Below are 48,478 nucleotides of genomic sequence, written 5' to 3' on the forward strand. Positions count from 1 at the left end.
CTTGATAGCTACGCTCGCCATTCCCGTAAAACTCAACAACAGACTGCTTGAAAGCCAGGCTGTATTTGGACATGCAAAACCCCCGAAGGTGGATGTCCAACTTTCGGGGGTCAGTTCATCGTCCGGGCCTTTTTGTTTGATGCGGTCGGCGGCTTTCCGAATCTAAAAACCTGGCCCCAAACCCCTCCCCATAGGAGGTAGGGACTAGCCCGAGTCTCCGCCGCGCTTCTCGCGAAACATCGAAGATCTGGAAGTCGGTGCGGCAAGTTAAGCCCCTCCCCCTTGTGGGGAGGGGTTTGGGGCGGGGTCTTTACGAACGACCAGATATCCGACGTGCTTAGCCCTACGGCTTCCCATTCTTCCAGGTCACGTTCTGCCCATAGAGCGGAATCGTCGAAATCGACATCTTCGCCGATCCATCCGTCAGCTCCCGGGAATGGGCGAGATAGATCAGCGTGTCGTTCGCCTTGTCGTAGATGCGGTTGACGACCAGCGTCTTCCAGATCAGCGACATGCCCTGGCGGAACACCTCGCTGCCGTCCTTGGACAGGTCGATATTGCCGATCTCGATCGGTCCGGTCTGCCGGCAGGCGATGGAACTGTTGGACGGATCTTCGAACCAGTTGCCGTTCTTGAAGCGGTCGATCAGGCTGCGATCGAAATAGGTGACGTGGCAGGTGACACCTTTGACCTCGGGATCGGAGAGCGCCTCGACGATGATGTCGTTGCCGATCCAGTCGACGCCGACCTTGCCGACGACTTCGGCCGAGACGGCGCCAGCGGAAAGGGCGGCGAAGGAGAAGGCGGCGAGGAAAAGATTGCGCGGCTTGGACATGGCGTCTCCCTGGAGCGCCGCACGTTCGACGGGACGTGCTGAAAGCGCTCTATCGCTTTGAATTGGCGAATTCTAGATAGGCACGCGCCCGTGCTTTGCAAGCAATGACTCAGGCCTTTCGGCAGGTGCAAGGCGCGTAGCCACGCGCCGTCAGCCGTCCGGGCGTCATGCCGATTAGTGCCGGGATCGCCGCGACGGCTTTCGCCTTGACCGCCTTGGCCATCTCGATCGCGGCTGCCGCGCAGACCGCAGCATCCTCGGCGGCGTTGTGGTGCATGAAACGCAGGCCGAGATACTCGGCGATCAGGTTCAGCCGATGGGAGAGGAAATGCGGCCAGATCCGCTGCGCCATCTTCAGGCTGCAAAGATAGGTGAGTTCCGGATAGGATTGCCGGTAGAGATCGAGGCTCGCCCGCCAGACGCTAAAATCGAAGGCCGCGTTGTGCGCGATCATCGTCGCGCCGCTGATATCCTCATGAAACTCGTCCATCACCTCGGGAAACTCAGGCGCATCCTCGACATGCTCCGGCCGGATGCCGTGGATGGCGATATTCATCCCGGAAAAGCGCATGTCGCGCGGCCGGATCAGCCGTTCCTCGACGCGCGTCACCCTGCCCTCTTCGATCCAGGCGAGGCCGACGGAACAGGCGCTGCCGCGCTGCTCGTTTGCCGTCTCGAAATCAATCGCAATGGTCTTCAATGCTGCATACCGAATCGTTCCCCGGCCACAGGAATACCGCCCCGCGTGCGGTCGCGCAAATTCGATACGCCCTGTGGTTGACATTTCCGCGCAGATATCCAAGATTGCTACCCATGATCGGTTCCGTAACCATGGCTGCGCTCATCCATCACACCATGACCCTTGCAGGGTACGCGGGAGCAATGGCGCGTTAGCAGCGATCCGATCATCCCGAAAACCCTGCCGAGGCGAGCAGGGTTTCGAAACTCGGCTCTCCTCCTGAACCTTAAGGAGAGCATCCAATGTCCGAAAATGAAGAGAATGAACCGAGCCGCCGAGCGCGCCTGCCGGACGGCATCCTGGTGCGTTCAGTCCGCCTTTCCGATGCGGAAGAACTTACCGATCTCATGAATTTGCCGGACTACCGCGCCGGCACGTTGCGGCCGCCCTACCAAAGGGTCGAAGAGGTTCGCAAAAATATGGAAAATCCGTCAGCCGGCGCGCTCAACCTTGTCGTCACGCTCGACGGCAAGATTGTCGGCAATTGCGGCCTCAATCGCCTCGGCGGCCGCCGGCAGCACGTCGCAAGCGTCGGCATGGGCGTGCATGACGATTTCACCGGCCGCGGTTTCGGACGCATCCTGCTCGGCGCCATGGTCGAGGCCGCCGACGACTGGCTTGACGTCAAGCGGCTGGAACTGACCGTCTATACCGACAACCACGCTGCCATCGGCCTCTATGAGAAATTCGGCTTCGAGCGGGAAGGTCTGCTGAGGGCCTTCGGTTTTCGATCGGGAGAGTATGTCGACGCCTATACCATGGCGAGGCTGAGACCTTGAGCGAACCAGGCTGACGGCCCGCCGTCATCTTCTCACCCGCTGATCAGCGCCAGCCACTCATCCTCGTCCATGGTCTGCACCCCGAGCTCGCGCGCCTTGTCGAGCTTGGAGCCGGCGCCAGGACCAGCGACGACGATGTCGGTCTTCTTCGACACCGAGCCCGCCACCTTGGCGCCGAGGCTTTCCGCCCTCGCCTTCGCCTCGTCGCGAGTGAATTTTTCCAGCGAGCCGGTGAAGACCACGGTCTTGCCGGCGACCGGGCTTCCTGCCGTCACCGGCTGTTCAGCCTCCGCGGGCGTTACTTCGACGAGCAGGCTGCCGATCACCTCGACATTGCGCGGCTCCTTGTAGAATTCGACCATGGCACGCGCCACGACCTCGCCGATGCCCTCGATGGCGTTGAGATCGTTCCAGGCATCGCCGGACAGCGGTGCTGCTTCCTTCATCGCCGTCGCAAAGGCTTCGTAAGTGCCGTAGGAGCGCGCCAGCAGCTTCGCCGTGGTTTCGCCGACATGACGGATGCCGAGCGCATAGATGAAGCGATGGAGCGCAATGCTGCGCCGTTCGTTGATCGCCGCATAGAGCTTGCCGACACTGACCTTGCCGAAGCCGTCGATATTCTCAAGCTTGGTCAGCGAATTCTGCTGCCGCTTCTCCAGGGTGAAGATCTCCGGCGCGGTGCGGATCTGCAGCGACGGATCCTCGTTTTCGAAGAAGAAGTCGATCTGCTTGGAGCCGAGCCCCTCAATATCGAAGGCGTTGCGCGAGACGAAGTGCTTCAGATGCTCCGTCGCCTGCGCCCGGCAGATGAAGCCGCCGGTGCAGCGGCGCACCGAATCCATCTTGCCGGTCTTCTCGTTGACCTCGCGCACGGCATGCGAGCCGCAGACCGGGCAGGTCTTCGGGAATTCGTAGGGCTTTGCCTCGGCCAGCCGCTTCTCCATCACCACGTCGAGGATCTGCGGAATGACGTCGCCGGCGCGCTGGACGATGACCGTATCACCCTCGCGGATATCGTGTTCCTCCGGCCGGATACGCTCACCGCTATTGCCGATGCCCTTGATGTAATCCTCGTTGTGCAGCGTCGCATTGGTGACGACCACACCGCCGACCGTGATCGGCTTCAGCCGCGCCACCGGCGTCAGCGCGCCGGTGCGGCCGACCTGGATCTCGATCTTCTCGACCTCGGTGAAGGCCTGTTCCGCGGGAAACTTGTGCGCCGTCGCCCAGCGCGGCGAACGCGAGCGGAAGCCGAGGCGCTGCTGTAATTCCAGGCTGTCGACCTTATAGACGACGCCGTCGATGTCATAATCGAGATCCGGGCGCTCGAGGCCGATCTCGTCGTAATGCGCCAGGATGTCGGCGACCGAATTCAGCCGCTTCATCAGCGGGTTGACCGGAAAACCCCAGTCCTTGAAGGTCTGCACCATGCCGAACTGCGTGTCGGCAGGCATCTCCGCCATCTCGCCCCAGGCATAGGCGAAGAATTTCAGCTTGCGGCTGGCCGTCACCTTGGCGTCGAGCTGGCGCAACGATCCGGCGGCGGTATTGCGCGGATTGACGTAGGTCTGCTTGCCCTCCGCCTCCATCTGCCGGTTCAGCGCCAGGAAATCGCTCTTGGCCATATAGACCTCGCCGCGAATCTCCACCACGGCAGGAACGCCCTTCGGCAACTCATTCGGAATTTCGGCGATGGTACGGATATTGGCGGTGACGTTTTCCCCCGTCGTGCCGTCGCCACGCGTGGCGGCCGTAACCAGCCTGCCGTTTTCGTAACGGATCGACATCGACAGGCCGTCGATCTTCGGTTCGGCGGTAAAGGCGATCGACTGGTCCGGCAGGCGGCCGAGGAAGCGATAGACGCCGGCGACGAAATCCTGCACGTCCTCCTGCGAAAACGTGTTGTCGAGCGACAGCATCGGCCGCGCATGGACGACCGGCGAAAAGGTGACGGAGGGAGCGGCGCCGACGTGCCGCGACGGGCTGTCCTCGCGGATCAGTTCGGGAAACCGCACCTCCAGCGCATCATTCCGGCGCTTCAGCGCGTCGTAATCGGCATCCGATATCTCCGGCTGGTCCTTGCCGTGATAGAGCGCATCGTGATGCGCGATCTCCTTGGCCAGCCGCTCAAGCTCGGCGGCAGCCTCTTCGATCGTCAATGTGTCGACGGCGGAACCTTCGGTGGACATGGAACATCACTCCAGAGAATCTGGCTAGAAATCTGCATCGTTTTTAGAGCAAAATTGCAGGATGAAAAGAGAGGGTGGATATGCTGCATGCCGGATGTCCCGCTATCGGACAGGCCGCCCACCTCTCCGCCCTATGACCAATCCCGCGCATAGCGCAGCCGAATGCCGCTGACATGTAGGCCGGTGGTCCAGAGGCCCTTCAGCGGCCGGAGACTATCGACCATCCGAAGTTCCACCCCACGCGGCGCAAACTCGCGATCGAGCCGCGACATGGCCATCCGCTCCGTCGGACTGACGCGTCTGCGCGACACCCACATGCCCGCATCGTCAAGGTCTTCGAAATCCTCAACGGGCATCTCGTAGCGATGGATCGTCTCTGCCTTGAGCCTTTCCAGCCAATGACGCTCGACGAAGGCGACAGCGCGCCAGTCACCGAGCCAGTGCCGCCGCTCCGTCTCCGGTGTTTCGGGTTTTGCCCAGATCAGGATGCGCGGGCAGTCACGCGGGAAGAGATACATGAAATCATGATCGCCATCGATCGCCCAGACGAGCGGACCGTTCAGCCATTCCCGGCCTACCGGGCGAACCGTGGGAATGAGAACAGGGCGCGGCTCAAACACCGGGATATCGGGATCATCGCTGAAATGGAAAAGGCGCATGGCAACGGATCGCTCGGATCGGAAAGATGCGCATAGCGCGAAGCGCAGTGCTTGTCACGCTGCAGCCTTAAATCGGGTTAGGCGATCAGCCGTTGCCGGCCAGCAGCCGCTTGGCGGCCGCCCTCGCCTCTTCGGTCACCGACGCACCGGCCAGCATGCGGGCGATCTCCTCGGTGCGGTCCGTCTGCGCCATCGTCGCCACCCGCGTGGCGATCTTTTCGGAGCCCTCGGCCGCCGGCCCCTTGGAGATCAAAAGATGTGTCGCCGCCCTGGCGGCGACCTGCGGCGCATGCGTGACCGATAGAACCTGCACCCGATCGGAGAGGCGCTTCAGTCGCTGGCCGATCGCATCGGCCACGGCGCCGCCCACACCGGTATCGATTTCGTCGAAGACGAGCGTCGGCGCCGATCCGCGATCGGCGAGCGCCACCTTCAGCGCCAGCAGGAAACGCGACAGTTCGCCGCCGGAGGCGACCTTCATGATCGAGCCCGGCCGCGTGCCCGGATTGGTCTGGACATGAAACTCGACGACGTCGATGCCTTCGGCAAGCGCCTCCTGCGGATCGGTGGTGATCTCGACCATGAAACGGGCGCGTTCGAGCTTCAGCGCCGGCAGCTCGGCCATGACGGCCGCGGCCAGCGCCGTGCCGGCATGATGGCGCTTGTCGGAGAGTGCGCGTGCCGCGGTATCGTAATTCTCCCGCGCCAGGCCGACCTCGGCTTCCAGCCGCGCAAGCTTTTCTTCGCCCGCGTCGAGATCGGCAAGATCGGCGATCATGCGAACGGCAAGCGCCGGCAGCTCGGTGACCGGCACGGAATATTTGCGCGACGCGGCCCGCAGCGCGAACAGCCGCTCCTCCACCCGCTCCAGCTCCCGGGGATCGTATTCGGTCTTGCGCAGCGCTGCCTCGACTTCCATCTGGGCGTTGGAAAGCTGATCGAGCGCGGCATCGAGCAGCGTCACGGTGTCTTCGAGCAGTCCCGGCGCCTCATGGCTCTTGCGCTCCAGCCGGCGCACCAGCGAGGCGATATGGGGCACCGGCGAAGCATTGCCGTTCAGGAATTCGGAAGCTTCGGCAATGTCGCCGGCGATCCGCTCGGCCTTCATCATCTTCTGCCTGCTTTCGGCGAGCTCCTCCTCTTCGCCGTCCTGCGGCGACAGCTTTTGAAGCTCGTCGACGGAAGAACGCAGGTAATCGGCTTCGCGCGCAGCACTCTCCACTTTCTCTCGGTGCTTCTTCAGCGTCCGCTCGCTGTCGCGCCAGAGGCGATAGAGGCGGGCAACCTCCGAGACCTCGTCGGTGAGGCCGGCGAAGGCATCGAGCAGCGTGCGGTGGGCATTGGTGTCGACAAGGGCGCGATCGTCATGCTGGCCGTGGATCTCGACCAGCATCTGGCCGGCCTGGCGCATCAGCTGCACGCTGACCGGCTGGTCGTTGACATAGGCCTTGGTGCGCCCGTCCGCCGATTGCTGGCGACGGAAGATCAGATCGCCCTCATCGTCGATGCCGTTTTCTCTGAGCAGCGCGCGAGCGCCGTGGTCCGTGCCGACGTCGAACACCGCCGTCACCTGGCCCTTGTCCTCGCCATGGCGCACAAGGCCGCCGTCGCCACGCCCGCCGAGCGCCAGCGAAAGACTGTCGAGCAGAATGGATTTGCCCGCTCCGGTCTCACCCGTCAGCACGGAAAGGCCGGTCTCGAAGGCAAGATCCAGCCGCTCGATCAGGACGATATCGCGGATCGAAAGCTGGATCAGCATGGACTTAGGAACCGAGCAGGAGTTTCTTGCCTGCCGCAGCGATCCACGAGCCCTTGTTTTCACGCGGCTCGGCGCCACCGGTCTGCAGCAGCTTGTAGGAATCGGCGTACCACTGGCTGTCGGGGTAGTTGTGACCAAGTACGGCTGCCGCGGTCTGCGCTTCGTCGACGATGCCCATGGCGTAATAGGCTTCAACGAGACGGGCGAGCGCCTCTTCGATCTGGTTGGTGTTCGGATATTTCTCGACGACGATGCGGAAGCGCGAAATCGCAGCGAGATATTCCTTCCGCTCCATATAGTAGCGGCCGATCTGCATTTCCTTGCCGGCGAGCTGGTCGCGCGCGAAGCGGATCTTGGCCTGCGCGTCGTCGACATATTCGGAGTTCGGATAGTTGTCGACGACGGCCTGCATCGCCTCGATCGTTTTGGCGGCGGCGCGCTGGTCCTGCGTCACGTCGACGATCTGCTTGGAATAGGTGAGACCGACGAGATACTGCACATAGGCGGCATCCTGGGACTTCGGATATTGCGCCATGTAACGGTTGCCCGAGGCCAGCGCGTCGTCGAGCTTGCCCTGGCGATATTTGACGAAGGTGCTCATCACAAGCGCCTTGCGCGCCCATTCGGAGAACGGGTTTTCGCGGTCGATGGCGTCGAACTTGCGTGCCGCTTCCGCCATGTTGCCGGCCTTCATATTGGCAAGGCCCTGGGTGTAGAGCACGTCGGGCGGGTCGGTTTCGAGGCCGAGCTTGGTGATGTCGATATCGGGGTCCGACTGGCAGCCGGATATCGAGGCGCCTGCGCTGAGCACCAGAAGCGATGCGAACAAAGCGCGCGCTGTCTTCATCATACCTTCAGATCCTGCATAACCCATTCCAAAGAACCCCACTGCCGCCGCTCGCTCCTCGGCAGCCACGCCTCGCTGGCGTTTCTAGCCACAAATGTGCATCAAGAGCAACGCAATGATAAGGCATTAACGCATTTTTGTGGCAGCAGCGGCAGAATGACCGGCTTTTCCTCTTCTTCCCGAGCCACGCGGCTAAGCATCTGCCGGAAAATACCAATCGCCGGAACGCGAGCGGACATAAAAAAACCGCCTCCGGGAAAGAGGCGGCCTGGTCTTAAGAATATGCTGGAGGTCATGCCGACCAGGGAGCGAATTCCGAAGCGCTGACGGCGATCATTTCCCGAGCAGCGACGCGCTGGCGCGGCGTCGACGTCTCGACCACTTCATAAGCGGAGGGATCGGCGAGCAGCGCCTTCAAAGCATTGGCATTCATCTTGTGGCCGCCACGATAGGAACGGTAGCAACCGATAAACTGGACGCCGGCGAGCGACAGGTCGCCGACGGCATCGAGCGTCTTGTGGCGGACGAACTCGTCCTTGGCGTAACGCAGCCCTTCGACGTTGATGACGGTGTTGTCATCGGAAATGACGACGGAATTTTCGAGCGACGAGCCGAGCGCATGGCCCGAAGCCCAGAGCCGCTCGACATCGCGCATGAAGCCGAAGGTGCGGGCGCGGGAAAGCTCGGTCTTGAAGACCGTTGCGCTCATGTCGCCGGCCCATTTCTGCCGGCCGATCAGCGGGCAGTCGAAATCGATCTCGACCTCGAAGCGCGTGCCGTCATAGGGACGGAATTCGCTCCAGGATCCGCCATGCTCGATTCGTACCGGCTTGGTGATGCGAATATAGCGGCGCTTGACGCCGAGCGAGACAAGACCGGCCTGCTCGATCGCCTCGACGAAAGGCAGCGAACTGCCGTCCATGATCGGCATTTCGGCGCCCTGCACTTCAATCACCACATTGTCGAGGCCGAGCGCATAGATGGCGGCCATGACATGTTCGATCGTCGCGACCGAATGCGTCGGCGAAAAGCCGAGCACGGTGCAGAGGTCGGTATTGCCCACCTGCGAAGAGACGGCCTTAAGTTCGGTAACATCGCCATTGTCGTGCAGGCGCTGGAAAACGACGCCGGTGTCCGATTCCGCCGGGTTCAGCGTGATCGAGACATTCGCACCCGAATGGACCCCGATGCCTGAGAGCGTCACGGGACGCGATACCGTCGTTTGAAAACCCAGCAAGCCAATTGCCATAAAATCTGCCTTTATTCTTCCGCTCCAGTGATCTGTCCCACGGTGCGGTTCTCATTCGTTCTGCAACAGGAGCCTCGTTGAAGAGTCTCCTAGCGCAGTTTCCTTGCACCATACTTACGTGCGCCGGCCCTCCAATCCAAATCACTGTTTCTTTCGCATTGTTACGAAGTCACGCGATTGAATTTGCTGGGGAATCCGAGGCCGAAAAACAGCAATGCCCGGGACCTGGATCCCGGGCATGAACGGTGCCGAAGCGCCGATCTCAGTTCGACTGGCGGCGCAGGAATGCCGGAATTTCCAGCTGGTCATCTTCCTGCATCATCCGGGCCTGCGGAACCGCGCGACCTTGATCGTCGAGATTGCCGCGGCGCGGCGCGTAGAGGCTTGCCTCCGGCGACAGCGGACGGCGCTGCTGGGAAGCGGCCGGCGGTGCGGCGGTCATGTCGGCGGCAACCGCGTCATCGTCGCGGCGTCCGAGCGAATTGGTGATTCGCTTGAGCAGACCCATGGGGCCGCGCTCTTCCTGGCCATGCGCGGAAGCCGCCTGCGTGCGGTGGTCGAGCTCGGCCTGGACGACCGGCGGGAAGTCTTCGACCTTCGGCATGCGAACCGGTTCAGCCGCCTGACGGATGATCGGCTCCTGCCGGACCGGCTGCGACTGGATGGGCTGCTGCTGGATGGGCTGGCTCATCACCGGCTGGCTCATCACCGGCGCCGGAGCCTGCTGCTGCACCTGAGGACGCATGGCCGGAGCTTCCGGTGCAGGCGCGAAGATCTTGCTCTGCGGGCGGAAGACTTCCTGCTGTGCAGCCGGCTGCTGAAGCGGCGCGGCGGCACGCGGGGCCGGGATTTCGAGCTCGCGTTCCATCTCGGCTTCGCGGATGGTCTGCGCGATCGGATCAATGGCCTTTGGTGCCTGCATCACCGGCGCAGGCTGGACTGCGGCCGCTGCCGGAGCAACAGCCGCGGAAGGACGGATAGCGGGCTTTGCAACCGGCTGGAAGTTGCGTTCCGCGGCTTCGCTGATCGCCCGGTCGATACCGGTTGCGACGACCGAGACGCGGATGATGCCTTCGAGCGATTCGTCGAAGGTGGCGCCGAGGATGATGTTGGCGTCCGGATCGACTTCCTCGCGGATACGGGTCGCGGCTTCGTCGACTTCGAAGAGCGTGAGGTCGCGACCGCCGGTGATCGAGATCAACAGGCCCTGGGCGCCCTTCATCGAGGTTTCGTCGAGCAGCGGGTTGGCGATCGCGGCTTCGGCGGCCTGCAGTGCACGGCCGGCGCCGGAGGCTTCGCCGGTGCCCATCATCGCGCGGCCCATTTCGCGCATCACCGAGCGGACGTCGGCGAAGTCGAGGTTGATGAGACCTTCCTTCACCATCAGGTCGGTAATGCAGGCAACGCCCGAATAGAGAACCTGGTCGGCCATCGCGAAGGCGTCGGCGAAGGTCGTCTTGTCGTTGGCAATGCGGAAGAGGTTCTGGTTCGGAATGACGATCAGCGTGTCGACAGACTTCTGCAGTTCCTGGATGCCCATCTCGGCGAGGCGCATGCGGCGGCCGCCTTCGAAATGGAATGGCTTGGTGACGACGCCGACCGTCAGGATGCCCTTGTTGCGGGCGGCCTGTGCAACGACGGGCGCAGCGCCCGTGCCGGTGCCGCCGCCCATGCCGGCGGTGACGAAGCACATATGCGTGCCGTTCAGGTGATCGATGATCTCGTCGATGCACTCTTCGGCGGCCGCGCGGCCGACTTCCGGCTGCGAACCTGCGCCGAGGCCCTCGGTGACGTTGGCGCCGAGCTGGATGACCCGTTCGGCCTTCGTCATGGTCAGCGCCTGGGCATCCGTGTTGGCGACGACGAAGTCGACGCCCTGGAGGCCGGCGGTGATCATGTTGTTGACGGCGTTGCCGCCACCGCCACCGACGCCGAACACGGTGATGCGCGGCTTCAGCTCTGTGATGTCAGGCTTTTGCAGCTTGATGGTCATGGTACCTGTTCCTTCTCTCTCTGGCCGCATCGCCACGCCGGCCAATTACTCAAATTTCAGAAGCTTTCCTTCAGCCACTGGCCCATCCGGGCTATGCGGCTGTTATTTCCCCCAAGCGACATGAGCAGACCGCTCTGTGACGCATGTGTCTCCATGTCCGCGACCTGCGGATAGATCATCAGGCCGACGGCCGTCGAAAAGGCCGGCCCCTTGGCCGCCGTCGGCAGCCCCGAAACGCCCATTGGACGGCCGATGCGGACGTTGCGGGCAAGGATGCGCCGCGCCACCTCGGCAAGGCCGGTCAGCTGGCTTGCGCCGCCGGTCAAGACGACGCGCTTGCCGACGATCGGACTGAAACCCGAGCGCTGGATGCGGTCGCGGATCAGCTCCATCGTCTCTTCGATTCGCGCCGAAACGATGCGTGAAACCAGTGCCCGCGGCACCTGCGACGGCTGGTCGCGATCGTCCTCGCCGATCGGCGGGATCGAGATCAGCTCGCGCTCGTCGGAGGAATTCGAAAGGGCCGAGGCGTGCACGACCTTCAGACGTTCCGCATCCTCGATGCGGGTCGAAAGGCCGCGCGCCAGGTCGGTGGTGACGTGATGGCCGCCGAGGCCGACGGCATCCGTATGAACGAGCTTGCCTTCGGCAAAGACCGAAATGGTCGTCGTGCCGCCGCCCATGTCGATCGCCGCGCAGCCGAGTTCGACCTCGTCGTCGACCAGAGCGGCAAGGCCCGATGCATAGGGCGTCGCGACAATACCTTCGACCGACAGATGCGCGCGGTTGACGCTGAGCTCGAGATTCTTGAGCGCCGAGCGCTCTGCGGTGACGACATGCATGTCGACGCCGAGCGCGTCGCCGTACATCGCCAGCGGATCGCGGATGCCGCGCTCGCCGTCGAGCGAGAAGCCGGTCGCCAGCGAATGCAGCACCGAACGATCCTGGCGCAGCGACTGCTGGCAGGCAGCCGACAGCACCTTCTTCAGATCGTTGAGCTCGACCTCCTGGCCGCCGAGATCGATCGTCGCGGTATAGATGTCGCTGCCCAGGCGGCCGGCCGTCAGGTTGACGATCAGGCTCTCGACGGTCAGCCCGGCCATGCGCTCGGCCGCATCGACGGCGAGACGGATGACGCCTTCCAGCGCGTCGAGGTCGGCGATGACGCCGGTCTTGATACCCCGAGAGCGCTGGTGGCCGATGCCGATGATCTCGATATTGTGCGTGCGTCCCGGCAGGATCTGACTTTCCTCGCGCGGCGTCAGCCGGCCGATCATGCAGACCACCTTGGTCGAGCCGATGTCGAGCACCGAAACGATATGCGACCGCTTCGACGAAAGCGGCTTCAGGCGCGGCAATCCGAAATGGGATGAACCGAACAAGCTCATATATTCTGCCCCGCCTTCTTCAATTCTTTGGTACGCTCCGTTACCGCCGTCTGCCGGCGAACCGCCGCTTCCGGCGTCAGCTGGATGGCGGTTCTGTCCGGCAATCTCAGATCGACCGCAGCGATGTCGCGCTCCAGCAGTTGATGCTGCTTGTCGAACGCCGACAGCGTCGCCAGCGCCTGGTCGATGCCGTCTTCCGGCAGCTTGACGACGACGCCATTATCCATGTGCAGGTCCCAGCGACGGCCGGATATCCAGACATAAGCCTTCACGCGCGCCTTCACGTCGGGCCACTTCGAGAAGGCGTCATCGAGCGAAGCCGCTGCCGTTTCCGCATCGCGACCGACGACGAGCGGCAGCGACGAAAATTTGTTGTCGCGCAGCGGCGCAATGACGCTGCCGTTCTTTTCGATCAGCGAAAGCTCCTGCCCGTGCTGCCAGATTGCATAGGCCTGGCGCTCCTTGAGCTTCACCTCGATCGTCTTCGGATAGACCTTGCGGACCTCGACGCTTTCGACCCAGGGAAGATGGGCGATCTTCCGGCGAGCGGCATCGACGTCGAGTGCAACCAGCGAGGTCGTGCCGTCGAGGCCGATCAGCTGCAGGATCTCGATTTCGGAGGTTTCCGAATTGCCGGAGACCTTGACGTCCTCGATTGCAAAACCGGCCGCCGTCGTCGTCGCCTGGGCGACGGCTTCCGTGTGACCGCCGAGCGACATGCCGTAAAGCCCCGTCGCAGCCAGGAAGGCCAGCGCCGAAACGGTGCCCGTATGGGCCGGGATATAGATACGGCCGCTGCCGAGGCTGATCAGGAAACGAGTGACGCGACGCAGCGGACGCGGCAGGACGAATCGCTCTTCGGCTTCCACGGTCGGAAGCACGGCATGATGGCTGGGGCGCCCTATCCTCTTGACCGTCAACGCAAACAAGACGCGTCCTCCACCATCCACCGGAGAAACTCACCAAAGGAATAACCGGCATGGCCGGCCATTTCGGGCACGAGCGAGGTTGGAGTCATACCTGGCTGGGTATTGACCTCCAGCCAGATGATTTCGCCGTCTTCGGAGAAACGATCGTCGTAACGAAAGTCGGACCGACTGACGCCGCGACAACCGATTGCCTGATGCGCCCTTAGGGCCAATGTTTGTATTTTTTGGTAAATATTCGGTGAAATTTTTGCCGGGATGACGTGTTTTGAACCGCCCGCTGCATACTTGGAATCGTAATCATAGAAATTGTGTCCCTGCGGCACCACCTCGGTGACACCAAGCGCGACGTCGCCCATGACGCCGCAGGTGAGCTCGCGGCCATAGACATAGCGCTCGACGAGAACGTCCTCGCCATAATGCCAATCGGGCGAGCTGACGACCTGCGGTGGATGCGCCTGATCTTCGGTAACGATGACGACGCCGAAGCTCGACCCCTCGCGAACCGGCTTCACCACATAGGGCGGCTTCATCGGATGCGTCGAAGGAAAGGCGAATCGGTTGACAACCTGTGATTCGGCAACCGGAATGCCGGCAGCGGCAGCGACGAGCTTCGCCTTGTCCTTGTCCATCGCCAGCGCCGAGGCAAGCACACCCGAATGTGTATAGGGGATCTCGAGATATTCGAGGATGCCCTGAATGGTGCCATCCTCACCAAAGGGTCCGTGAAGTGCGTTGAAAACGACATCGGGCTTCAGCGCCGCAAGCTTTTCGGAAACGTCGCGCGCGACATCGATGCATGTCACCTTGAAGCCTTCGGCTTCGAGGGCTGCTGCGCAAGCCTTTCCCGAGGAAAGGCTGACGGGCCGTTCCGAGGAAAATCCGCCCATCAGGACAGCGACATGCTTGCGACTCATCAACACCCCCAAAATAACTTCCAACTTTGAAAACGACGCTTGCGCGAAGCTTTCTGCGTCGTTTCGGGCCTTTGTCCGACCTGCATGCATTAGAGCATCATTATGGTTAATGAAGTGTTTACTTTCGTTAACTTCTGTCCTGGAAATTCGCGATCTTTTACCTTTTGCTCATCTCGCCGCCATTCCCGCACCATCCCGAGGCGGACTCGAGCAGCGGCGAAAAATCCCATCTCTTCAATAAGATATCGTGTGACGCTGGACTGCGACGGACTCAGTCAAAGGACTGAGATGTCATCCCGCAACGGCGGCCTGCAGCTTGATTGATTAATGCAGAGAGCCGCGGCGGGCCGTCATCCCTGCTTTTTTATTGATGCGGGTCTGACTTCCGGTTAGCGAAGGCGCATGGATTGAGCAGGGAGAAGATCATGCGATGCCTCGTCACCGGCGCGGCCGGCTTCGTCGGTAGTCCACTCGTGGAGCGGCTGCATGCAGAGAAGATTTGCGATCTTGTGGTCACCACCAGATCCCAAACATCTGTCTTTCCTGATGATGTCAGGCATTTTCCGATTGAAATGACCGACAGCACCGACTGGATGGCGGCACTTGCAGGCGTCGACGTCATTCTCCATCTTGCCGCCCGCGTTCACATCATGAATGACCGCGCAGCCGATCCGCTGGCGGAATTCCGCCGGACCAACACCGCCGCCACGCTCAACCTTGCCGAACAAGCCGCCCGCGCGGGCGTGAAGAGATTCGTCTTCGTCAGCACCATCAAGGTCAATGGCGAAGAGAACGATCGCCCGTTCGGGCATGACGATGCGCCGAAGCCGATCGATCCCTATGGCATTTCGAAGCTGGAAAGCGAAATCGGCCTTCGCGAAATCGCCGCACGCACCGGCATGGAAGTCGTCATCATCCGCCCGCCGCTGGTCTACGGGCCAGGCGCGAGAGGCAACTTCGCCCTTCTCGTCGGGCTGGTCCGCAAGCGGATACCGCTCCCTTTCGCTTCACTGAAGAACCGCCGCACCTTGGTGGCGGTGCAAAATCTCGTCGATCTGATCATCACCTGCGCGGCGCATCCCGCCGCCGGCGGCGAGATTTTCCTTGCCGGAGACGGTGAGGACCTGTCGACCCCGGAGCTCATCCGAGGAATTGCCGCCGGGCTCGGCGTCAAAACGATGCTGTTCCCCTTCCCCTCCGCGTTGCTGCACATGGCGGCGAAGGCTGTCGGGAAGGAGGCCGTCTATCAACGCCTTTGCGGTTCGCTGCAGGTCGACATATCCCAGGCACGCAAGGTTCTGGGCTGGACGCCCGTCGTCACGCCGCGCCAAGGCCTGAAACTGGCAGTGAAGTAGCCATTATTCGCTGGTGACACCCTGGAACGGGCGCACTTCGCGGCCAGGCATGAAGACGCCGAGGCGCTTGATTTCCCATTCGAGCTTGATGCCGTCTTTCTCGAAGACCTCGCGGCGCACCTGCTCGCCGAGATATTCGAGATCGTAGCCGGTCGCCTGCCCCATATTGATCATGAAGTTGCAGTGAAGCGACGACATCTGGGCGCCGCCGATCACGAGGCCGCGGCAGCCCGCCTCGTCGATCAGCTTCCAGGCGGAATGGCCGGGCGGGTTCTTGAAGGTCGAGCCGCCGGTCTTCTCGCGCACCGGCTGCACCGTCTCTCGGTGATTGCGCACGGCGTCCATCTCGGCGCGGATCTGGGCGCGATCCTCCGGATAGCCCTCGAACAGTACCGAGGTGAAGATCAGGTCGGCGGATGCTGCGGAATGCCGGTAGGAATAGCCCATCTCGGCATTGGAAAGCACATGCTTGTTGCCCTTGCGGTCGACCGCGTTGACCTCGACCAACCGCTCGCGCGTCTCGACGCCGTTGGCACCGGCATTCATGCGCGCCGCGCCGCCGATGGCGCCGGGAATGCCGTAGTAGAAATGGAAGCCTCCGATACCGTTGTCCATCGCCATCGCCGCGACATGCTTGTCCGGGCAGATGGCGCCGGCAAGGATGCGGTTTTCACCGGCCAGCTCGACGAAACCGAAGCCCTTGGCCGACAGGCGTAGCACGACTCCAGGAATGCCGCCGTCGCGCACCAGGATGTTGGAGCCGACACCGATCACCGTCAGCGGCACCTCTTCCGGCAGGATCTTCAGGAAGGCGATGAGATCGTCGACATCATGCGGCTGGAACATCAGCTCGGCCAGACCGCCGGCCCGGAACCAGGTGACGCGGTCCATGGGGGCATCCGGCGTGATACGACCGCGGATATCCTTTACACCGTCTCCGAGAGACGCGAGAAGCTTTTCCCCATTCACCTGTTTCATGCGGACTTTCCCGATAGGCCTTCCAGTTGTTTGGGCAGTGCGGCTGCCCAGGATGTGATGCTCCCAGCCCCCAACAGAACCACGAAATCGCCAGGCTTTGCAACCTCTGCAACCATCTGCGGCAGAAGCTCGGCCGAAGACAGGAAGCGGGCGTCGCGATGGCCGCCGGATTTGATGCGCGAGACGAGCGACGTGGAGTCGACGCCTTCGATCGCATCTTCACCCGCAGCATAGACGGGCGCCAGAAAAATGCTGTCGGCATCGTTGAAGCAGGCTGCGAATTCCTCGAACAGGCTTGCCAGACGGCTGTAGCGGTGCGGCTGGTGGACGGCGATGATGCGGCCCTTGCAGGCTTCGCGGGCAGCGCGCAGCACCGCCTTGATCTCGACCGGATGGTGGCCGTAATCGTCGAAGATCTGCACCCCGTTCCATTCGCCCGTCAAGGTGAAGCGGCGCTTGACGCCGCCGAAGGAAGCAAGCCCCTTGGCGATATCGACGCTCGATATGCCGAGCCGGTTGGCGACGGCGATCGCCGCCGTCGCGTTGGAAATATTGTGCCGCCCGGGCATGGGCATGACCAGCCCCTTGAGCTCGGTCACCTGGCCGGTGCGGCGGCGGCGGATCTCGACGTCGAAAATCGAGCGCGTACCATCGATGCGGACGTTCTTGAAACGCACGTCGGCCTGCGGGTTCTCGCCATAGGTGATGATTTTGCGGTCCTCGATGCGGCCGACAAGCGACTGCACCTCGGGATGGTCGAGGCACATGACGCCGAAGCCGTAAAACGGCACGTTCTCGACGAACTGTCGGAAGGCGGCGCGCACCGCATCGAAATTCCCGTAATGGTCGAGATGTTCGGGATCGATATTGGTGATGACGGCGACATCGGCCGGAAGCTTCAGGAAGGTGCCGTCCGATTCGTCGGCCTCGACCACCATCCATTCGCCCTCGCCCATACGGGCATTAGTGCCGTAGGCGTTGATGATGCCGCCGTTGATGACGGTTGGGTCGAGCCCGCCGGCTTCGAGCAGGGTCGCGACCAGCGAAGTGGTCGTCGTCTTGCCGTGCGTGCCGCCGATGGCGATCGCATTGCGGAAGCGCATTAGCTCGGCGAGCATTTCGGCGCGGCGCACCACCGGCAGCAGCTTTTCGCGCGCCGCGATGAGTTCCGGGTTGCTCTTCTTGATCGCCGTCGACACGACGACCACCTCGGCGTCACCGAGATTTTCCGCCCGATGGCCGACGAAGACCTCGATGCCCTTGTTACGCAGGCGCTGGACATTGGCGCTGTCGGCCTGATCGGATCCCTGCACCTTATGGCCGAGATTGTGCAGCACTTCGGCAATGCCGCTCATGCCGATGCCGCCAATGCCGATGAAATGGACGAGACCGATCGCCTTCGGCAGTTTCATGCGCGTGTCCTCTTGAATTCTGAGACTGTCTTGCCGGCGGCAATAGCCTCAACCATGTCGGCAAGCAAGTTTGCCGCATCCGGTTTTCCGGCAAGTTTGGCGGCAGCCGCCATGTGCGACAGCTTTTCCGGATCGTTCATCACATGGCTCAGTATAGAGGCGATGCGTTCCGGCGAAAGCTCGGACTGAGCAATCACCTTCGCCCCGCCGGTCGCAGCCAGTGCGGCGGCGTTCGCCGCCTGATCATGGTCGAGCGCATGCGGATACGGCACCAGCACAGCCGGGCGGCCGATGACGGAGATTTCCGAAACCGTGGACGCGCCGGAGCGGCAGATCACCAGATGCGCTTTGGCAAGACGCTCTGCCATATCATTGAAAAACGGCGCGATATCCGCACCCATCTGCAGCTGCGCCACGCAGCCGCGCACCATCTCCATATCCTCTGGGCGCACCTGCTGCGTCACACGGAGCCGCGCACGTAGCCCGTCGTCGAGCAGGCTGATCGCCGTCGGCATGGCCTTGGAGAAATACTGCGCGCCCTGGCTGCCGCCGAACACGACGAGATTGAACGGCTCGCCGGGATGCGAGGGGTGATAGGGCTGTTCGGCCGCCGCAAGGATCGCCGGACGCACGGGATTGCCGGTCGCAACCGTCTTGTCGGAAAAAACATCGCCGCTTTCCTGAAGAAAGCCGCCGGCAATCGCCTTGACGCGCGGGGCCAGCGCCTTGTTGGCGCGCCCCATGACGGCATTCTGCTCATGCAGCATCGAGGCGATACCGAGCCGCGTGGCGGCCAGCAGCGGTGGCACGGTGGGATAACCGCCGAAACCGACGACGATAACAGGCTTCAGCCGCTGGATCAGCTGCTTGGCCGCCCGCATGCCGCTCCACAGCGTCCACAGCGAGCGGGCGACGGCAACCGGGTTCTTCGAACCGATCGTCGCCGAAGGCACAACGTGAATTTCATCGGCCGGGAATTTGCCGGCAAAGCGCTCGGCGCGACTGTCGGTGACGAGATGCACCGAGTAGCCACGCTCCTTCAGCTTGAAGGCCAGCGCCTCCGCCGGGAACACGTGGCCGCCGGTACCCCCGGCGGCAAGCAGCACGATGCCTTTGCTCATAAGCTCTTACTCCGCCGGCATGCCGTGCGGGACGCGGAAAAGGCTCCGCTCCTGCGCGCGTTTTTCCGGGCGATGGCGCGTCAGCGCCAGAATGAAACCGGCGGTGACGCAGATCGCCACCATGGACGAACCGCCGTAGGAAATCAGCGGCAGCGTCATGCCCTTTGCCGGCAGCAATTCGAGATTGACGCCGATATTGATGATAGACTGGATGCCCATCTGCAGCACCAGACCGGCGACGGCAAAGCGGTTGAAGTCGTTGCGTTCGCGATAGGCATGCGAGAGGCCGCGCAGCACCAGCACCGTGAACAGCGCAACGAGCGCCATGCAGAAGACGATGCCGAATTCCTCGGCTGCGACAGAAAAAATGAAGTCGGTATGCGCGTCCGGAATGATGCGCTTGACGATGCCTTCGCCCGGTCCCTGGCCGAACCAGCTGCCGCGGATGATCGCCTCGCGCGCCGTGTCGATCTGGAACGTGTCGCCCTCGCCGGTCATGAACTTGTCGATGCGCAGCGCCACGTGCGGAAAGACGTAATAGGCGGTGAAAAGGCCGCCGACGCCGCCAATGCCGAGCAGCATGATCCAGATCCATGGCATGCCGGCCATGAAGAACATGCCGCCCCAGACGGCGGTCGTCAGGATGGTCTGGCCGAGGTCCGGCTGCGCAACGAGAAGCGCCGCGACGATGCCGAACAGGATGATGGCAAAGAGGTTGCCGGGAATTTCCGGCTGGCGCGCATGTTCGGCAAACAACCATGCACAGACGACGACGAAGGCAGGCTTCATGAATTCCGAGGGCTGGATGGAAAGGCCGGCGATCCAGATCCAGCGCCTACCGCCCTTGACCTCCTGCCCGACGAACAGCACCAGCACCATCATGGCGAGCGAGATGATCAAGAGCAGGATCGCGGTCCGCCGCACCTGGCGCGGTGTCAGGAAGGACAATCCGAGCATGACGGCGATCGACGGGATCATGAAAGCGGCATGGCGCTTGACGAAGTGGAAAGGCTCGAGTCCGATACGTTCGGCGACCGCGGGAGATGCCGCAAACGACAGCATGAAGCCGATGCCCATCAGGAAGATGAACATCGCCAGGAAGAAGCGGTCGATGGTCCAGAACCAATCGGCCAGAGGCCCACGTTCCGCGCGGCTTACCATGTCATTTCTCTCCTGCTACAGGACCGATCAGCATCGTCATTCCGTCAAGTGCCGCCACGTGGCTGACGAAGGCATCGCCCCTGACTTCGAAGTTCTTATACTGGTCGAAGCTTGCGCAAGCCGGGGATAACATCACGGCCGAAGCAGCCGCCTCGTCGCGATCCGCGTCGGCTGCGGCATGCGCGACGGCGCGCTCCAGCGTGCCGGAAATTTCGTAGGGCACGGCCTCGCCGAGGGTCGCCGCGAATTCCGCCGCCGCCTCGCCGATCAGGTAGGCCTTGGCGATACGCGGAAAATAAGGGGCAAGCGTCGTGATGCCGCCAGATTTCGGCAGGCCGCCGGCAATCCAGTAGATACGGTCGTAGCTCGACAGGGCCGGCGCCGCCGCATCGGCATTGGTGGCCTTGGAATCGTTGACGAAGACGACACGGCCGCGTCGGCCGACCGGCTGCATGCGATGTTTGAGACCGGGAAATGAGGCAAGGCCGGCGCGAATGTCGTCGGCGGACACACCGACCGCAAGGCAGGCGGCGACGGCAGCCGCGGCATTCTGCGCATTGTGGCTGCCGCGCAGCGTCTGAATGCCGTCGAGATCGACGAAGGGCAGCATGGCGCCGCCGGCGGCCTGAACGAGTCTCGTGCCCTCGGCATAGATGCCATCGGCCACCACGTTGCGGCGCGAGATGCGGACCACCTTGACGCCGGCTCGCTGCACGCGGTCGGCGATCAGCGCCGAATGGCTGTCGTCAATGCCGACGACCGCGACATCGCTGCCGGCGACCAGCCGCTCCTTTACGTCGGCATAATGCTGCATGGTGCCGTGACGGTCGAGGTGATCGGGCGTCAGATTGAGCAGGATGCCGGCCGACGGGTTCAGCGTCGGCGCCAGATCGATCTGGTAGGAGGAGCATTCGACGACGTAATAACGTTCTGCCTTCGGCGGATCGAGCGTCAGCACGGCCGTGCCGATATTGCCGCCGAGCTGTGTGTCGTAACCTGCTGATCTCAGGATATGGGCGATCAGCGCCGTCGTCGTCGATTTGCCGTTGGTGCCTGTGATGGCGATGAAGGGGCAATCAGGCGCGTGGGCGCGGCGCTCGCGCACGAAGAGCTCGACGTCGCCGACGATATCGACGCCGGCGGCGCGCGCCAGATCGACCGTCCAGTGCGGCTTCGGATGGGTGAGCGGCACGCCGGGCGAAAGCACGAAAAGCGACTGCTGGCTCCAGTCGATCGTGTGCAGATCCTCGGTGTGGATGCCTTCTGCCGCGGCCTTCGCGACGCTGTCAGGGTTGTCGTCCCAGGCGGTCACACGGGCGCCGCCCAGGTTCAGCGCCCGCGCGGTGGCAAAGCCGGAGCCGCCGAGCCCGAAGAGCGCGACCTTCCTGTCTTTCAGCGTGGTGACCGGGATCATTGCCGCCTCACCGCAGCTTCAGGGTCGAAAGGCCGAGCAGCGCCAGGCCGACGGCGATGATCCAGAAGCGGATTACCACCTGGCTTTCCGTCCAGCCCTTCTTCTCAAAGTGATGGTGGATCGGCGCCATCAGAAAGACGCGCCGGCCGGTCATCTTGAAGAAGCCGACCTGGATGATGACCGAGAGCGTCTCCATGACGAAGAGGCCGCCGATGATCGCCATGACGATCTCGTGCTTGGTGGCGACGGCGACGGTGCCGATCGTACCGCCAAGCGCCAGCGAACCGGTGTCGCCCATGAAGATGGCGGCCGGCGGCGCGTTGAACCAGAGAAAGCCGAGGCCCGCGCCGATCACGGCGCCGAGCACGACGGCAAGCTCGCCGGTGCCGGGCACGAAATTGATCTGCAGGTAGTTCGCAAACACCACGTTGCCGGCGAGATAGGCGATGACGCCGAAGGAGGCGGCGGCGATCATCACGGGCACGATGGCGAGCCCATCCAGGCCGTCGGTCAGGTTGACGGCATTGCCGGCGCCGACGATGACGAAGCCGCCGAACACCACGAACATGATGCCGAGATTGATCAGGAAGTCCTTGAAGAAGGGAAAGGCGATCGAGGAGCCGAAGGTCGAGCCGGCAGTCCCTGAGGCAAGGGCGGTGCGCATCATGAAATAGACGGCGATGCCGGCGATGATGAATTCGATGCCGAGACGCGCCTTGCCGGAAAAGCCCTTGTGGCTCTGCTTGGTCACCTTGAGATAATCGTCATAGAAGCCGATCGCGCCGAAGCCGAGCGTCACCAACAGCGTGGCGACGACATAGACGTTGGAAAGATCGGCCCAGAGCAGTGACGCTCCGACGATGCCGGCAAGGATCATCAGCCCGCCCATGGTCGGCGTGCCGGCCTTCTTGAAATGCGTCTGCGGCCCGTCGGCGCGGATCGGCTGGCCCTTGCCCTGGCGGATGCGCAGCGAATTGATGATGGTCGGCCCGAACAGGAACACGATCAATGCGGAGGTGAAGAGAGCGGCGCCCGTGCGGAAGGTAATATATCTGAACAGGTTCAGAAATTTGAAATATTCCGACAGTTCGACAAGCCAGATCAGCATTCAGGGCCCCTTGTTACCCGGTCAAAGTTCGCGTTGCGTGTCGGAAAATGCCGGGAACTTGTCAAGAAGCGCGGCGACGATCTTGCCGAAACCGATGCCCAGAGACGATTTCACCATCAACACGTCGCCTGGCGCAACCGCGTTCAGGACATAATCCGTCAATTCGCTGGTCTTTTCGCGGTACTCGACATGGACGCTTTCTGGCAATGATTCCTTCAGCGCGGCCATGTCGGCGCCTGCGAGCCAGACATGTTCGATGCCGGCCGCAAGCAGCGGCCCGGCGAGATCGGTGTGAACCTTCTCGGCATACTCGCCCATTTCGAGCATGTCGCCGAGCACGGCGATGCGGCGTCCGCGGCCGGTCGGCTCGGCGGCCGCCAGCAGCGCGATCGCCGCGCGCATCGAGGCCGGGTTGGCATTGTAGCTCTCGTCGATCAGCGTGAAGCTGCCGTTGCCGTTGCCGATCGAAAGGCGGTGACGCTTGCCCCTGCCCTTTTCCGGCTTCAGCGTCGCAAGTGCTGCGATCGCCTTCTCCAGGTCGGCGCCGACGATCCTGACGACGCCGAGGGCGGCAAGCGCATTCTCGGCGATATGACGTCCCGGCGCGCCGATCGCCACTTCCAGCGTCTCGCCGCCGATCGTCAGCCACAGCGTCGAATTCTCGTCAGAACCGTTGAATTCGGCGAGCCGGAATTCGGCCTTGGCATGCTGGCCGAAGGAATGGATATGCTCGACGCCGAGCGATTGCGCGGTGCGGTCGAGGAAATTGAACTGGTCGTTGTCGCGGTTGAGCACGACATGGCCGCCCGATTCGAGTCCCTCGAAGATCTCGGCCTTGGCGGCGGCAATCTCCTTGATGCTCTTGAAATTGCCTAGATGGGCCGGCGCGATCGTCGTAATGACGGCGACATCGGGGCGGATCATCGCCACCAGCGGCCGGATCTCGCCCGGATGGTTCATTCCGACTTCGAAGACGCCGTAATCCGTGTCGTCAGGCATGCGCGCCAGCGTCAGCGGCACGCCCCAGTGGTTGTTGAAGGAAGCGACGGAGGCATGCACCTTGCCGGAGGGCGACAGCACGTGCCGCAGCATTTCCTTGGTGGTGGTCTTGCCGACCGACCCCGTCACTGCGATGATTTTTGCGCGCGAGCGCTCGCGGGAGGCCTGCCCGAGACGCCCGAGTGCCGCGAGCACGTCGTCGACGACGATCATCGGCACCGTCAGGCGGCCCATGGCCGGAAGCCTCGCCTCGCTGACGACGAGAAGCGAAGCGCCGTTCGCCATCGCCATCGACGCATAGTCATGGCCGTCGACCCGGTCGCCCTTGATCGCGAAGAAGGCTTCGCCTGATGCAATCGAGCGGCTGTCGATGGAAATGCCGGTGATGCCTTCCGGCAGCGCGCCGAAGGGGCGCCCCGCCATCGCTGCGATCATGTCTTCGGTCGTCCAGAGCCAGCTCAAGATTTCAGTTCCTCCAAGGCCTTTCGCACCTCCGCATGATCGGAGAACGGCAATGTGACGCTCCCGATCGTCTGCCCCTCCTCATGCCCCTTGCCGGCGACGATCAGCGTATCGCCGGATGTCAGCATGCCGACTGCCTCACGGATCGCCGTGGCGCGATCACCGATTTCCGAGGCGCAAGCCGCTGCCGCCATGATCTCGGAGCGGATCGCGGCCGGCTCCTCCGAGCGCGGATTGTCGTCGGTGACGATGACGACATCGGCGAGCCGGCAGGCGATTTCGCCCATGATCGGCCGCTTGCCGCGGTCGCGGTCGCCGCCGCAGCCGAAGACGACGACGACGCGGCCGGTCGTGAAAGGCCGGACCGAATTCAGCACGTTTTCCAGGGCATCCGGCTTATGGGCATAGTCGACATAGGCGAGAGCACCATCTTTCGTATGGCCGACGAGCTCGAGGCGGCCGGACGCACCGACGAGTTTTTCGAGCGCGGCCATTGCAGCTTTCGGCGCGACGCCGGTCGACATGGCAAGCCCTGCGGCGACCAGCGCGTTGGCGACCTGGAAATCGCCGGCCAGCGGAATGTCCACTTCGAAGATCTCGTCGCCGATATGGATTTCGGCCGTCTGCTTATGGCGGAAATGCTCGACGCGTTTTAGCGTGAGGTAATCGCCCTTGCGCCCGACGGTGCGGACATCGTGACCGGCATCGGCCGCCGCCTTGACCGCTTGGGCCGACCACGGATCGTCGGCAAAGATCACCGCCGGTGCACCCTTCGGCAGCAGCGTATCGAAGAGCCGCATCTTGGCGGCCATATAGGCCTCGACGGTCGGATGATAATCCATGTGGTCGCGGCCGAGATTGGTGAAGGCGGCGGCCGAAAGCTTTACGCCGTCAAGCCGGCTCTGGTCGAGACCGTGGCTGGAAGCCTCCATCGACGCATGCGTGACGCCTTCGTCGGCAAGTTCGGCCAGCAGCTTGTGCAGGGAGACAGGATCCGGGGTGGTCAGCGCGCCATATTCGTTGCGCGTCGGCGAAACGACTCCTGTCGTGCCGATCATCGCGGCGGCATGGCCCGCATGCGCCCAGATTTGCCGGGTGAACGAGGCGACGGAGGTCTTGCCTGCCGTTCCGGTGACGGCGACCATGGTCTCGGGCTGCCTGCCATAAAACCGCGCGGCGGCGATCGAAAGGAAGCGACGCGGCTCCTTGACCGCAAGCACCGGAATAGCAGCATCGACGGGCTGGGAGGCGATCGCGACGACAGCCCCCCGGGCGGCGGCATCCGCGATGAAGCCCGCGCCGTCCGCCTTGGTGCCGGCGACCGCGACGAAGGCATTGCCCGGCGCGACCTTGCGGCTGTCCGAAGACAGGCCGGAGATATCGAGCAGGCCTACCGGGCCTTCGAGCTGTGCTTCAAGTTCCGGAAACTGATCTCCGGCCAGGTCTCGCAATTTCATCGAATGGACTTTTCCCTCTTGAAGCCGGTCCGCCCCTCGCGAATCGGCGTCGATATTCATTCACGCTCAATAAGACACCAGCAAGGCCGAACCACCCTCCCCGAATTTCGGCTCGATGCCGAGAATGGGAGCGGCGCGGCTGATGATCTCGCGGGCGATCGGGCCGGCGGTACCGGCGGAGATCGTTCCACCATATTGTTTCTCGCCGGTCTTCGGCTCGTCACAGAAGGTGATCACCGCATATTTGGGGTCGTTGATCGGGAAGGCGGCGATGAAGGAATTGAAGTTCAGCGTTGCGGAATAACGCCCGTTCACGACCTTGTCGGCCGTGCCGGTCTTGCTGCCGACGGCAAAACCCGGCACACGCGCGACGCGTCCCGAACCCTTGAAACCGTTGAAATCGAGGAGATAGCGGATTTCGTCGCTGGTCGACTTCTTAATCACCTGCTTGGCGATCTGGTCGGCCTCTTCGCGCGTGCGCGGCAGGAATGTCGGCTCGATCAGCTTGCCGCCATTGACGAGAGCGGCCGCCGCCACCCCGGTCTGCAGCGCCGTCGTCGAGACCCCATGACCGAAGGAAATGGTGATCGAATTGATCTTCTTCCACACCCGCGGCTGGGTCGGCATCTTCACCTCTGGCAATTCGGTCTGCATCTTCGTCAGCAGGCCGAGCTTGTTCAGATAGTCCTTCTGCGCATCGATGCCGACGATGTCGATGACGCGCGCCGTGCCGATATTCGACGAGTACTGGAAAATTTCAGGCACGGTCAGCCAGCGGCGCTGCCCGTGAAAATCGTGGATGGTGAAGCCGCCGATATAGATCGGCTTGCTGGCATCGAACGTGTCGGACATCTTCACCTTGCCGGTATCAAGCGCCATTGCCAGCGAAAAGGTTTTGAAGGTCGACCCCATTTCGAAGGTGCCGTTGGTCATCCGGTTGAGCCAGCCCTCCTTGGCGCCCTCCTGCGGATCGTTCGGATCGAAATCCGGTGCCGATGCCATTGCCAGCACTTCGCCGGTGTGCACGTCGATGACAGCTGCACCCGCCCCCTTGGACTGGAAATTGTTGACGGCGTTGACGACGGCGTCACGGACGATGTTCTGGACGCGCAGATCGATCGACAGCCGCACCGGCTCGAGCGGCTGATCGCTGGTCATGCCGACCGAGGCGAGATCGGCGAGCCCTTGGTCGTCGATGAACTTCTCCATCCCGGCCACGCCGCGGTTGTCGATGTTGACGTAACCAAGGATGTGCGCGGCGGTCGATCCACCCGGATAGAAGCGGCGCTTCTCCGGCCGGAAGCCGATGCCGGGAATGCCGAGCGCCAGGATCTGGCTCTGCTGCTTCGGCGTCAACTGCCGGCGCAGCCAGGCGAAATGCGATGTTTTGACCGAGAGTTTCTTGTAGGTGTCCTTGACATCGAGCTCGGGCAGAACCGTCGCAAGTTTCTCGACCGCCTCGTCGGGATCGACGATCTTGTTCGGCTCGGCAAACAGCGAGACGGTGCGGATATCGGTCGCCAGCACCTCGCCATTGCGGTCGAGAATATCGGGGCGCGATGCCATCAGCCGGTCGGGAGGCAGGATGCTGGAGACGACCTCCTGATCCTTCATCGCATATTCGACCAGGCGGCCGCCGATGACGACGTAGACACCCATGAAACCGAGGATCAGCAGGCCGACACGGCTCTTTGCCTGCCCCGACTTCTTCTTGCGCGTCCCCTCGATCGCCACGCCGGCGGAAGGGCCGCCGAAACGATTATAGACGCCGGCGGAGAAATGCGCCTGGCTCTTCAAAACCATGATGCGGGAAAGAAACGACATTATTCCACCGACCCCGTTTCGATCTCGTCTGCATCTGCGTCATCCTCGGCCCCAGCGTGCGGCGCGGGCACCGGGATGGGCTGCGCTTTCGCCGTGGCACCCTTGGCGCCGGCCACGGTCGCGCCCTTGGCGCTGGCCACGGTCGCGCCTTTGGCGCTGGCTTTGGCCTCCGTCACGTCAGGCAAGGGAACCTCGGATTTCAGCATCGGCAATTCCTTGGCATGCACCAGCGCCGTCGATTCAGTCGGCTGCAGCTGCAATTCGTCATCATAGGCCTTGACCAGCCGCTCCAGCCGGTTCGGCTGCGATTGCAGGGCCCAGTCGGCCTTGAGAAGATCGATCGTATCCTTCTCGAGTTTGATTTCGGCTTCGAGGCGATGGACCTCCTCGAGCTTCAATTCGGCGCGATGCTTGATCGTGTAGGTAACGGCAGCAGTTGCCGTCATGACGCCGATGAGCACGAGATCGAACGTTTTCAGCATATCAACCTCCAAGCTTTCCAAGGCTGGCCAGATTGGGAAATCCAAAGAGCGACATATCGGCGGCCTCGGCGGCGGCCGCCGTTCTCTGGCCGGCGCGCAGCTTGGCCGAGCGGGCGCGCGGATTGCTCTCGGCCTCCGCTTCGCTTGCCGAAACCATCGATTTGCCCACAGTCGTAAAGGTTGCCGCCCGCTCATGCGCGGCCGGCAGGTGCCGCGAACCCGACGCCTTGCCGGCACGATCGGAGAAGAACTTCTTGACGATGCGGTCTTCAAGCGAATGGAAGGTGACGACGACGAGCCGTCCGCCGGGCTTCAGCACCGTTTCCGCCGCAAACAATGCCTGCGCCAGTTCGCCGAGCTCGTCGTTGACGAAGATGCGCAGCGCCTGGAAGACGCGCGTCGCCGGATGGATCTTGTCCTTCATCTTGCGCGGCGTGACCAATTCGATGAGACCGGCAAGATCGCGTGTTGTCTCGAACGGCTTTTCGGCACGACGCTTCTCGATCGCATGCGCGATGCGCGGCGCCTGGCTCTCCTCGCCGAGAAAATGGAAGATACGGATGAGATCGGCGACCTTGGCGCGATTGACGACGTCGGCGGCCGAAACGCCTGTCGCCGACATGCGCATGTCGAGCGGCCCGTTCTTCTGGAAGGAGAAGCCGCGCTCGGCCTCATCGAGCTGCATGGAGGAAACGCCGATGTCGAGAACGACGCCATCGAGGCCGCCCTGCGGCGCATGATCTGCAAGATGCGAGAATTGCGAATGAACAAGCTTGAGACGGCCGCCATGGGCGGCGACCATCGCCTGCCCCGCCGCAATCGCCGTCGGATCGCGATCGAGCGCAATCACCTCGGCACCGGCGGCAAGGATGGCCGAGGTATAGCCACCCGCACCGAACGTACCGTCGAGAATGAGCTTCCCGGGCGCGGGCGCCAGCGCCGCAAGGACCTCTTCGAGAAGAACAGGAATGTGACGAACCGGTCCGCCGCCGGCATCAGTTGAACCTCCGCCAGGATTCGCCGCCATTCCGTTCCCTCGTCCTTTTAGGAACGCTTGCCCGCCAGCTTGCGCTCCCCTCGTGCCTGCGCCTGCGCCGCCAGAAATGCCTGCGGCTGCCAGAGCTGAAAATGATCCGCTCGACCGACGAAGGTCACTTCGTCCGAGATGCCGGTGAAGCCGCGGATGAAATCCGTGACCATCAGCCGCCCCTCGGCATCGAGCCTCATGAAGACCCCGCCCCCGTGAATCAGAAGCGACATCTCGTTCGCGTCCGGCGAAAACGGATCTTCCGCAGCGATCTGCCGCTCGAATCTCTCGAGAAGATCCAAACCGCCGACGCTGATCGCCGGAAACACAAAATCCTGAAAGCAGTAAAGCTCCTGGATATTGCGCTGCGCCAGCACGGAACGAAAGGCCGAAGGCACGGAAACCCTGCCCTTGGCATCGATCCTGTTGGTCGCATTCGAAAGGAAGCGGCTCATGACACGAAACATCCGTTCCCGCAGGGATCCGGACCAAAAGACGCCCGAAACTCCCCATATCAGGCACAGCTTCGCAAGCCGGATGAGAAAGGTCCCACCCAACGCTTCCGGAGAGGAAGACGCCTTTGCTTTGCGATGAATGGGCAGGTGATTGCCCTGGTGCAGTGCGCATTTGGGATAGCATGGGACCATATGGGCGTCAATGGGATGCGCCTGTTTTGCAATAGACGCATGATCAAAAATTTATAAGCCGTTAAGTTTAACAAAGAGTTAGGATCACCCTGCCGCAAGAGCGCGCGACGGTGCTTTCGCAAAAACAATCTCCGCGCAGAGGATTTCATGAGCATCAGCTTGAAAACTTTCGATTTCAGCGGCTTACCTGGAGGTGATTCGTCAAATCAGAGGTTTTCGCGCCACGAAAGTTAATCGCCAGTTGGCCTGTAAGCCGGGTTCTGTATGGCTCCGGCGTGAACCGGAACGTGGCAGCCATTCCTCTGGGACAGCGCTCGCACGCTGCCTCACGCAACCCACCCGGATGACTGGCCTGGAAACCGGCCGGAGGGCCTTTCGGCCCGCCGCGTCATCCCTATTCGGTCTTGCTCCCGGTGGGGTTTACCGTGCCATTTCCGTTGCCGGAGATGCGGTGGGCTCTTACCCCACCCTTTCACCCTTACCTGTCATGACAGGCGGTTTGCTTTCTGTGGCACTTTCCCTGAGGTCGCCCTCGCCGGACGTTATCCGGCACCGTGTCTCCGTGGAGCCCGGACTTTCCTCACCTTACCGCCTTTCGGCATTGGTAAAGCGCGGCTGCCCGGCCAACTGGCAGGGCTCCCATAAACGAGGGAGATCGCAATTGCCACCGAAAACGATAGGCTTAACGAAATTGCGGTGTGAAATGCGTGGAGTAGCCCTGTTCGCTGATTCTGCCCGACAAAAGCAGTTCGGCCCCGAGCCTGCCGATTTCGTCCGAACTCTTGGCCGACGTGCCGGCGCAGCCCGTCATCACGGCGATGACAGGCGAAGACGTATAGCCGATCATCGGATAGCCGCTTTGCGTCTGGGACACGACACAGGCGGCCGTCGAGGTCGAAAGCGGCGTCAGATCGGGCGCAAGATCAGCGACAATGCGTTGAAGATGCGCCCGCACGCTCTCCCGCCCTTCGGTCCTGAACCAGGCACGCATCTCCGTCTCGTTGCTAAGCGCCAGATCGTCGGGGTCACCGCCGATCTTCAGATAGAATTTGCCGTCGGGATAACGGATCGGCGGCAGCAGGTAGATATGGATGCCGGGCACATCGAGAATAAGCGACGGCATGGCGGCCAGGTGGATGGCATCGGCTTCGCTCACTTCGAAAAGCGTTACCGTCCGGCCATAAACCGTCATCTCAACCGGACGCGGTAACAGATTCTCCGCAATGGAAAATCCTCCCGCGGCCAGCAGCACCTTTTCAGCACGATAGGCCAAGCCGCCGGCGGTCCTGACGACGGCCGAACCACCCTCCTCGCGGATCGAGGCAACATTGTCGCGGATGACTACGGCGCCGGCTTTTTCCGCCAGCAGCGACTGTGCCTTGACCAGCTTGCGCGGGCTGATATGCCCGGCCCCCTTCGCCTCGAAGACGCCGGCGCAGCCATAAGCAAAGGCGAAGAAGGGGAAGGCGCCTTGCAACGCCCCTTCGTCGAGAAGGCTGGTTTCGACACCCAGCGAAACGGCGGCCTGCCTGCTTCTGCCGAGATAATCGCTTCCATTGGGCGCGACGACGACGCAGCCGACCTCCCGATAGAAATCGATGCCGCTTTCGCGAGCGATCTCGCCGTAGCGTCCGATCGAGCGGTTGGCGAGCAGCGCCCAGTTGCGGTCGGGATCAATGGTGCGGGTGATGCGCCCCTCGTCGTAGTGGCTGGCAAAAACGCCCTGATGCGTCTTGCGATTGGCCGGCTCGTCCGGCCCGATCACCGCCACGCCGTCCGTCTGCCGAGCCAGATGCCGGGCAGCTGCCGCCCCCATCAACCCGCGGCCGACGACAATATATTTGAAAACGACTGCCATGCGCTTCCCTTCAGGCAAAGATCGGCGTCAGCTCGCCGCCGAAATCCGCTTCACCGAGTACGCCTTCCGTCAGCAGTACGGCGCCCAGCCGCCCGAGTTCGTCGGAGGATTTGGCGGCGACGAAATTGCCGCCGGTCAGAACCGCGATGCGTGGCGACTGCGTAAACCCGGCATAGGGATAACCGGTCGGCGTGAAATTCGCCACGCACGGACCCGACGTGACCGGGCAGCCGGCAAGCGCCGGCATCAGTTGCAGGGCGATGCGGCAGAGATGATCGCGCTCGGCAGCGCTGCCGTCCGAACGGAACCACGCGCCGGCATCCTCCAGCCGATCGATGGAAAGCGTCTCGGTATCGCCGCCGAGCTTCAGATAGATCTTGCCGTCGGGATAACGCACCGGCGGCAGAATATAAATGTGATCCTCTTCCCGCTCGCCGAGCACGATCGTCGACGGCATGTCGCCGAAGACCGCCATCTCGCGCTCGCCGATTTTATAGAAAACAACCGTGCGCGCCATCACCCGGGTGTCAACGGGGCGCGGCAGCAGCGCATGGAAATTGCTGAAGCCGCCAGCCGCCACCAGGACCCTCTCGGCGCTGTAACGCCTCCCGTCGACCGTCACCTCGACATGGGCACCGGCGTCGCGCACGGATGTCGCTGTTGCCTCGATCAGCGTAACGCCACCCTGTTCCGCGAGCTTAGCCTGGGCGCGCACGAGCGCCCGCGGATTGATATGGCCGGCGCGCTTGCGTTCAAAATAGCCGCTGAAATCGGCATCGACGGCAAGATAGGGAAAGCGCCGCGAAAGGTCCGACGATGCGATGGTCTCGATCTCGCTGCCGAGCGTCCGGCTGACGGTCAACGCCCGATCGATGTAATCCTGCTCGCTCTTCTCAGGGGCCGCAAACAGGCAGCCAACTTCCGAAAAGAAGGAAATGCCGCTCTTTGCCTCGATCGCACGGTAGCGGTCGAGCGCGCGGGCTGCGAAACTTCCCCAGGCCAGATTGCCGTCGAATGTCCGGGTGATGCGCGCTTCGTCGTAATGGCTGGCGAAGACGCCGTCATGCGATTTGCGCTCAGCCGGCTCGCGCGGGCCGATCAGCGCGATGCCGTCAGCTATCGCAGAGAGATGCCGGGCGGCCGCGGCACCCATCATGCCGCGTCCGATGATGATGAACCTGAAATCGACTGCCATATCCCACCTCGCTATATTCCAGCGATACCATGGCAATCATCTTGAATCATCCAGCTCTTGTCAGGAATAAGCGCTTCAGAGCATTGCGAGAACCTTGCCGCAATAGGACTTGGACACCGGGTTCATGCGCGTGGCGCCATGACCGGCATTGTATTTGAGGATGGTGTTGCAGGTCTCGCCACCACCGAGATCATGGGCGGCAGCCAGGTATTTCATGCCGTACTTGATGTTGGTTTCCGGATCGAACAGGCCCTTGGCGCTGCCGGAATAGCCCATCATGCGGGCAGTTGCAGGCTTTATCTGCATAAGGCCGATTTCACCGTGGCTGCCGCGCGCATTCGGATTGAAATTGCTTTCGATACGGATGACAGCGGTCGCAAGCGCAACCGGTACATTATATTGGTTCGCATATTTGCTGATCAGTGCGGAATAGGAATTGCCGGAAACATTGGCGACGGGATAACCGCTCTGGCGCTCGACCGTCTTCAGTGTGCGTTCCGCCGTCTTGAGCGGACGCTTCGCCGGCTTGACCGAACGCTCCGCTTTCTTCAACGGACGCTCTGTATTCTTCGAAGGACGCTCGACTTTCTTCACCGGCGCATCAGCTCGCACACCCCAATCATTCGCAAAGGCAAAGCTATTTCCGGCCAGCACCATGCCAGCGCATGTTGCAGCAACAACAATCAGTTTTCTCATGTAGTCTTGAACACTCCGACCCAAAGAATTTCCGGACGGCGCGCCTCGCTGTCAGAATGAATACCAGATCAATGACCGATCTGGATCCGCGGCAATTCTTATCGTTTCACATAGCGCCCGCAGTTTAACTCGAAAACAGCCCCGAGTACCGCTTGGCGGAGGTTCTTAGACCATCGTAATGAGGAGATAATAGGGAAATGATGTGGCAGGCCGAATTTCGCGCTGCAGTGCGAAATTCGGCGTTTCAGTAACTGTCGAGGAATCAGGAATAACGTGGCAAGGCCGACAGTAGCCGGTGCAACGTGTCGATTGTCGAGAAATCGGCGATGCCGTCCACCCGTTCGGGTCGGAAATGACGTTGGAAAGCCTCCACGTCGCCCGCCGTCCTTTCGGAGAATTCACCTGTGATTTCAGTGCCGTAACCATAGAGCGACAACATCGACTGCAGTGCTTCGACCGGCTGGCCGGCGTCACCGCGCTGGAAGAAGCGTCCGCCGGTAATTTTCGCCGGTTCGACCCAATGCCCGACACCCGCGCGATAGAGAGCCGCCCAGGGAAATTTCTCGCCCGGATCGACCTTGCGCACCGGAGCGACATCGGAATGCCCGAGCACGCGTTCGGGCGCAATCGACCAACGTTTGACACAGTCGCGACACAATTCGATCACCGCCGCGATCTGCTCTTTCGGATAGTCGGGAAGGCCGCCGGGATGGCCGGCATTGGCGATCTCAATGCCGATCGACAGCGAATTGATGTCGCTCTCGCCATGCCAGCGGCTCTTCCCGGCATGCCACGCCCGCCTACCCTCCGGCACCAGTTGAATTACCTCGCCATTCTCATGCACGAAATAATGGCTGGAAACTTGGCTTTCGGCGCGGCAGAGCCAGTCGAGCGCGCCATCCGGCGTCGGCATGCCGGTATAGTGCAGCAAGATCATATCCGGGCGACGGCCGTCCGCTCGCTCCCCGTGATTGGGCGACGGCCGCACGCACGTTCCCGCGTAATCCGCCTCGAAGGAGGTCATGCGGCGCGGCGTTCCTTCTCGATTGCCTCATAGGCTGCGTTAAGTGCCGCCATCCGTTCATTGGCAATCACGTGGAATTCCTTCGGCACGCCGCGCGAAATCAGTCGATCGGGATGATGTTCGCTGACGAGGCCACGGTAACGGCGGCGGATCGTCGGAAAATCGTCGGAAGGCGACACGCCGAGCACCTTGTAGGGATCGCCGCCGGACGAGACATGGCGAGCGGCGATCTGCTCGAAGCGGGTCTCGCTCATCTGGAAGATCTCGCCGATGTGACGCAGGAAATCCAATTCCTTCTCATGAATCAGCCCGTCAGCCTTGGCGATATGGAAGAGGCCATCGAGCACGTCTTCCAGCACTGTGCAATTGGCAGCACAGGTAATGCAAAGCGTCGAGAGACGTTCGGCATAGGCCTCATAGCCGGCAACATCCTGACGCGCGAGATTATAGAGTCTGGCGACGTTCTTCGCCTGATCCTGCGGAAACTCGAAGATTTCCCGGAAAGCCTCGACCTCCTTCTCGCTGACGATGCCGTCGGCCTTGGCCATCTTCGCCGAAAGGGCGATGATCGCCACCGAGAAAGCGACTTTCCGCCGTGTCTCCGGATCGCCCTCGAAAACCGTGCGGATGGCCTCGATCACCGCGGACAGCGCATTGCCCGCAGTATTGCCAATCGCATTCACCAGTTTTTCCCAGAAGGACATCGAAAATCTCGCGTACTTGTCAACTTATAGCAAACAGCTTGACCAAAGAATCGTAGCCTTTGCAAGGCGACGATTGGTCGTAGGCGCGAACACAGTTTTCACGATTTGGTAATTGTCGCACCGCAGCAAACGACTTCGATTGAGGGAATGCGCGCCCTGCCCCACCGGTCTCACTTGGCCGGAGACGCGACGCCGCAATTTCCACAACAGTTCTCGGTCGGCGTATCGCGCTTGAAACGATTATATCAGCTCTTCCAGCCGCAAAGCGGGAAAAGGCGGCGTTTTTCGTAAATTCTTTACTTTACAGGCCCCGTTCCCTGCCGCATCCATGCGCTGATGCATGTCGCCCGGAACTCTACGGCGGCACCGGGACACGGCATGCACAAGCAATGGGCAAACGCATCGCATACAGAAGTTCGATGCGAAGCGCCTTAGCCTGCGCCGCCGCATCGAAACGCCATAGGAGGAATCATGGCCAAGCAGAAAGTTGCAATGCTGACCGCCGGAGGCCTCGCACCCTGTCTTTCCTCCGCCGTCGGCGGCCTCATCGAACGCTACAGCGACGTTGCGCCCGAGCTCGATATCGTCGCCTATAAGTCCGGCTACCAGGGCGTACTGCTCGGGGACAGCATCGAGATCACCCGTCAGATGCGTGAAAAGGCGCCGCTGCTACACCGCTATGGCGGTTCGCCGATCGGAAACAGCCGCGTCAAGCTCACCAATGCCGCCGACTGCGTCAAGCGCGGCCTCGTCAAGGAAGGCGAGAACCCGCTGAGGGTCGCCGCCGAACGCCTTGCCAATGACGGCATCACCATTCTCCACACGATCGGCGGCGACGATACCAACACCACAGCCGCCGACCTTGCGGCCTACCTCGCCGCCAACGGCTACGACCTGACCGTCGTCGGCTTGCCGAAGACGGTCGACAACGACGTCGTGCCGATCCGCCAGTCGCTGGGCGCCTGGACGGCCGCCGAAGTTGGCGCCCATTTCTTCGACAATGTCGGCAACGAGCAGACCGCCGCCCCCCGCACCCTCGTCATCCATGAGGTCATGGGACGCCATTGCGGTTGGCTGACGGCCGCCACCGCCCGGGCCTATCTTCAGCGCACCAGCCGCAATCAATATGTCGACGGTCTGATGATGGATGCGCAGCTGAAGGGTATCGACGCGGTCTATCTGCCCGAAATGGCATTCGATCTCTATGCCGAGGCCGCCCGGCTGAAGGAAGTCATGGATCGCACCGGCCATGCTACCGTCTTCGTGTCGGAAGGCGCTTGCCTCGACGCCATCGTCGCCGAGCGCGAAGCCGCCGGCGAAACCGTCAAACGTGATGCCTTCGGCCATGTCAAGATCGACACGATCAACGTCGGCGCATGGTTCCAGAAGCAGTTCGCCAGCCTCCTGAACGCCGAGCGTTCCCTCGTGCAGAAATCGGGCTATTTCGCCCGCTCGGCGCCGGCAAACGGCGACGACCTGCGATTGATCCAGAGCATGGTCGATCTCGCCGTCGAAAGCGCCCTCAATAAAGTGTCCGGCGTCACCGGCCATGATGAATCGCAGAATGGCAAATTGCGCACTATAGAATTCCCGCGCATCAAGGGCGGAAAGGCTTTTGACCTTTCGACGGCATGGTTTGCCGAAGTCATGGACAATATAGGCCAGAAATACAAAGAAGCATGATTGACGGATGGTTAATATGGTGTCTTTGCTTGTTCCTGAGGAATGGGAGGAGACACCATGTCGCTTGAAGCCTGGCTCGCTTTTGCAGCCGCATCCGCCATTATGCTGGCCATACCGGGACCGACGATACTGCTCGTCGTCTCCTATGCGCTTGGCCATGGGCGCAGGACGGCGTTTGCGACGGTGACCGGTGTGGCGCTTGGCGACTTCACCGCGATGACGGCCTCGCTCTTTGGTCTCGGCGCCGTCCTCGCCGCCTCAGCCGCTCTTTTCACTGTCCTCAAGTGGATCGGCGGCGCCTACCTGATATGGCTCGGAATCAAGCTCTGGCGGGCTCCCATCATCGGTGAGCCGGTTGCCGACAACGACAATCTTCCGGAGGAAAGATCGCTCAAGATTTTCCTCCACGCTTACGTCGTCACCGCCCTCAATCCGAAGAGTATCGTCTTCTTTGTCGCCTTCGTGCCGCAATTCCTCGACCCCGCCCTCCCCTTCTTCGGGCAGATGGCGATCATGGAAGCGACCTTCCTCGTGCTGGCGATCCTCAACGCTTCCACCTACGCCTTTCTCGCCCATAGCGCGCGCGGACTGATTCGCAAGGCGAGCGTCCAGCGCGCCGTAAACCGCACGGGCGGCACCCTGCTGATCGCAGCTGGCGCCGTAACGGCCGGCTATCGCCGTATTGCGGCTTAGAGCCCTTCCCGGTCAGATTGCAGCATTCTGCCGGAGCAGGTTTTTCGTCAGGGCAGAGGCGATTGGCGATGGGCACACCACAAGGTATGTCCGAGCCGATCGCCTCTGATCCTGGCGGAAACATGCCCGGCCCACCGGACACACTGATCGCTTCGCCGCGGCGAAGCGATCAGTGTGTCTGGCGCTATTGAGTCTTGCAGATTTGCCTAGCAAATCTGCGGGAGGGTTGGCTGAAACGGGCCGGCTAATCGACCGGCCGGCTTGGCCGTAAAGCCGGGCTACGACGCGCGCCGGCCGGTCGATCATCTGACTCCGTTTCAGCAAACAGAATGCTGCAATCTGACCGGGAAAGGCTCTAAAAATATTCCGTGGTTGCCGGAATGCCACGAATACGTTAATGGGGTCGGCAGGGTTTAAGCTTTTTAGTAACTTTTATAACGCTGCCGGGGCGGCGCGATTTCACGAAAGTGACGGAATGGTAGCGATCGGATTGTCCGGCCTGAAACGCAGTCTTGTCGTTTCTACGGTGCTCTGCTGTGGCGTGATGGCTGGCTGCACGAGCGTCGAACACACCTCTCAGGCCGAACTGACAGCCGTGCAGACCGTCGTGCCGACACCCAAGCCCGGCGAAGAAGCAACACTGGCCGCGATCCCGACGGCCGAGGGCGTAGCTGGTCAGGCGGTCGCCGGCGCCATGCTTCCGCAAACCCAGACCTCTTCCTCTCTGACCGCAACGGCGATGCCGACGGTTGCGGCGTCTCAGCCCGCCGATCTCGCCATGCAGGCAGGCATCCAGCCGGCAGCCTATGCGCAGATCCCGCTGACGCCTGAGATGACGGCAATCCAGTCGGTGGTGCCGACGCCGCGTCCGGTGACCCCGGCACAGCCGGCGACGCAGCTTGCCTTTGCCGCGACCCCGCAGAACAATGCGCTTGCAGCACTTGCGGCAGTCGACACGACGCCGCGTTCCAGCATGGATTACGGCTTCGACGAATCCGGGCCAATCGATCCGCCGACGGCTCCTCCAATGTTCAGCGACGACGACAAGGACGATGCGCCGACCGTCGAGAAAAGTTTCGTCACCAAGCTCATCCAGAAATATTCGAAGATTTACGAGATTCCCGAGACGCTGCTCCACCGCATCGTTCATCGCGAGAGCCGCTACAATCCGAAGGCCTACAACAAGCGCGGTTATTTCGGCCTCATGCAGATCAAATACAACACTGCCAAATCGATGGGCTATGACGGCGCGCCGGGCGGTCTCTTCGATGCCGAGACCAACATCAAATATGCCGCGAAATATCTGCGTGGCGCCTGGCTCGTCTCCGACAACAAGGAAGATGATGCCGTCCGCCTCTATGCGCGAGGCTATTATTATGACGCCAAGCGCAAGGGCATGAACGACGTCGCCCAGGGCAATTACTGACAATTACCCCCAGAAAAACGGCTTCAATGCTTCGGCCTATGGCCGTGGCTGGACCTGCCGCTCTGATCCGGCCTGCTGTTGCGGCATGCCCGATTGCGGCGACGCCGCCACGACTGCCTTGAGAAGCGTCTGCGGCTGATAACCGAGCCAGCCCGGCGTCAGGCCGAGCCGGACGACGACCAGATTGGCGGACGGCACGATCGCCATGCTCTGCCCGTCATGCCCCGTCAGCCAGAACGTATCCTCCGGCAGCCCGAATGCAGCACTCGAGCCGCCGGGCGCGAGCCACGCCTGGCCTTGCGTATACCGGCCGTTCGATGCTGCCGTCGGCGTGCGCATGGCGCCGACGAAGCCCTCCGGCAACAGCCGCCGGCCATTCCAGACGCCATCCTGCAGCAGGAACTGTCCGAAACGCGCCCAGTCATGCGCAGTCGCATAGAGATAGGAGCTTCCGGCAAAGGTGCCGCGCGCGTCGAGTTCGAAGACGGCGCTGGTCATGCCGAGCGGCGAGAAGAGCGCGTCATGCGGATAGGAAAAGGCCGCCTGCGCATTGCCGACCCTGTCCATCCAGATGCGTGACAAGAGCGCCGCCGTGCCGCTCGAATAGCGGAACCGTTGACCGGGTGCCGCCTCCATCGGCGCATTGGCCGGCAGCGATACCATGTCTGGATCGAGATAGAGCATACGCGTCACATCGGCGACGCTGCCGTAATCCTCATTGAAGGCAAGGCCGCTCTCCATGCCGAGCAGGTCGGAAACCTTGATCCTCGCACGCTGATCGTCCTTCCACTGTGCCATCAAGTGATCGTCGTCGAAGGAGATCTTGCCGTCGAGCATCAGCCGGCCGAGGATGGCCGCGTTCACCGTCTTCGTCATCGACCAGCCGATCAGCGGCGTCTTCGACGAAAATCCGGGACCATAGGCCTCGGCGACGATACGGTCGTCGCGCACCACCACAATCGCCCGCATGGCCGGACCGGCAAATCGGGCATCGGCCAGCACCGCGGCGATCTTCGCGTCCGGCTGTTTGCCGGTGCCCTCACCTTGCGGCCACACCGCGTCATTCGCCTGCATCTTGGCCGGCGCATCGAATGGCACCGCGTCAATCGCCGCCTCGAAATTGCCGTCCGGCACGCTGGTGCAGCCGAGAGCGCCGCGATAGAGCGCATAACTCGATGCGAACAGCCCCATGAAGCGCGCCGTCACCCGGCCGCTGTCGCGCTCGACACTGACGCGCACCAGCCGCAGCAGCGGATTTCCCGGCGCCTGGACGTCGTCATGCAGCACATCGTCGGCATCCCGGCCGGCGATGAAGACATTGGAGCAGACGATCTTGGCGGCGTAGCCGTCGCCGACGCGCAAGAGCTCCGGCGGCCAGGCGAAGAGCCAGCCGGTCCCGGCGGCGATGATGAGAACCACAAGGAGAGCAAGCGCCTTCAGGACACGCAGCACAAATCGCATGGCATTCCTCCATGCCGGGAGAGAAGCAGGAATCGCGCCTGTCGGAAAGGGGCGGGCCGCGAAGTAGCGCACCATTCCGATCACTCTTCATTGATGCCGGAGCCTTCCGAGAACGGCGCCCACAGCCCGCGTCATCAAACTGTAGCAGTGGCGCGCTACACGCCCTGAACGCTAAAAAGGTGACAGACTCATGTCAGAATTTGCACCGGATGCCGGCTTCCGCAAGAACCGGAAACTCAAGGACGCCCTTCTCCGCCACAAAGCTTTTTCGAAGGAAGGTTTTTCCGAGCGTCTCTTCGGCCTTCTCTTCTCCGGCCTCGTCTACCCGCAAATCTGGGAAGATCCGGATCTCGACATGCAGGCGATGGAGCTGAAGCCCAACCATCGCATCGTCACCATCGGCTCCGGCGGCTGCAACATGCTCGCCTATCTCTCCAAGGCGCCGGCCTCGATCGACGTCGTCGATCTCAACCCGCACCATATCGCGCTGAACCGTCTCAAGCTTTCCGCCTTCAAGCACCTGCCCGATCATGCCGACCTCGTCCGTTTCCTGGCGATGCCGAACGAGAAGTCGAACAGCCGCGCCTTCGACCAGCATCTCGCCGCCAATCTCGACGAGGCGACCCGCAGCTATTGGAACGGCCGCAAGTTCGGACGCCGCCGCGTCACCGTCTTCGACCGCAACATCTACGAAACCGGCCTGCTCGGTCGTTTCATCGGCGCGGCTCACCTTCTTGCCCGCCTGCATGGCGTCAAGCTGCGCGAGATGACCAAGACCCGCTCGATCCGCGAACAGCGCCAGTTCTTCGACGAGCAGATCGCACCGCTTTTCGAAAAGCCGGTCGTTCGCTGGATCACCGGCCGCAAAAGCTCGCTCTTCGGCCTCGGCATCCCGCCGCAGCAATATGACGAGCTCGCAAGCCTCGCCGCCGATCATTCGATCGCGCCGGTGCTGAAGCACCGCCTGGAAAAGCTCGCCTGTCATTTCCCGATGCGCGACAATTACTTCGCCTGGCAGGCCTTCGGCCGCCGCTACGGTACTGAACAGGAAGGTCCGCTGCCGACCTATCTGAAGCCCGAGCACTATGAGGTGATCCGCGCCAATGTCGATCGCGTCAACGTTCACCACGCGAGCTTCACCGAGCTTCTGGCCCGGGAGCCGGCCGCCTCGCGCGACCGCTACATCCTGCTCGACGCGCAGGATTGGATGACGGATGAACAACTGAACGACGTCTGGCGGGAAATCACCCGCACGGCGTGCGACGGCGCCCGAGTGATCTTCCGCACCGCCGCCGAAAAGAGCATTATAGAAGGCCGCCTGTCTGCGTCGATCCGCGACCAGTGGGATTATTTCGAGGATAAGTCGCGGGAACTGACGGCGCTCGATCGCTCGGCGATCTATGGCGGTTTCCACATCTACGGGAAGAAGGCGTGAGCAAGGTCGGCACCGAGACGGCGGGAATGAGCGACGAACATGCCAGCCTCATGGATGGCATGTACCGTTACCAGCGCCATATCTACGATCTCACGCGCAAATATTACCTTCTCGGCCGCGACAGCACCATCCGCAATCTCGACGTGCCCGACGGCGGCACCCTGCTCGAAGTCGGCTGCGGCACCGGGCGCAACATGGCCTTCGCCCACAGGCATTTCCCGACCGCCAAGCTGTTCGGCCTCGACATTTCCCAGGAAATGCTGATCTCTGCCCGCAAGACCTTCGCCACTAAGGCGACGATCCCGGAATTCCGCGTCGCCGACGCCACCGCCTTTACGCCGCGCGAATTCGGCGTCAGCGGTTTCGACCGCATCCTGATCTCCTATGCCCTGTCGATGATCCCGGACTGGGAGCGCGCCGTCGATGCATCGATCGCTGCGCTCAATCCCGGCGGCCAGCTGCATATCGTCGATTTCGGCCAGCAGGAAGGTCTGCCGCGCTGGTTCCGGCGCATATTGCAGGCCTGGCTTGCGAAGTTCCATGTCACGCCGCGGCCAGATCTGCGGGAGGTTCTGGAAGCGCAGGCCCATGAGCACTATGCGCAATTGATCTTCGAAACCGTCGGCGGCGGTTATGTCTGGCGGGCGGCAATTATCAGCAAGCGCTCATAATTCGCTTGAAACTAACCGATTTTTTACGTTGATATGGTGAAAAGAGGGTTATTCCCTCTGCTGGGCTCGTCATCTTCGAAGGTCAGGCTGTGGGGCAAAGAGATCATTCGGTTCACGACGGGATACCCATGCGCCGGCTTTTGTTTTGCGTTGTGCCTCTGGCCATCCTCCTGGCAGGCTGCTCCTCTTCCGGCCACGACTACCTTGAAACCGCTTCAATCAAGCCGAAGACGCGCTTCCAGGACACCGATCCGCAGGATTTTGGCCCTAAGCATCCGCAGCAGAACGCCATCCACGGCATCGACATCTCCAAATGGCAGGGCGATATCGACTGGGCGACAGTGAGGAATTCCGGCGTTGCCTTTGCCTTCATCAAGGCGACGGAAGGCAAGGACAGGGTCGATCCGCGCTTCGACGAATATTGGCGCGAAGCCCGCAATGCCGGCATTCCGCATGCCCCCTATCATTTCTATTATTTCTGTTCCTCGGCCGACGAGCAGGCCGACTGGTTCATCAGCAACGTGCCGAAGGAGGCGATGCGCCTGCCGCCGGTGCTCGACGTCGAATGGAACGCCGAATCGAAGACCTGCCGCTACCGTCCCGACCCGGCAACGGTGCGCTCCGAAATGCAGCGCTTCATGGACCGGCTGGAGGCCTATTACGGCAAGCGCCCGATCATCTACACCTCGGTCGATTTCCACCGCGACAATCTCGCCGGCTATTTCCAGGATTATCATTTCTGGGTGCGCTCGGTGGCGAAACATCCTGAGGTGACCTATTCCGACCGCCGCTGGGCCTTCTGGCAATATACCTCGACCGGCGTCATTCCAGGCATCAAGGGACCGACCGATATCAACGTCTTTGCTGGCAGCGCAAAGAACTGGAACAATTGGGTCGCCGCCGTTTCCAAGGATAGAAATTCTTAGTAACGTCTTTCAATGTTTCTTGCTTCCGTCACATTCCTCTGGGAAAGCGGCGGACATCCGTTTGATATAAGGACCGCATTCATGCACCGCTCGCTCACAAGCCGCTCTGCACTCGCCCTCCTGTTTGCCCTCGCCCTTGCCGGCGGCGCCGCCGCCCAGCAGGCGCCGGCTGCCGCCCCGGCCGCACCTTGCGGCGGCGATCTCTCCGCCTTCCTCGAAGGCGTCAAGGCCGATGCGATTGCCGCAGGCGCGAGTGCCGCAGCGGCCGACCAGGCGCTCGCCGGCGCCGAGATCGACCCCAAGGTCCTGAGCCGCGATCGTGCCCAGGGCGTCTTCAAACAGACCTTCCTCGAATTTTCCCAGCGTACCGTCAGCCAGGCCCGCCTCGACATCGGCCGCCAGAAGATGAAGCAGTTTGCCGACGTCTTTGCCCGCGCCGAGCAGGAATTCGGCGTCCCCTCCGGCGTCATCACCGCCTTCTGGGCGATGGAAACCGATTTCGGCGCCGTTCAGGGCGACTTCAACACCCGCAACGCACTGGTGACGCTGTCGCACGATTGCCGCCGCCCGGAGCTCTTTCGCCCGCAGCTGATCGCTCTCATCGAGATGGTCCAGCACGGCGACCTCGATCCCGCCACCAACACCGGCGCCTGGGCCGGCGAGATCGGCCAGGTGCAGATGCTGCCGCGCGACATCATCGCCTATGGCATGGATGGCGACGGCGACGGCCATATCCGCCTGAAGCAGAGCGGCCCGGACGCCATCCTGACGGCAGCGAAATTCATCCAGCATCTCGGCTTCGAGCGCGGCCAGCCCTGGCTGCAGGAAGTCACCGTGCCCGATAACCTGCCCTGGGAGAAGTCCGGCCTCGGCGGCACCATGAAGGCCGGCGAATGGTTCGCGCTTGGCGTCAAGCCGCGCGACGGCAACACCGGCTTCGGTGATCTCGAAGGCGACCTCGTCCTGCCGCAAGGGCGGATGGGCCCGGCCTTCATCGCCTATCCGAATTTCAAGATCTATCTCGAGTGGAACAAGTCGTTCATCTACACGACCTCGGCCGCCTATTTCGCGACCCGCCTATCCGGCGCCCCGACCTATCTCAAGGGCGCGCCGGAACCGGGTCTTGCCAACGACCAGATGAAGACACTGCAGACAAAGCTGCAGTCGCTCGGCCACGATGTCGGCGAGATCGACGGCATCCTCGGCTCCGGCACGCGTATTGCGATCCAGAAGGAACAGCAGCGCCTCGGCATACCGGCCGACGGCTGGGCGACGCCGGCGCTTCTCAACGCCCTCTGAGTACCGCTGCAGCTCCGCCGCTCGCTTCGCAAGAAACGGGTGGCGCCGCGCGCCGTCGGCGTTAAAGCATGATGCTGAGGATCCGCTGTCGGGTTTCGACGAGGCGACAGCGGACGGCTTGGGATGGAGGACGGCGGCATGGACAACAGGATGAATGCCTGGACCTGGAGCCTGCTGCTCCTGCTCGGTCTCATCTGGGGCGGCTCTTTCTTCTTTGCCCGCATTGCCGTCCAGCATGTGCCGCCGCTGACCCTCGTCTTCCTCCGGCTGCTGCTGGCCGCGATAGCTCTGCACATCTATATCGCCGGCCGTTTCGGCATCTATCCGATCCTGGAAGCCCGCTGGCGCGAATTCCTGATCCTCGGGCTGATCAACAATGCCCTGCCGCACGCTCTGATCTTTTTCGGCCAGACCCGCATCGGCGCCGGCCTTGCGGCGATCCAGAACGCGACGACGCCGATCTGGACCGTGTTGATCGCCAACTACTTCACATCAGACGAGAAGCTGTCATCCGCCAAGGTTGCCGGCTGCCTCGTCGGCCTGGCCGGAACGATCGTGCTGATCGGCCCCAGCCTGTCGGCCAGCGGCGAAGCGCCGCTCTGGGCGCTGCTGCTTCCGGTGCTTGCAGCCGTCTCCTATGGGTTCGCGGCCACCTACGGCAAGCGGTTCAAGACTATTCCGGCCCCCGTCACCGCAGCCGGCCAGCTGACCGCCTCCTCGTTGATCACTTTGCCGCTGTCGCTGTTGGCCGATCGCCCCTGGACGCTGCCGGTGCCGTCGCTCGATATCGTCGTCGCCGTACTGGCGCTGGCACTGGTGTCGACGGCCTTCGCCTATATTCTCTATTTCCGGATCATGGCGGCGGCCGGCGCCACCAACGCCTCACTCGTCACCCTGTTGGTGCCGCCGAGCGCCATCCTTCTCGGCGTGCTCTTCCTCGGCGAGCGGCTCGCACTTGCCGAATTCGCCGGCATGGCGCTGATCGGTTGCGGCCTCGTCATTCTCGATGGCCGTGCCTATCGCCTGCTGGCGAGGACGACGTGAAGAATGGTTGCAAATCCCGCATGATTTCAACCGCTTGGCTGGGCGCCATGTTTCAGGCGCATAGGTAAATCGGCAATCGCCCGATTTAACCGCATGTTAAATTCTGTGAATGCGATTTTGCCGCGAATAGGCCTTTAATTTCAGGAGCTTGCGGATTCAGCCTTCGCCTTATCCACCGCGTCGTTCGGCAATGCAGCATAGATTTCGCTTCCCAACCGACACATTTCCGACATATTATTGGCAGGTTAACGCGAGGAGACAGACATGGGACTCACGCAATCCTTGAATGTTCTGTTGGTCAGTGCAGCGTTTGCCTTCGTCCTGTCCATGCTCTTTATTTGAGCTGGCCGGCCGGGGTGTGACGACTGGTAGTACCTGAACTCCCCTGATCAATCCGCCAATGAAAAAGCGCATGTCCCGCCCGACATGCGCTTTTCACTTTGTTGGACGCGGAAGATCAGGCAGCCGCGCCGGCGTTTTTTGCCGGCCGGCGGGAAAGGCCGAGATTGTCAAGCACGGCGGAAACCAGTGGCGAACGATTCATCGTATAGAGATGGAAATCGCGGATGCCGCGCCGGACGAGATCTTCGATCTGCTCGGCGGCGACATCGGCCGCCACCTTCGCCCGCTCTTCGGGCTTGTCGTCAAAGCCCGCGAACCGCTCGTCGAGGAAGCCGGGAATAACCGCGCCGCAAGCGCCGGCGAAACGCTTCAGCTGCGTCAGGTTCTGGATCGGCATGATGCCGGGCACGATCGGGATCGAGATGCCGGCCCGGCGAACCCGCTCCAGATAACGCTCGAAATTGTCGTTGTCGAAGAAGAACTGTGTCAGCGCCCGGTCGGCACCGTTGTCGGCCTTGCGCTTCAGCATGTCGATATCGGCGGCCGTGTCACGGCTCTCCGGATGCTTTTCCGGATAGGCGGAGACCGAAATTTCGAAATCGCCGACCGACTTGAGGCCGGCCACCAGCTCGGCCGCATTGGCATAGCCGCCGGGATGCGGCTGGTAGGGGGCGCCGGCGCCGCCGGGGGCATCGCCGCGCAGTGCCACGAAATGCGTGACGCCGACCTTGCGGAACGTCTCGATCATCTGGTGCGTCTCTTCCTTCGTCGCGCCGACGCAGGTCAGGTGCGAAGCGGTGGCAAGCGGTGTTTGCGACAGGAAACGCGTGACGGCGGTCAGCGTCGGCGCCTTGGTGGTGCCGCCGGCGCCATAGGTCACCGAGACGAAATCCGGATCCCAGTCCTGCAGTTCGCTGACGGTATTCCAGAGCTGGCCTTCCATCTCTTCCGATTTCGGCGGGAAGAATTCGAAGGAGATCCCGATGTTGCGCGCCTGCGCTTCGTTTTTCAAAGCCATGTCATACTCTCCCGGCAAATGTAGGTTCGGCGCCTTCGCTTAGTTGCGAAGCCATGAGGCGCCTCGGATCACGCGCGAGCCAGACGGTGACCGTCAGTCCCTGCCCGCTCTGCTGACCCGGATGAAGATCGACGACCTGCTCGACCTCGAGCCCAGCCTTGCGCAGCCAGTCAGACATCGCCTGGTGCGAAAAGCCGAGACGGACATGCGCATGCTCGTCGCGGAGATATTCGAGCGTGTGCGGCGCAAGGTCGATGACCACGAGCCGTCCGCCCGGCCGCAGCATGCGCGCCGCTTCCGCGATGGCAATCTCCGGCTGGTCGAAGAAATGCAGCACCTGATGGATCGTCACCAGGTCGAAATCCTGTCCCTCGAACGGCAGGTTCAGAATATCGGCGTGGCGCACGGTGGCCTTGGTGATGCGGGACTTGTCGAGATTGGCGCGCGCCACGCTCAGCATGTCGCGGCTGGCATCGACACCGATCGCCCGGCGGTAGAGCCCGGCCAGGAGTTCGAGGATGCGGCCGGTGCCGGTGCCGAGATCGAGCAGCGAGTCGATCGGCTGGTTGCCGAGCAGCCGGATGACGGCGGCATCGACTTCCTCGTCGGCCGCATGCAAGCGGCGAAGCTCGTCCCATTCCGCCGCGTTGCGGCTGAAATAGGCCTGTGCCCGCTCGGCCCGTTGGCGCTTGACCGCTGACAGCCGTTCACCGTCACGAAGGACGGTCGGATCGTTTTCGGAGACATGTTTCAGCAAGGCCCGCACGAGCATTGCCGCCTTGCCCTCCTGCTTGAGGCGGAAATAGGCCCAGGCGCCCTCCTGGTAGCGCTCGATCAGTTCGGCTTCGCCAAGCAGCTTCAGGTGGCGGGAGATGCGAGGCTGGGATTGGCCGAGAATTTCGGTAAGATCGGTGACCGTCAGGTCGCCGGCGTCGAGAAGCGCCAGAAGACGCAGCCGCGTCGGCTCGCCGGCCGCCTTCAAGACGTCCACCAGCCCATCCAATCCAAGCTTCAAGGGTTCACTCATCTTCGGCCCAATCAAGATATAAAGATATCTTTATGTGATTTAGGCGACGGTGACAAGCGCCAATTCGCCCTCCCAGCGAAATTGCCTGCTCAAATTGCGACAGGGCCGGACATAAAAAAGCCCCGGCCGAATGAACTGACCCCCGAAAGTTGGACATCCACCTTCGGGGGTTTTGCATGTCCAAATACAGCCTGGCTTTCAAGCAGTCTGTTGTTGAGTTTTACGGGAATGGCGAGCGTAGCTATCAAG

41 protein-coding genes and 1 other RNA gene are annotated in these 48,478 nt (G+C 62.1%); 10 read left to right on the forward strand and 32 right to left on the reverse strand.

The window, feature by feature from the left end; genetic code table 11:
• Positions 1-343: 343 nt before the first annotated feature.
• The gene (locus tag EFD56_RS29170; RefSeq protein ID WP_126906963.1) at positions 344-835 is read right to left on the reverse strand and encodes a CreA family protein; all 492 of its coding nucleotides are present in this window, start codon (positions 833-835) and stop codon (positions 344-346) included.
• A 109-nt stretch (positions 836-944) separates the two neighbouring features.
• Complete coding sequence (locus EFD56_RS29175; protein ID WP_085742884.1) at positions 945-1,535, reverse strand: 3'-5' exonuclease; 591 nt, start codon at positions 1,533-1,535, stop codon at positions 945-947.
• A gap of 281 nt (positions 1,536-1,816) precedes the next feature.
• Between EFD56_RS29175 and EFD56_RS29180 the strand changes: the two genes are divergently transcribed.
• Positions 1,817-2,353: a GNAT family N-acetyltransferase gene (locus EFD56_RS29180; protein ID WP_126906964.1), complete on the forward strand. Its 537-nt coding sequence runs from the start codon at positions 1,817-1,819 to the stop codon at positions 2,351-2,353.
• A 32-nt stretch (positions 2,354-2,385) separates the two neighbouring features.
• On the opposite strand, the gene ligA is transcribed toward EFD56_RS29180, so the two are convergent.
• From ligA to EFD56_RS29225, 9 genes are all read right to left on the reverse strand, one after another.
• Positions 2,386-4,542: an NAD-dependent DNA ligase LigA gene (gene ligA, locus EFD56_RS29185; RefSeq protein ID WP_064818629.1), complete on the reverse strand. Its 2,157-nt coding sequence runs from the start codon at positions 4,540-4,542 to the stop codon at positions 2,386-2,388.
• A 131-nt stretch (positions 4,543-4,673) separates the two neighbouring features.
• Positions 4,674-5,201, reverse strand: a complete 528-nt coding sequence (locus tag EFD56_RS29190; RefSeq protein ID WP_004668795.1) for a DUF6886 family protein — start codon at positions 5,199-5,201, stop codon at positions 4,674-4,676.
• An 85-nt stretch (positions 5,202-5,286) separates the two neighbouring features.
• Positions 5,287-6,960, reverse strand: coding sequence for a DNA repair protein RecN (gene recN, locus EFD56_RS29195; protein ID WP_004668797.1), 1,674 nt, complete (start codon positions 6,958-6,960; stop codon positions 5,287-5,289).
• Positions 6,961-6,964: 4 nt separating this feature from the next.
• A complete protein-coding gene (locus tag EFD56_RS29200; protein WP_004668799.1) occupies positions 6,965-7,834 on the reverse strand; it encodes an outer membrane protein assembly factor BamD in 870 nt (289 codons plus the stop codon).
• A gap of 265 nt (positions 7,835-8,099) precedes the next feature.
• Positions 8,100-9,056 carry a UDP-3-O-acyl-N-acetylglucosamine deacetylase gene (gene lpxC, locus EFD56_RS29205; RefSeq protein ID WP_004668803.1) on the reverse strand — a complete coding sequence of 319 codons (957 nt, stop codon included), beginning with the start codon at positions 9,054-9,056 and terminating at the stop codon, positions 8,100-8,102.
• A 262-nt stretch (positions 9,057-9,318) separates the two neighbouring features.
• The gene (gene ftsZ / locus EFD56_RS29210) at positions 9,319-11,049 is read right to left on the reverse strand and encodes a cell division protein FtsZ (RefSeq protein WP_064828056.1); all 1,731 of its coding nucleotides are present in this window, start codon (positions 11,047-11,049) and stop codon (positions 9,319-9,321) included.
• Positions 11,050-11,105: 56 nt separating this feature from the next.
• The gene (ftsA, locus tag EFD56_RS29215; protein WP_004668807.1) at positions 11,106-12,437 is read right to left on the reverse strand and encodes a cell division protein FtsA; all 1,332 of its coding nucleotides are present in this window, start codon (positions 12,435-12,437) and stop codon (positions 11,106-11,108) included.
• On the reverse strand, positions 12,434-13,366 hold the full coding sequence (locus tag EFD56_RS29220; protein ID WP_016733598.1) for a cell division protein FtsQ/DivIB: 933 nt from the start codon (positions 13,364-13,366) through the stop codon (positions 12,434-12,436). Before EFD56_RS29220 ends, ftsA begins: the two co-directional genes overlap by 4 nt.
• Complete coding sequence (locus EFD56_RS29225; protein ID WP_085742887.1) at positions 13,354-14,280, reverse strand: D-alanine--D-alanine ligase; 927 nt, start codon at positions 14,278-14,280, stop codon at positions 13,354-13,356. The genes EFD56_RS29220 and EFD56_RS29225 overlap by 13 nt, the downstream gene beginning before the upstream one ends.
• Before the next feature lie 425 nt (positions 14,281-14,705).
• On the opposite strand from EFD56_RS29225, the gene EFD56_RS29230 reads away from it, so the two are divergent.
• Complete coding sequence (locus EFD56_RS29230) at positions 14,706-15,635, forward strand: UDP-glucose 4-epimerase family protein (protein ID WP_085742888.1); 930 nt, start codon at positions 14,706-14,708, stop codon at positions 15,633-15,635.
• A 3-nt stretch (positions 15,636-15,638) separates the two neighbouring features.
• On the opposite strand, the gene murB is transcribed toward EFD56_RS29230, so the two are convergent.
• The 18 genes from murB to EFD56_RS29320 all read right to left on the reverse strand — a co-directional run bounded on the left by murB (position 15,639) and on the right by EFD56_RS29320 (position 35,204).
• Positions 15,639-16,613, reverse strand: coding sequence for a UDP-N-acetylmuramate dehydrogenase (gene murB / locus EFD56_RS29235; RefSeq protein ID WP_004668813.1), 975 nt, complete (start codon positions 16,611-16,613; stop codon positions 15,639-15,641).
• On the reverse strand, positions 16,610-18,025 hold the full coding sequence (gene murC / locus EFD56_RS29240; protein ID WP_004668815.1) for a UDP-N-acetylmuramate--L-alanine ligase: 1,416 nt from the start codon (positions 18,023-18,025) through the stop codon (positions 16,610-16,612). The genes murB and murC overlap by 4 nt, the downstream gene beginning before the upstream one ends.
• The gene (gene murG / locus EFD56_RS29245; protein ID WP_085742889.1) at positions 18,022-19,146 is read right to left on the reverse strand and encodes an undecaprenyldiphospho-muramoylpentapeptide beta-N-acetylglucosaminyltransferase; all 1,125 of its coding nucleotides are present in this window, start codon (positions 19,144-19,146) and stop codon (positions 18,022-18,024) included. The genes murC and murG overlap by 4 nt, the downstream gene beginning before the upstream one ends.
• A 6-nt stretch (positions 19,147-19,152) precedes the next feature.
• Entirely contained in the window at positions 19,153-20,307 is a 1,155-nt protein-coding gene (ftsW, locus tag EFD56_RS29250; RefSeq protein WP_085742890.1) for a putative lipid II flippase FtsW, read from the reverse strand.
• Position 20,308: 1 nt separating this feature from the next.
• The gene (murD, locus tag EFD56_RS29255) at positions 20,309-21,721 is read right to left on the reverse strand and encodes a UDP-N-acetylmuramoyl-L-alanine--D-glutamate ligase (RefSeq protein ID WP_085742891.1); all 1,413 of its coding nucleotides are present in this window, start codon (positions 21,719-21,721) and stop codon (positions 20,309-20,311) included.
• A 7-nt stretch (positions 21,722-21,728) separates the two neighbouring features.
• Positions 21,729-22,829 carry a phospho-N-acetylmuramoyl-pentapeptide-transferase gene (mraY, locus tag EFD56_RS29260; RefSeq protein WP_004668823.1) on the reverse strand — a complete coding sequence of 367 codons (1,101 nt, stop codon included), beginning with the start codon at positions 22,827-22,829 and terminating at the stop codon, positions 21,729-21,731.
• Positions 22,830-22,850: 21 nt separating this feature from the next.
• Positions 22,851-24,290: a UDP-N-acetylmuramoylalanyl-D-glutamyl-2,6-diaminopimelate--D-alanyl-D-alanine ligase gene (locus EFD56_RS29265; protein WP_085742892.1), complete on the reverse strand. Its 1,440-nt coding sequence runs from the start codon at positions 24,288-24,290 to the stop codon at positions 22,851-22,853.
• Complete coding sequence (locus tag EFD56_RS29270) at positions 24,287-25,807, reverse strand: UDP-N-acetylmuramoyl-L-alanyl-D-glutamate--2,6-diaminopimelate ligase (RefSeq protein ID WP_183820574.1); 1,521 nt, start codon at positions 25,805-25,807, stop codon at positions 24,287-24,289. Before EFD56_RS29270 ends, EFD56_RS29265 begins: the two co-directional genes overlap by 4 nt.
• Positions 25,808-25,813: 6 nt before the next feature.
• Positions 25,814-27,571 (reverse strand): peptidoglycan D,D-transpeptidase FtsI family protein, encoded by a 1,758-nt coding sequence (locus tag EFD56_RS29275; RefSeq protein ID WP_037113024.1) that lies wholly within the window; start codon positions 27,569-27,571, stop codon positions 25,814-25,816.
• The gene (gene ftsL, locus EFD56_RS29280; protein WP_004668831.1) at positions 27,571-28,053 is read right to left on the reverse strand and encodes a cell division protein FtsL; all 483 of its coding nucleotides are present in this window, start codon (positions 28,051-28,053) and stop codon (positions 27,571-27,573) included. Before ftsL ends, EFD56_RS29275 begins: the two co-directional genes overlap by 1 nt.
• Position 28,054: 1 nt before the next feature.
• Positions 28,055-29,080 carry a 16S rRNA (cytosine(1402)-N(4))-methyltransferase RsmH gene (rsmH, locus tag EFD56_RS29285; protein WP_037140277.1) on the reverse strand — a complete coding sequence of 342 codons (1,026 nt, stop codon included), beginning with the start codon at positions 29,078-29,080 and terminating at the stop codon, positions 28,055-28,057.
• Positions 29,081-29,097: 17 nt separating this feature from the next.
• A complete protein-coding gene (gene mraZ / locus EFD56_RS29290; RefSeq protein WP_164736880.1) occupies positions 29,098-29,535 on the reverse strand; it encodes a division/cell wall cluster transcriptional repressor MraZ in 438 nt (145 codons plus the stop codon).
• A 425-nt stretch (positions 29,536-29,960) separates the two neighbouring features.
• Positions 29,961-30,358: RNase P RNA component class A (gene rnpB, locus EFD56_RS29295), an RNA gene on the reverse strand.
• Positions 30,359-30,409: 51 nt separating this feature from the next.
• Positions 30,410-31,585 carry an NAD(P)/FAD-dependent oxidoreductase gene (locus tag EFD56_RS29300; protein WP_085742895.1) on the reverse strand — a complete coding sequence of 392 codons (1,176 nt, stop codon included), beginning with the start codon at positions 31,583-31,585 and terminating at the stop codon, positions 30,410-30,412.
• A gap of 10 nt (positions 31,586-31,595) precedes the next feature.
• The gene (locus EFD56_RS29305) at positions 31,596-32,780 is read right to left on the reverse strand and encodes an NAD(P)/FAD-dependent oxidoreductase (RefSeq protein WP_085742896.1); all 1,185 of its coding nucleotides are present in this window, start codon (positions 32,778-32,780) and stop codon (positions 31,596-31,598) included.
• A 75-nt stretch (positions 32,781-32,855) separates the two neighbouring features.
• Positions 32,856-33,476: a lytic transglycosylase domain-containing protein gene (locus EFD56_RS29310; RefSeq protein WP_085742897.1), complete on the reverse strand. Its 621-nt coding sequence runs from the start codon at positions 33,474-33,476 to the stop codon at positions 32,856-32,858.
• A gap of 262 nt (positions 33,477-33,738) precedes the next feature.
• The gene (locus tag EFD56_RS29315; protein ID WP_126906965.1) at positions 33,739-34,500 is read right to left on the reverse strand and encodes an N-acetylmuramoyl-L-alanine amidase; all 762 of its coding nucleotides are present in this window, start codon (positions 34,498-34,500) and stop codon (positions 33,739-33,741) included.
• The gene (locus tag EFD56_RS29320; protein ID WP_012484511.1) at positions 34,497-35,204 is read right to left on the reverse strand and encodes a J domain-containing protein; all 708 of its coding nucleotides are present in this window, start codon (positions 35,202-35,204) and stop codon (positions 34,497-34,499) included. Before EFD56_RS29320 ends, EFD56_RS29315 begins: the two co-directional genes overlap by 4 nt.
• 471 nt (positions 35,205-35,675) lie before the next feature.
• On the opposite strand from EFD56_RS29320, the gene EFD56_RS29325 reads away from it, so the two are divergent.
• The 3 genes from EFD56_RS29325 (at position 35,676) to EFD56_RS29345 (ending at position 39,006) form a co-directional block, all read left to right on the forward strand.
• The gene (locus tag EFD56_RS29325; RefSeq protein WP_085742899.1) at positions 35,676-36,887 is read left to right on the forward strand and encodes a pyrophosphate--fructose-6-phosphate 1-phosphotransferase; all 1,212 of its coding nucleotides are present in this window, start codon (positions 35,676-35,678) and stop codon (positions 36,885-36,887) included.
• 57 nt (positions 36,888-36,944) lie between these two features.
• Positions 36,945-37,580, forward strand: coding sequence for a LysE family translocator (locus EFD56_RS29330; protein WP_010003722.1), 636 nt, complete (start codon positions 36,945-36,947; stop codon positions 37,578-37,580).
• 475 nt (positions 37,581-38,055) lie between these two features.
• A complete protein-coding gene (locus tag EFD56_RS29345; protein ID WP_085742900.1) occupies positions 38,056-39,006 on the forward strand; it encodes a lytic transglycosylase domain-containing protein in 951 nt (316 codons plus the stop codon).
• A gap of 36 nt (positions 39,007-39,042) precedes the next feature.
• On the opposite strand, the gene EFD56_RS29350 is transcribed toward EFD56_RS29345, so the two are convergent.
• Positions 39,043-40,467, reverse strand: coding sequence for a serine hydrolase domain-containing protein (locus EFD56_RS29350; RefSeq protein ID WP_126906966.1), 1,425 nt, complete (start codon positions 40,465-40,467; stop codon positions 39,043-39,045).
• A 190-nt stretch (positions 40,468-40,657) separates the two neighbouring features.
• On the opposite strand from EFD56_RS29350, the gene EFD56_RS29355 reads away from it, so the two are divergent.
• The 5 genes from EFD56_RS29355 (at position 40,658) to EFD56_RS29375 (ending at position 45,842) form a co-directional block, all read left to right on the forward strand.
• Entirely contained in the window at positions 40,658-41,902 is a 1,245-nt protein-coding gene (locus tag EFD56_RS29355; RefSeq protein WP_085742901.1) for a BtaA family protein, read from the forward strand.
• Positions 41,899-42,573 (forward strand): class I SAM-dependent methyltransferase, encoded by a 675-nt coding sequence (locus tag EFD56_RS29360; protein WP_010003144.1) that lies wholly within the window; start codon positions 41,899-41,901, stop codon positions 42,571-42,573. Before EFD56_RS29355 ends, EFD56_RS29360 begins: the two co-directional genes overlap by 4 nt.
• Positions 42,574-42,701: 128 nt before the next feature.
• The gene (locus tag EFD56_RS29365) at positions 42,702-43,499 is read left to right on the forward strand and encodes a glycoside hydrolase family 25 protein (RefSeq protein WP_016733609.1); all 798 of its coding nucleotides are present in this window, start codon (positions 42,702-42,704) and stop codon (positions 43,497-43,499) included.
• 81 nt (positions 43,500-43,580) lie between these two features.
• Entirely contained in the window at positions 43,581-44,798 is a 1,218-nt protein-coding gene (locus tag EFD56_RS29370; protein ID WP_064819447.1) for a lytic murein transglycosylase, read from the forward strand.
• A 138-nt stretch (positions 44,799-44,936) separates the two neighbouring features.
• Complete coding sequence (locus tag EFD56_RS29375; protein ID WP_126906967.1) at positions 44,937-45,842, forward strand: DMT family transporter; 906 nt, start codon at positions 44,937-44,939, stop codon at positions 45,840-45,842.
• Between the two features lie 457 nt (positions 45,843-46,299).
• Here EFD56_RS29375 and metF read toward each other — a convergent pair whose 3' ends face one another.
• Together metF and EFD56_RS29385 are read right to left on the reverse strand one after the other, a co-directional pair.
• Positions 46,300-47,202, reverse strand: a complete 903-nt coding sequence (metF, locus tag EFD56_RS29380) for a methylenetetrahydrofolate reductase [NAD(P)H] (protein WP_004668531.1) — start codon at positions 47,200-47,202, stop codon at positions 46,300-46,302.
• Between the two features lies 1 nt (position 47,203).
• A complete protein-coding gene (locus EFD56_RS29385; RefSeq protein ID WP_012484523.1) occupies positions 47,204-48,229 on the reverse strand; it encodes an ArsR/SmtB family transcription factor in 1,026 nt (341 codons plus the stop codon).
• Positions 48,230-48,478: the final 249 nt, after the last annotated feature.

It is taken from the genome of Rhizobium phaseoli, from assembly GCF_003985125.1.
In the GTDB taxonomy this organism is placed as follows: domain Bacteria; phylum Pseudomonadota; class Alphaproteobacteria; order Rhizobiales; family Rhizobiaceae; genus Rhizobium; species Rhizobium phaseoli.

Coding starts and splice junctions, on each gene's coding strand:
- EFD56_RS29355 (WP_085742901.1), top strand. CDS start 40,658: ATGTCAGAATTTGCACCGGATGCCGGCTTCCGCAAGAACCGGAAACTC.
- metF (WP_004668531.1), bottom strand. CDS start 47,202: ATGGCTTTGAAAAACGAAGCGCAGGCGCGCAACATCGGGATCTCCTTC.
- EFD56_RS29385 (WP_012484523.1), bottom strand. CDS start 48,229: ATGAGTGAACCCTTGAAGCTTGGATTGGATGGGCTGGTGGACGTCTTG.
- EFD56_RS29225 (WP_085742887.1), bottom strand. CDS start 14,280: ATGAGTCGCAAGCATGTCGCTGTCCTGATGGGCGGATTTTCCTCGGAA.
- EFD56_RS29310 (WP_085742897.1), bottom strand. CDS start 33,476: ATGAGAAAACTGATTGTTGTTGCTGCAACATGCGCTGGCATGGTGCTG.
- EFD56_RS29180 (WP_126906964.1), top strand. CDS start 1,817: ATGTCCGAAAATGAAGAGAATGAACCGAGCCGCCGAGCGCGCCTGCCG.
- EFD56_RS29330 (WP_010003722.1), top strand. CDS start 36,945: ATGTCGCTTGAAGCCTGGCTCGCTTTTGCAGCCGCATCCGCCATTATG.
- murG (WP_085742889.1), bottom strand. CDS start 19,146: ATGAGCAAAGGCATCGTGCTGCTTGCCGCCGGGGGTACCGGCGGCCAC.
- EFD56_RS29365 (WP_016733609.1), top strand. CDS start 42,702: ATGCGCCGGCTTTTGTTTTGCGTTGTGCCTCTGGCCATCCTCCTGGCA.
- EFD56_RS29230 (WP_085742888.1), top strand. CDS start 14,706: ATGCGATGCCTCGTCACCGGCGCGGCCGGCTTCGTCGGTAGTCCACTC.
- murC (WP_004668815.1), bottom strand. CDS start 18,025: ATGAAACTGCCGAAGGCGATCGGTCTCGTCCATTTCATCGGCATTGGC.
- mraY (WP_004668823.1), bottom strand. CDS start 22,829: ATGCTGATCTGGCTTGTCGAACTGTCGGAATATTTCAAATTTCTGAAC.
- EFD56_RS29370 (WP_064819447.1), top strand. CDS start 43,581: ATGCACCGCTCGCTCACAAGCCGCTCTGCACTCGCCCTCCTGTTTGCC.
- EFD56_RS29190 (WP_004668795.1), bottom strand. CDS start 5,201: ATGCGCCTTTTCCATTTCAGCGATGATCCCGATATCCCGGTGTTTGAG.
- EFD56_RS29350 (WP_126906966.1), bottom strand. CDS start 40,467: ATGCGATTTGTGCTGCGTGTCCTGAAGGCGCTTGCTCTCCTTGTGGTT.
- EFD56_RS29305 (WP_085742896.1), bottom strand. CDS start 32,780: ATGGCAGTCGATTTCAGGTTCATCATCATCGGACGCGGCATGATGGGT.
- EFD56_RS29315 (WP_126906965.1), bottom strand. CDS start 34,500: ATGACCTCCTTCGAGGCGGATTACGCGGGAACGTGCGTGCGGCCGTCG.
- lpxC (WP_004668803.1), bottom strand. CDS start 9,056: ATGGCAATTGGCTTGCTGGGTTTTCAAACGACGGTATCGCGTCCCGTG.
- ftsZ (WP_064828056.1), bottom strand. CDS start 11,049: ATGACCATCAAGCTGCAAAAGCCTGACATCACAGAGCTGAAGCCGCGC.
- EFD56_RS29270 (WP_183820574.1), bottom strand. CDS start 25,807: ATGAATATCGACGCCGATTCGCGAGGGGCGGACCGGCTTCAAGAGGGA.
- EFD56_RS29345 (WP_085742900.1), top strand. CDS start 38,056: ATGGTAGCGATCGGATTGTCCGGCCTGAAACGCAGTCTTGTCGTTTCT.
- EFD56_RS29200 (WP_004668799.1), bottom strand. CDS start 7,834: ATGGGTTATGCAGGATCTGAAGGTATGATGAAGACAGCGCGCGCTTTG.
- ftsW (WP_085742890.1), bottom strand. CDS start 20,307: ATGGTAAGCCGCGCGGAACGTGGGCCTCTGGCCGATTGGTTCTGGACC.
- recN (WP_004668797.1), bottom strand. CDS start 6,960: ATGCTGATCCAGCTTTCGATCCGCGATATCGTCCTGATCGAGCGGCTG.
- EFD56_RS29170 (WP_126906963.1), bottom strand. CDS start 835: ATGTCCAAGCCGCGCAATCTTTTCCTCGCCGCCTTCTCCTTCGCCGCC.
- ftsA (WP_004668807.1), bottom strand. CDS start 12,437: ATGAGCTTGTTCGGTTCATCCCATTTCGGATTGCCGCGCCTGAAGCCG.
- mraZ (WP_164736880.1), bottom strand. CDS start 29,535: ATGAGCCGCTTCCTTTCGAATGCGACCAACAGGATCGATGCCAAGGGC.
- EFD56_RS29325 (WP_085742899.1), top strand. CDS start 35,676: ATGGCCAAGCAGAAAGTTGCAATGCTGACCGCCGGAGGCCTCGCACCC.
- EFD56_RS29300 (WP_085742895.1), bottom strand. CDS start 31,585: ATGGCAGTCGTTTTCAAATATATTGTCGTCGGCCGCGGGTTGATGGGG.
- rsmH (WP_037140277.1), bottom strand. CDS start 29,080: ATGGCGGCGAATCCTGGCGGAGGTTCAACTGATGCCGGCGGCGGACCG.
- ligA (WP_064818629.1), bottom strand. CDS start 4,542: ATGTCCACCGAAGGTTCCGCCGTCGACACATTGACGATCGAAGAGGCT.
- EFD56_RS29275 (WP_037113024.1), bottom strand. CDS start 27,571: ATGTCGTTTCTTTCCCGCATCATGGTTTTGAAGAGCCAGGCGCATTTC.
- murD (WP_085742891.1), bottom strand. CDS start 21,721: ATGATCCCGGTCACCACGCTGAAAGACAGGAAGGTCGCGCTCTTCGGG.
- ftsL (WP_004668831.1), bottom strand. CDS start 28,053: ATGCTGAAAACGTTCGATCTCGTGCTCATCGGCGTCATGACGGCAACT.
- murB (WP_004668813.1), bottom strand. CDS start 16,613: ATGAAACAGGTGAATGGGGAAAAGCTTCTCGCGTCTCTCGGAGACGGT.
- EFD56_RS29375 (WP_126906967.1), top strand. CDS start 44,937: ATGGACAACAGGATGAATGCCTGGACCTGGAGCCTGCTGCTCCTGCTC.
- EFD56_RS29320 (WP_012484511.1), bottom strand. CDS start 35,204: ATGTCCTTCTGGGAAAAACTGGTGAATGCGATTGGCAATACTGCGGGC.